General features: G+C 57.9%; 44 protein-coding genes and 1 tRNA gene. 11 read left to right on the top strand and 34 right to left on the bottom strand.

The features are described from left to right. Window positions 1-285 precede the first annotated feature (285 nt). A complete protein-coding gene (locus HDF15_RS06385) occupies window positions 286-1335 on the bottom strand; it encodes a hypothetical protein (protein ID WP_184253834.1) in 1050 nt (349 codons plus the stop codon). Between the two features lie 248 nt (window positions 1336-1583). Here HDF15_RS06385 and HDF15_RS06380 point away from each other — a divergent pair, with 248 nt between their 5' ends. Then, window positions 1584-2513, top strand: a complete 930-nt coding sequence (locus HDF15_RS06380) for a proline dehydrogenase family protein (RefSeq protein ID WP_184253832.1) — start codon at window positions 1584-1586, stop codon at window positions 2511-2513. Window positions 2514-2622: 109 nt separating this feature from the next. On the opposite strand, the gene HDF15_RS06375 is transcribed toward HDF15_RS06380, so the two are convergent. The 3 genes from HDF15_RS06375 to HDF15_RS06365 all read right to left on the bottom strand — a co-directional run bounded on the left by HDF15_RS06375 (window position 2623) and on the right by HDF15_RS06365 (window position 4964). Beyond that, window positions 2623-3270: a DUF3106 domain-containing protein gene (locus HDF15_RS06375; RefSeq protein WP_184253830.1), complete on the bottom strand. Its 648-nt coding sequence runs from the start codon at window positions 3268-3270 to the stop codon at window positions 2623-2625. A gap of 177 nt (window positions 3271-3447) precedes the next feature. Next, window positions 3448-3987 carry an anti-sigma factor gene (locus HDF15_RS06370; RefSeq protein WP_260330870.1) on the bottom strand — a complete coding sequence of 180 codons (540 nt, stop codon included), beginning with the start codon at window positions 3985-3987 and terminating at the stop codon, window positions 3448-3450. A gap of 137 nt (window positions 3988-4124) precedes the next feature. Then, a complete protein-coding gene (locus tag HDF15_RS06365; protein WP_184253828.1) occupies window positions 4125-4964 on the bottom strand; it encodes an RNA polymerase sigma factor in 840 nt (279 codons plus the stop codon). A gap of 167 nt (window positions 4965-5131) precedes the next feature. Between HDF15_RS06365 and HDF15_RS06360 the strand changes: the two genes are divergently transcribed. Next, window positions 5132-5206: transfer RNA gene (locus HDF15_RS06360), tRNA-Val, on the top strand. A gap of 249 nt (window positions 5207-5455) precedes the next feature. On the opposite strand, the gene HDF15_RS06355 is transcribed toward HDF15_RS06360, so the two are convergent. The 3 genes from HDF15_RS06355 to alaC form a co-directional block, all read right to left on the bottom strand. Then, window positions 5456-5932, bottom strand: a complete 477-nt coding sequence (locus HDF15_RS06355; protein WP_184253826.1) for a GNAT family N-acetyltransferase — start codon at window positions 5930-5932, stop codon at window positions 5456-5458. Window positions 5933-6094: 162 nt separating this feature from the next. Next, on the bottom strand, window positions 6095-6814 hold the full coding sequence (locus HDF15_RS06350) for a DUF899 family protein (protein WP_184253824.1): 720 nt from the start codon (window positions 6812-6814) through the stop codon (window positions 6095-6097). An 88-nt stretch (window positions 6815-6902) separates the two neighbouring features. Further along, on the bottom strand, window positions 6903-8084 hold the full coding sequence (alaC, locus tag HDF15_RS06345) for an alanine transaminase (protein ID WP_184253823.1): 1182 nt from the start codon (window positions 8082-8084) through the stop codon (window positions 6903-6905). A 446-nt stretch (window positions 8085-8530) separates the two neighbouring features. Between alaC and HDF15_RS06340 the strand changes: the two genes are divergently transcribed. Then, complete coding sequence (locus tag HDF15_RS06340) at window positions 8531-9004, top strand: AraC family transcriptional regulator (protein ID WP_184253821.1); 474 nt, start codon at window positions 8531-8533, stop codon at window positions 9002-9004. A gap of 84 nt (window positions 9005-9088) precedes the next feature. Continuing rightward, a complete protein-coding gene (locus HDF15_RS06335; protein WP_184253819.1) occupies window positions 9089-11485 on the top strand; it encodes a type II and III secretion system protein in 2397 nt (798 codons plus the stop codon). Between the two features lie 125 nt (window positions 11486-11610). On the opposite strand, the gene HDF15_RS06330 is transcribed toward HDF15_RS06335, so the two are convergent. From HDF15_RS06330 to HDF15_RS06215, 24 genes are all read right to left on the bottom strand, one after another. Continuing rightward, window positions 11611-12423, bottom strand: a complete 813-nt coding sequence (locus HDF15_RS06330; protein ID WP_184253817.1) for an alpha/beta hydrolase — start codon at window positions 12421-12423, stop codon at window positions 11611-11613. Between the two features lie 127 nt (window positions 12424-12550). After that, the gene (locus HDF15_RS06325; protein WP_184253815.1) at window positions 12551-13006 is read right to left on the bottom strand and encodes a DUF4126 family protein; all 456 of its coding nucleotides are present in this window, start codon (window positions 13004-13006) and stop codon (window positions 12551-12553) included. Between the two features lie 329 nt (window positions 13007-13335). Beyond that, window positions 13336-14127: an alpha/beta fold hydrolase gene (locus HDF15_RS06320; protein WP_184253813.1), complete on the bottom strand. Its 792-nt coding sequence runs from the start codon at window positions 14125-14127 to the stop codon at window positions 13336-13338. A gap of 852 nt (window positions 14128-14979) precedes the next feature. Continuing rightward, the gene (locus HDF15_RS06315; protein WP_184253811.1) at window positions 14980-15915 is read right to left on the bottom strand and encodes a helix-turn-helix domain-containing protein; all 936 of its coding nucleotides are present in this window, start codon (window positions 15913-15915) and stop codon (window positions 14980-14982) included. Between the two features lie 242 nt (window positions 15916-16157). Next, a complete protein-coding gene (locus HDF15_RS06310; RefSeq protein WP_184253809.1) occupies window positions 16158-16736 on the bottom strand; it encodes a TetR/AcrR family transcriptional regulator in 579 nt (192 codons plus the stop codon). A 452-nt stretch (window positions 16737-17188) separates the two neighbouring features. Beyond that, window positions 17189-17926: a hypothetical protein gene (locus tag HDF15_RS06305; RefSeq protein WP_184253807.1), complete on the bottom strand. Its 738-nt coding sequence runs from the start codon at window positions 17924-17926 to the stop codon at window positions 17189-17191. Between the two features lie 24 nt (window positions 17927-17950). Then, the gene (locus HDF15_RS06300) at window positions 17951-18859 is read right to left on the bottom strand and encodes a hypothetical protein (RefSeq protein ID WP_184253805.1); all 909 of its coding nucleotides are present in this window, start codon (window positions 18857-18859) and stop codon (window positions 17951-17953) included. 18 nt (window positions 18860-18877) lie between these two features. After that, window positions 18878-19615, bottom strand: a complete 738-nt coding sequence (locus tag HDF15_RS06295) for a hypothetical protein (protein WP_184253803.1) — start codon at window positions 19613-19615, stop codon at window positions 18878-18880. A gap of 16 nt (window positions 19616-19631) precedes the next feature. After that, complete coding sequence (locus tag HDF15_RS06290; RefSeq protein ID WP_260330868.1) at window positions 19632-20177, bottom strand: hypothetical protein; 546 nt, start codon at window positions 20175-20177, stop codon at window positions 19632-19634. Window positions 20178-20274: 97 nt separating this feature from the next. Further along, window positions 20275-21984, bottom strand: a complete 1710-nt coding sequence (locus HDF15_RS06285) for a type VI secretion system Vgr family protein (RefSeq protein ID WP_260330867.1) — start codon at window positions 21982-21984, stop codon at window positions 20275-20277. Further along, the gene (locus HDF15_RS06280) at window positions 21953-22681 is read right to left on the bottom strand and encodes a PP2C family serine/threonine-protein phosphatase (protein ID WP_184253799.1); all 729 of its coding nucleotides are present in this window, start codon (window positions 22679-22681) and stop codon (window positions 21953-21955) included. Before HDF15_RS06280 ends, HDF15_RS06285 begins: the two co-directional genes overlap by 32 nt. A gap of 26 nt (window positions 22682-22707) precedes the next feature. After that, window positions 22708-24885: a family 16 glycoside hydrolase gene (locus HDF15_RS06275; protein WP_184253797.1), complete on the bottom strand. Its 2178-nt coding sequence runs from the start codon at window positions 24883-24885 to the stop codon at window positions 22708-22710. After that, a complete protein-coding gene (locus HDF15_RS06270) occupies window positions 24882-27626 on the bottom strand; it encodes an ATP-dependent Clp protease ATP-binding subunit (protein WP_184253795.1) in 2745 nt (914 codons plus the stop codon). Before HDF15_RS06270 ends, HDF15_RS06275 begins: the two co-directional genes overlap by 4 nt. A 29-nt stretch (window positions 27627-27655) precedes the next feature. Continuing rightward, window positions 27656-29455, bottom strand: a complete 1800-nt coding sequence (locus tag HDF15_RS06265; protein ID WP_184253793.1) for a hypothetical protein — start codon at window positions 29453-29455, stop codon at window positions 27656-27658. Next, window positions 29452-30450: a type VI secretion system baseplate subunit TssG gene (locus HDF15_RS06260; RefSeq protein WP_184253791.1), complete on the bottom strand. Its 999-nt coding sequence runs from the start codon at window positions 30448-30450 to the stop codon at window positions 29452-29454. Before HDF15_RS06260 ends, HDF15_RS06265 begins: the two co-directional genes overlap by 4 nt. Then, complete coding sequence (locus tag HDF15_RS06255) at window positions 30441-32132, bottom strand: hypothetical protein (RefSeq protein ID WP_184253789.1); 1692 nt, start codon at window positions 32130-32132, stop codon at window positions 30441-30443. The genes HDF15_RS06260 and HDF15_RS06255 overlap by 10 nt, the downstream gene beginning before the upstream one ends. A gap of 29 nt (window positions 32133-32161) precedes the next feature. Next, complete coding sequence (locus tag HDF15_RS06250; protein ID WP_184253787.1) at window positions 32162-32524, bottom strand: hypothetical protein; 363 nt, start codon at window positions 32522-32524, stop codon at window positions 32162-32164. 72 nt (window positions 32525-32596) lie between these two features. Then, window positions 32597-33046 carry a hypothetical protein gene (locus HDF15_RS06245; protein WP_184253785.1) on the bottom strand — a complete coding sequence of 150 codons (450 nt, stop codon included), beginning with the start codon at window positions 33044-33046 and terminating at the stop codon, window positions 32597-32599. A gap of 66 nt (window positions 33047-33112) precedes the next feature. Then, on the bottom strand, window positions 33113-33589 hold the full coding sequence (locus tag HDF15_RS06240) for a hypothetical protein (RefSeq protein ID WP_184253783.1): 477 nt from the start codon (window positions 33587-33589) through the stop codon (window positions 33113-33115). A gap of 46 nt (window positions 33590-33635) precedes the next feature. Next, window positions 33636-34091 carry a hypothetical protein gene (locus tag HDF15_RS06235; protein ID WP_184253781.1) on the bottom strand — a complete coding sequence of 152 codons (456 nt, stop codon included), beginning with the start codon at window positions 34089-34091 and terminating at the stop codon, window positions 33636-33638. 28 nt (window positions 34092-34119) lie between these two features. Continuing rightward, window positions 34120-35460, bottom strand: coding sequence for a hypothetical protein (locus HDF15_RS06230; RefSeq protein ID WP_184253779.1), 1341 nt, complete (start codon window positions 35458-35460; stop codon window positions 34120-34122). Window positions 35461-35463: 3 nt separating this feature from the next. Further along, a complete protein-coding gene (locus HDF15_RS06225) occupies window positions 35464-35964 on the bottom strand; it encodes a hypothetical protein (protein WP_184253777.1) in 501 nt (166 codons plus the stop codon). 18 nt (window positions 35965-35982) lie between these two features. Beyond that, complete coding sequence (locus HDF15_RS06220) at window positions 35983-37449, bottom strand: VWA domain-containing protein (protein ID WP_184253775.1); 1467 nt, start codon at window positions 37447-37449, stop codon at window positions 35983-35985. Window position 37450: 1 nt separating this feature from the next. Next, a complete protein-coding gene (locus HDF15_RS06215; protein ID WP_184253773.1) occupies window positions 37451-38401 on the bottom strand; it encodes an FHA domain-containing protein in 951 nt (316 codons plus the stop codon). 190 nt (window positions 38402-38591) lie between these two features. Between HDF15_RS06215 and HDF15_RS06210 the strand changes: the two genes are divergently transcribed. From HDF15_RS06210 to HDF15_RS06185, 6 genes are all read left to right on the top strand, one after another. Further along, window positions 38592-39695, top strand: a complete 1104-nt coding sequence (locus HDF15_RS06210) for a ThiF family adenylyltransferase (protein WP_184253771.1) — start codon at window positions 38592-38594, stop codon at window positions 39693-39695. Continuing rightward, window positions 39679-40398, top strand: coding sequence for a hypothetical protein (locus HDF15_RS06205; RefSeq protein ID WP_184253769.1), 720 nt, complete (start codon window positions 39679-39681; stop codon window positions 40396-40398). Before HDF15_RS06210 ends, HDF15_RS06205 begins: the two co-directional genes overlap by 17 nt. A 40-nt stretch (window positions 40399-40438) precedes the next feature. Further along, window positions 40439-40699, top strand: a complete 261-nt coding sequence (locus HDF15_RS06200) for a hypothetical protein (protein ID WP_184253767.1) — start codon at window positions 40439-40441, stop codon at window positions 40697-40699. A gap of 3 nt (window positions 40700-40702) precedes the next feature. Beyond that, entirely contained in the window at window positions 40703-41233 is a 531-nt protein-coding gene (locus HDF15_RS06195; protein ID WP_184253766.1) for a ubiquitin-conjugating enzyme E2, read from the top strand. Further along, the gene (locus HDF15_RS06190; protein WP_184253765.1) at window positions 41230-42207 is read left to right on the top strand and encodes a serine/threonine-protein kinase; all 978 of its coding nucleotides are present in this window, start codon (window positions 41230-41232) and stop codon (window positions 42205-42207) included. The genes HDF15_RS06195 and HDF15_RS06190 overlap by 4 nt, the downstream gene beginning before the upstream one ends. 179 nt (window positions 42208-42386) lie before the next feature. Next, window positions 42387-43445, top strand: coding sequence for an STAS-like domain-containing protein (locus HDF15_RS06185; RefSeq protein WP_184253764.1), 1059 nt, complete (start codon window positions 42387-42389; stop codon window positions 43443-43445). Window positions 43446-43778: 333 nt separating this feature from the next. On the opposite strand, the gene HDF15_RS06180 is transcribed toward HDF15_RS06185, so the two are convergent. The 3 genes from HDF15_RS06180 to HDF15_RS06170 form a co-directional block, all read right to left on the bottom strand. Continuing rightward, entirely contained in the window at window positions 43779-45749 is a 1971-nt protein-coding gene (locus HDF15_RS06180; protein ID WP_184253763.1) for a pyrroloquinoline quinone-dependent dehydrogenase, read from the bottom strand. 177 nt (window positions 45750-45926) lie between these two features. Further along, window positions 45927-47207, bottom strand: a complete 1281-nt coding sequence (locus HDF15_RS06175; RefSeq protein ID WP_184253762.1) for an acyltransferase — start codon at window positions 47205-47207, stop codon at window positions 45927-45929. A 654-nt stretch (window positions 47208-47861) separates the two neighbouring features. After that, window positions 47862-49148, bottom strand: a complete 1287-nt coding sequence (locus tag HDF15_RS06170) for a glycosyltransferase family 87 protein (RefSeq protein WP_221314294.1) — start codon at window positions 49146-49148, stop codon at window positions 47862-47864. A 308-nt stretch (window positions 49149-49456) separates the two neighbouring features. Here HDF15_RS06170 and HDF15_RS06165 point away from each other — a divergent pair, with 308 nt between their 5' ends. Further along, the gene (locus tag HDF15_RS06165; protein ID WP_184253760.1) at window positions 49457-50527 is read left to right on the top strand and encodes an acyltransferase; all 1071 of its coding nucleotides are present in this window, start codon (window positions 49457-49459) and stop codon (window positions 50525-50527) included. Window positions 50528-50621: the final 94 nt, after the last annotated feature.

The following is a 50621-nucleotide window of genomic DNA, read 5'->3' as shown; positions in this document are numbered from 1 at the left end:
CACCGCTCAAGCTCTACAGACCATCACACCACAAGACGCAAAAGCATGGCTCAGACTCCGGTTCGGAAACTACACCTAAAGGTAAAATGGTCTAGACTCTCTCGCCTCACGTAACTAAAGAAGTGCCAATGTATGTCAGTTCTTTACGAAGCGATGGTCGATATTCGCACGGATTTCGATGCAAAGTCATTCGTTCCCCAAAAAGAAGCAGAATGCACCCCAAAAGGCTCCTCGCAGTTTTTGGCTTCAAGGCACCTAATCACTAACAGTTTGGATTGCACTTAGTTACTTCGGCTGTTCAATCTCACCTGCCGCCAGAGCATCCTTGTAGATATCCATCACGGTTACATAAGGGTCTGGATATCCCATGGCCAGCGGGTCGGTGACGATGGTGTGGGGATCGTTCCAGTCGATGCGTATTGGAACCTCCGCGCCTATCCTGCAGACGCGCTGTACCCTCTCCGGCTTGGTGAACGAGAGGGTCTGTTCCGCCGCATAGGCCATGCTGCCGTCTTCCGGTTTCACGAGAAACTGTAGGTGCCAGCGCTGTACGCCGCGCTTCTCCAGGAAGCCGTTGTTCACCTTGACCTCGTCCGCTTCGGTGACAGTCGCCATCGCCTTCTTACCTTCGTGCAGGATCTGCGGGCCTAGGACGAGAGCGTCCAGGCGGTTGTTGTTGGGATCGAGCTTCTGTCCGCCCACCAGGGAGAGCGGAACTACCGCCACAGCGTTTTTATCTTCTTTGCTGACGAAGAGGTACGCGCGGTCCCCCACGCGGAAGGGATTGTTCTGCATCACCTGCTCGATTGTTACAACACGTTTCGGCTCTACGCAGGAGTCGATCTCGAGGGTGAAGACTGTCGCTCCTGGCGCGGTTCCAGCTGCCATTCCCTGAATGGTCGCCACGCCAAAGGTTTTGCTCTCACGCAATCTGGGGGAGATGGAAGCGGCGTCTGCGACCATCTGCGTCTGGCTTGCGGCTATTCCCGCCTGGCTATTGAGTGCGGTCACCAGTCCCATATAGACCGCCGCATTGGGGTTTTTCTTGTCGACCGAGATATAAACCTGCTCCCCGACCCGGGGGATGTTGCCGAGGTCGATCACCTGGCGTAGATTGAGTTCTCGCGTAGCCTGTCCGGTCTGCTCCAGTCGCAGCTGCAAGGCCATCACCGGAGATTGATTAATCACCGTGCCTGTCTGGTGAATGTCGAGCACCAGGGCCACCGTCAGGTCACCCTCCGTCAGAATTCTCTGGTTGCGACGGCGACGAAAATAGATCCCGCCAAAGACGGCTACAAAGATGCCGATCATCAGCACCGGAAACAAAAAGCTCATCAGACTCTCCACTCGATCCTCCGCAGACAGCTTGCCTTCGACCCTGTCCCGCCAGGGGGAACGGAAGAGAGCTTTTATAAGTTTCAAAAGATTTTAAGAGGCCAGGCATGCTCTGGTGGGTTGTCTCTAGAGGGGAAGACTCCTGAATCCCTTACCTTCTTTTTACTCGTGGGCGATCATGCCGAAAAACGCGGTACCCGGCGGCGTGCGAAAATAAGCGGTTGCATCCAGTTTGTGTGAGGTGAGGGTTGTTAAGGTCTTTCTTTATTGCTTTGTCCACGAACAAGGCATTTCGTGCATTTTCCGAGCGGTCGACGATGGGCCGGCGTGTGTCGCGGCGTTTTGTCGCAGGTATGAGTGTTGAGGAGGCGATTGCGGCTGCCGAGCAGCTGAATGCCGAAGGGATCGAGGCGACGCTCGACTCACTGGGCGAGAGCGTGATGCAGGTATCGCAGGCTGAGGAGAGCGCCGCGATCTATCACCAGTTGCTGGATGAGATTGCCGCCCGCAAGCTGCGGGCGAACGTCAGCGTAAAGCTGACCCAGGTGGGCATGGACATCGGCGGCCACGGAGCTGGGCCGGAGCTGGCCGAGCGCATCGTCGGCGAGATGGTGGAACACGCGGCGATGACGGCTAACTTTGTGCGCATCGACATGGAAGGCTCGGATTACACCGAGGCGACGATTGCCATGACCGAACGGCTGAACGCCCGCTGGCCCGGTGCTGTGGGTACGGTGCTTCAGGCGTATCTCTTCCGCACTGCAGATGACGTGGAGCGGCTGATCGCCCAGGGGATTCGGATGCGGCTGTGCAAGGGAGCCTACAAGGAGCCGGCGGAGATTGCTTTTCCCCTCAAGGCCGATGTGGATGCGAACTACGTCAAGCTGATGAAGCGGGTCGCTTCCAGCGGCGTCTTCTGCGGGATCGCCACGCACGACGAGGCGATCATCGAGATGATGCGGCAGTTTGTCGCCGAGACCGGTCTGGACAAGCGGGCGTTCGAGTTCCAGATGCTCTACGGCGTGCGGCGCGATCTGCAGCGGAAGCTTGCGGCTGAGGGATTCGGTGTGCGGGTCTATGTGCCATTCGGGACGGAGTGGTATCCGTACTTTATGCGGCGTCTGGCCGAGCGGCCGGCGAATGTGCTGTTCCTGGCGAAGAACTTCTTCCGGAAATAGAGCAAATCTCCTATTACTGGGCAGTTGAATCGGGCTTTCAGCACCGTTTTTCTGGGGAAAAACGGCCATAAGTGTCGTGGTTTCGCTATACACCTACAGGAGATTTGCTTTAGTGGCCTGGCTGGTCCGGGTCGTAGGGTGGTGGAAGTAGGGATTCCACCACCATCAGGCTGTTCAGCGTGGCCCGTTCGGCGGCGTTGAGATGGTCGAAGCGATCGGAGCTCAATACTGCCTTGCGCTGCTCGGGAGGAAGTTCGCGAAGCCCGCGGAAGGTGCGGGCAACGTAGAGGTGCTGGTCCTGGGGAAGGGCCGCAAGCTGCTTCATCGCATTGTTTACCTGGCTGCGTTGGGCAGGGTTCAGCCGCGCCATCGTTTCATTCCATTCCAGCAGGTGCTTGCGTTTGGCCGGGGGCATCGCGTTGAGTTCTGCCAGGCGAGCCCGCAGCTGCTGTTGCTTCTCCGGCGGCAGGCTGCGGAAGCCAGGGTGCTCTTGTCCAAAGGCCTGCAGCTGCTGTTCCGGCGTCAGATTGCTGTGACGGTCGATCCACTGCAGCAGATGCTCATTTTTAGCGGCGATCGTATTGGAGGTGGGAATCGTATTCGTTCGATGTCCAACAGGGGTGCTGCCGGGGTGCGGAGCTGCCGCGTTGTTTTGTAGAGGAGCTGCGGCGGTGGCTTGCTGCTCCGGCGCCGAAATAGCCACTAACAGGCAGAGAGCGAAGCCTGCAAGTGTTGCGACAGCGCGAGTTGGAAGCAAACTGGTCATCTTGTTAGGAGACAGACGGCATCTCTGAATCCTCTTCGATCGAAATCAATGAAGACTCGGGAGAAAAGCCGTCTGTCCACTTTAACTGCCGGGCCTTGAGGATGTTGAACGTTTCCCATCATACCGAAAGCAATCGCTGCGAAGGGTGAGGGAGGGAATCAACGGCGGTTAACTCTCAGGTGGTGTGTCGTCATCCTCGGAGCCGGACAGGTCGAGGAGCTGACCCATCTGCTGCTCGGCCTGAACATTGTTATCGAGCACCTTGAGATCATCGACCGCAGCGGATGTAGCTGGGGTCGCGGGTGCTGTCCCGGAGGTGCCATGAAGTCCGATAAAGGTGCCGCCTCCGCCAACCAGGAGGACTGCGGCGAGCGCTGCGGTAAGGGCCGGACGGAAGCTCCGCCCCGTGCTGAACAGGAAGAAGGAACGCAGACGTTCAACGATGCCTTCGGGAGCGGCAGCCTGGGCCTCGCGCAGGCGTGCATACAGCTTTGAGTCGAAGTAGGGCGAGGGCTCCGGCGCGGTGTACTCATCGAGCAGGGCCAGCGTGGAGCGCAGTTCGTTCAGTTCGGTGCGGCACTCGGCGCAGGACTCGATGTGCGCCGCCAGCTCAGGGTGCGCCGCCGCGAAGCCCTCTTCAAAGAGGAGATCGGGGAGGTGCGAGCGGCAGTCTTTGCAATCGATCTTGTGATTCATCTCGGTAATCATTTAATACCCCCTATCAGGGTGGTGTTGCTGTCATGTCGATACCCGGTACGCCGGAATGCTGCAGCGGCTCTCTAGGGTTCGACGATCTGCTGGGCCATTTTGTTCCATAACTATCCAGTAATTCGGTTGATAACGGCCTAAACGAAATCCTTAAGTTTCTCGCGCAAGGTTTGGTATGCACGGAAGAGGAGAGACTTGGTTGCGGATTCGGAGAGCCTCAGTACCTCGCCGATCTGCTTATAGTCCATGCCTTCGTACTTGTGCATAAGAACGGCGTGCTGCTGCCGTTCGGGAAGCGCCAGCACGTGCTGGCGAATGGCGTTCATGCGCTCGCGTCGGAGCAGGTTGGCTTCGGCGGAGGGCGTAGAGTCTGCGACATCGGGCGTCGTGCCGGTTTCGGCGTCTGTCTCGTCCAGATAGATCGTCGAGGCGGAGCGCTCGTGGCGCGTGTCGCGGGCGTGGTTGACGCCCAGGTTCGTTGCGATGCGGTACAGCCAGGTGCTGAAGCGGGCCTCGGCACGGTAGGTCTCGCGCGAACGGTAGATGCGAAGAAAGACTTCCTGCGCAAGCTCCTCGGCCACGGCCTGGTTATGCACCATGCGGAACATGAAGTGAATGATCGGCTTACGGTACTTTGCAAGCAGGATATCGAAGGCGGCCAGGTTCCCTGAACGCAGTTCCAGCATGACTTCGGCATCGGAGAGCTGCGAAAAGTCGCCGCGCGCGATGGCCTCAGCCCGGACACGAGCCTGTTCGGGCGTCAGCGCTTCGGCACCCAGGGGCCGGTCGACAGGAAGATGCACGTCCTGCGGCGTATTCAGGAGCCCGGGATGGATGGCCAGCGTACCCATATCTTCTGAAACCCCATCTTCGGCCTCAGGTTGCGGCAGGTCGTCGGATTCCGCCGGGAACTGCGGATCGTCGACCTCGGCGCGGGGCTCTGAGGGGGGTGTCACGGGTGTTCGCGAAGACTTCATCAGGGTGTAATTGTATCTTTTGAAGCGGCAAGTTGGATGCCATAGACAGGAACACGGTTGGCGGGCCAGGGTTGCGATGCTAAACTGAATCTCTGGAACCACTACGGTGGGCGTGGGGTTCCGTCAAATAGCTCCGTGCGGCTTCAATTTGAAGCTCAGCGGACGATGGGCGCATAACTCAGCGGTAGAGTGCCACCTTCACACGGTGGAAGTCGTAGGTTCGAATCCTGCTGTGCCCACCATCAAATCAACAACTTAGTTGCGTTTGGCACAAGAGATTTGATGCCAGACTCAAGCGGCTGGAATCAAATCTGCCGGTTATACCGGTTCAAGCCGCCCCCCCACTGCGGCTCTGTTCCTGCCGGCGTGAGCATCTCGTAGGACTGTGCCATCTCTGATGTTTTGAAAGCCAATTCTACGGCGATGTGTTCACAGGTAGATTCCCAATTTCAATTGGGAATTCGGATGGACTTGAGATCAGAATTACAGTCTCAGTTGTGAACCAGGTCTTTCGACATATTGATGAAATGTGCGGATTGCGTGAACTTAGCTTGTATCTCTGCGTCTAGCTGTTCTTCTCCGACAACGCGATAACCCAGCTTCTCGTAAAAGAGTGAGAGTTCTCTGCGCAAATTTACAATCCGAAGATCTATAAAACGGCAATCCGACTCACGTGCAAGCTTCTCTGCCGCGGCCATCAAACGCGCGCCGAAACCAGAACCTTGGCGATCTTGCCTTATTGACAGTAGACCCAGATAAGCTCGCTCGACACGCAATTCCAAATACACATTAGCTTGAAGAATTCCGTTTTCTTCCAGTACTAAAAAGTACCCTTTGTCGAACAATTCTTTAACTTCTTCAATGTCTATGCGATCCCCAACCTTAAAGGCCGCTTCGACAGAAAAGGCTTCATTGATCAGCTGGACAATGGAAGGGAGGTCAAACACTTTTGCAAATCGTAATTCCATATATCGCAATGCGGACGGCAACATCTTGATTTTAATCTTAGAAAATCGCCGACCTAACGCCTTCCAATCTTTCTGTTTATTTAATCCATTATCTACTGAATGGAAGGCCCTGCCGAGAACAATAGGCTAGCGATGAAGAGGCCCGAAGGTGGAGCGAAGTTGTCACTTGATCGTCGTCAGGCTGGGATATTCGAGTTTTGGGTACCAGGTGGCGTCGCGGCCTGCGGGTGTGAGGTCGAAGATCGTCCACAAGGGGTCAAGGTCCGGGGCACCGCGTGGGTCCTGGCCGGGGTCGGCCATCTCGCCACTCATCTCTCCGCTCCAGAAGTGGTGGATTGTGCCATCTCTGCGAGTGAAGACGGTGAGGGCCGGCACGTCGGCATCCTCGGCGCTGACATAGGCGCGGGTGTAGTCGCCTTTGGTGTCGGAGTAGAGCTGCAGGTTATTCCAGCCTCGTTCTTTCTTGAAGTCGAGGAGGCGTTCGATCGGTGAGCGTGCAGTGATGGCGAGGGCGACGCGCTCGCGTAGATTTCTGGCCGTCCCCTCCCATGACGTGAGCATGGCGGTGCACATAGGACAGGCTCGTTCGCGTTGCGGGCCAAACATCATGCTGTAGAGGACAAGGGTGTCCTTGTCGCCGAAGAGTTGAGAGAGACGGACCCTGCCGTTTTGGCCTTCGAAGGCATAATCTTCGGGGACTACCCCGCCTGGGGGAAGGGTGCGCCGCAGGGCGGCGACGCGTTCGATGTGACGCCGCAGTTCGATCTCCTCGGCGAGAAGGGCGTTCCGAGCCTGGCGGTATTCGGGGCTCTCGTTGGGGACGTGCGCTTTGTTCTTTGCGGCGAGTTCTACTGCGGGGGCGAGGATGGTGTTGTCGGCCATTAGGTTCTCCTTCATGAGACGCGCCATGTGCGCGTTCATTCTAATAACGCAGGGGCTCGGCAGTCACGGATTCGAAAAAATGACGAGGCTATCGCCGCCCGAACATGTCCTTAAATCCGCGCAATGCCTGGCGAATGCGTGCTTCGTTTTCAATCAACGAGAAGCGGACGAAGTCGTCTCCATATTCTCCAAAACCGATACCCGGACTTACTGCCACTCTCGCCTCTTCCAGAACAAGTTTTGAAAATTCAAGAGATTTTAGGTGTTGGTACTGCTCAGGAATCCTGGCCCAGGCGAACATGGTCGCCTTAGGCATATCGACTGCCCAGCCGAGCTTGTTGAGGCCGTGGACCAGCACATCGCGGCGGGAGCGATAGGTGTCACAGATCTGCTGGACGCACTCCTGAGGCCCTTCGAGCGCCAGGATAGAGGCGACCTGAATCGGCGTGAAGGTTCCATAGTCGAAGTAGCTCTTAATGCGAGAGAGCGCCCCGACGAGTTTCTGGTTGCCAACCATGAAGCCGACACGCCATCCGGGCATGTTGTAGCTCTTCGACAGCGTGAAAAACTCAACGGCAATGTCTTTTGCGCCAGGGACCTGCATGACGCTGGGGGGCTTATAGCCATCGAACGCGATGTCTGCGTACGCCAGATCGTGCACCAGCCAGATGCCATATTCCCTGCAGATGGCAACCAGCTTCTCAAAGAAAGGCAGGTCGACGCACTGTGCTGTGGGGTTAGCCGGGAAGTTTACGATCAGAACCTTCGGCCGCGGTGTCATGCGCGGAATCACATCCTGAATGTGAGTCAGGAAGTCGTCGGTTGAGTTCGTAATCGGAACACTCAACACGTCGGCCCCGGCGATGACCGGACCGTAGATGTGGATGGGATAGCTTGGGTTGGGGACGAGCACCGTGTCGCCCTTGTCGAGCACAGCCAGGCACAAGTGGGCGATGCCTTCCTTGGAGCCGATGGTCATGATGGCTTCAGTCGCCGGGTCCAGGTCAACACCGTATCTCTGTGCGTACCAGTTGCAGATCGCCTTGCGAAGCCGCGGGATGCCCTTTGAAAGCGAGTAGCGGTGCGTCTGCTGCTTGCGGGCAGCCTCGATCATCTTCTCAACGATGTGCGAAGGGGTTGCTCCATCAGGATTGCCCATGCCGAAGTCGATAATGTCTTCTCCACGCTTACGCGCAGCCGACTTCAACTCTCCGGTGATGTTGAAGACATAGGCAGGGAGCCGCTTGATTCTTGGGAATTCTTCGTTCATGTGATCTCTTTATTTCCCTCTTACCTCAATAGAATGCCAGGCCGCTGACGAACTCCGCTCACCAGCCCTTGCCGTCATCACTATTGTCGACCCATTAGGGCCGATATCAGTTGCTTCTTAAGCGTCATCCTCGAAAAGACCGGAAACTGGCCACAAATACCGTGAAGGCTCGTGAAGCACAACCAGTGCAGGAGCGGGTGACGCCCGTGTTTTTGTATAGCTTACCCGGAAAGGGGATTGGCTCGCGACTTTGAACCGGCCAACAAGGCCCTTCTGGCGAGCCTCCCCAAAAGTACTCAGTTATCGTTTGGACCGCTCAAGAAGACGCAACGATTGCTGTTTGTTCACGCTACTCCGCATCGCCTCATGACGATTGCGCAGTTTTGGTTACCTTACCAGGGTGACATCCTCAAGTGAGGCCCGGTCTATTGCATTGATCGGCCACAATGAAGGATTCCATCACTCAATACGGTGTCGAGTATCCCGTGTCTTCCTGCGCTCAAAAGCCGGAATACGGATCTCGCAAGGCGGACACGGAGGATGCCGCAGGTCACGCCACACAAGGTCCCCGTCTCAACCCATGGCAGGTGCAGATGGCGAAAGACCTGATGGCGGCATCGCTTCACGACCGAGTGTCGGTTCGTGGACTGGCAGTGGCTTGTCATCTATCCGTAGGACACTTTGCCCGGGCATTCAAGAGAACGACGGGCAAAACGCCGTATACGTGGCAGATCGAGAGCAGGCTCGCGCACGCCAAGCAGCTTCTTCTCGATCCAGCGCAGCGGGTATCTCGAATTGCCGTTGAGTGCGGTTTCTCGCATCGGGCGGCATTCTACCGAGCCTTTGTACGGCATGTTGGGGTAAGTCCACGGGAGTGGAGAGCAAGCAACGCAGCGAAGATCTTGCCGAAAACGGTCTAGACAAACCCTTTTCTTTCTCCACCGAGTCCACAGGCAAAGAGTGCCGGACGAGGCCACGTACTTTATGAAAGTAGATTTCATTCGATGATTACGCAAAAGAAGTTGCTGTGCCTATCCTTGTTCTTCGCCGCGCTCTTTATATTTCTGCAGAATGCACATGCCGAAAGCGCGCAGGCTCTCGACAGGAAAGGGCAGACGGCTGAGGCGAAGAAGGACTACGACGCCGCTTACGAGGCGTACAAACAGGCTCACGAAAAGAAGCCAAAAGATATTCGCTATGAAACGCATCTTCAAAACATGCGCTTCATGGCTGCGACCCAGCACATAGATCGTGGCCGCGTCCTTCGACAGAACGGCGATTACACCGGCGCAATTCTCAACTTTATGCGCGCCGCAGAGGTCGATCCGTCCAATGAAACCGCACTTCAGGAGATAAGAATCGCTCAACACGAGCAGGCAGCGCTCACGCCGACGTCAGACCCCGCCCACATAGAGCAGAAGAGCGAAGAAGATGAATTTCTGCATGAGTATGCGAGCCTTGCCGCTCCCGTCAGTCTCAAGCATTTATCAGACAGTATGGTCACGTACCACGCGACCGAGGACGTGAAGAGCATCTATACGAGTCTCGGAAAGCTTGCCGGGCTTAATATTGCTTTCGATCCTGAATATCAATCAAAGCGCATCTCGGTTGATCTCCAGGACGTCAATGTCGAAGAGGCTTTGAGAGTGGTCGAGACTCTGTCAGGAACGTTTTATAAGCCGCTGACTCCCAACACGATTCTTGTAGCGCAGAACAGCCGGACGAAGAGAACCGATCTGGACCAGTTGGCTTGTCAGATCTTCTATCTGACAGCCCCGGACCAGCAGAATGATGCCAACGAGATACTCATCGCTCTTCGCAACATGCTCGATCCTGCAATCAAGATCTACCTTGTCTCGACCCAGGATGCCATTGTTTTGCGAGGTACGCCGGATGAGTTGATGCTCGCGGGCAAGCTGATCCATGACCTCGACCGCGAGAAAGCAGAGGTTGTCATCGATGTGGCTGTGATGGAGGTGGATAGGGATAAGACCCGCACGCTGGGCATTACTCTTCCGCAGTCTTTCAGCCTCACTCCACAGGCCAGCAGCAGTAACAACAACGCAGCCAACAACAATTCGAATTCAGGGACTCAAAATCCTTCCAGCTTCACTCTCAACACACTCGCTAATACGAATGCGACCAACTTTGCTGTCACGGTGACTGGTGGAACCGTGAACGCCCTTCTGCAGGACACCAATACGAGGATCCTGCAGAACCCTCGTCTCCGGGCGACAGACGGCCAGAAGGCCACATTGAAGATTGGGCAGAGAGTGCCGGTTGCAACGGGATCATTGAGTTCGCCAGTAGGCGGTGTGAGCTCGCTCGGAGTACAGACCCAGTTTGCTTATAACGATGTTGGCGTCAACATGGAGATCACGCCTGTGGTCCATTCCGATGGAGGCGTCTCCCTGAAGATGAAGGTAGAGGTCTCGCAGATCGATACCTACGACACGATCAGCAATGTGCAGGAGCCCGTGATCGGGCAGAAGGTCCTCGAGCAAACCATCAAGCTTAGGGATGGCGAACCCTCCATTCTCGCGGGGCTTGTCACGAAGCAGGACAGCGTTTCCGGCTCCGGCACGCCAGGCCTGGGAGAGTTGCCCATTCTCAAATACCTGTTCGGGACCCAGACAAAGACATTGCAGAACGATGAGATCGTCTTCCTGCTGGTCCCGCACATCATTCGCGAGACCCTGTTGCAGAAGCTCAACCTGCGCGCAATCGATACGGGTACTGCGAACGTGGTCGAATTGAGGCGTACTTCCACGGGTGATGATTCTTCAGCCTTCGCTCCCGCTGTACGGAAGTCTGAAGATAGAGACGTGGGGTCGAAGACGACAGCGGCGACGGCTGCGGCTGCGATGATTAAAGACCTGGCAGATGAAACTCTTCCCGGCAAAGGGAGTTCGAAGCTCTTAGCGGACGATGGCCAGATGTTGTCCAATACGAGAAGGCCAGACTCAGGAAAATTGGATTCAACGGCCTTCAGTTTCGCGAGTAACGAACATCATCGTGTCGTAGGCGAAACGTTCAAGGTTTCCATCGACTTCCATGGCGCTGTAGAGTCTCAGTTGTTGCCGATGCTTTTGCAATTCGATCCGCATGATCTGTCGCTATCGAACGTGGATGCCGATCAGGCCACGGCGAGTGACGGTACGCCTCTCACCTTTACCCGCAGTGTGCTCGCGCCTGGACTCGTCGGCATTCATGTGTCCGCATCGTCATCGGTCAAAACCCCGAACCCCGACGGCGCACGGTTGACTCTCGAGTTCACCGCGCTCGCACCCGGAAAGACGGATGTGGCTCTTGTCAACGCAACGGCGCTCGCCAATTTGAATGGAAAGCAGGAAGCACCTCCAGTGCATACAACCATCGAGATCGACCAGGCGAAGAAGTAGCCAGGCGCATGGACGTTTGCCTATAGAAGGAGTTGAAATTCAGACAGGCCGCCAATAAGGCGGCCTGTCCGAACAATGATCTTCCGTGGAGACATCTCTTCAGTTTTTGGGAGCTCGTCAGAGATTTATGGTTGCAGTGAGCTGGCTGCCTTCTCGATGAAAGCCGATACATCCGAAGGATGACTGATCATGGACAGATGTCCCGATGCAAGAGTGATGGTCGTGGCATTCATCCGCTTCGCCATGGTCGCCTCGAGCGCCGGAGAAATGGCTCTATCGTTGCTCGCAATGATGTACCAGCTAGGAATGCCATTTTTCCAGGCTACTTGCGTCACAGGTGCAGAGAGTGCGTTCGGGGCTGAGATGGGTCCCTGCGTTGCTGCGACTGTTACCTGATCGGCAGGGGACAGATCCTGCGCGAAATCGGCGACGACTCCCGCATTGGAAATGGTTAAGAAGCCAGAGGCATCCATCAATAAATCACCAATGAGCGGAGTGTTTGGGACCGTGCTGTTCAGCGTTAATGCGGATTCTCCTGAAGCAGGCCCATAGGCAGACACATAGACCAGACCTGCAACTTTGGGATCGATCCCGGACTGTGTGATGACCACTCCGCCGTAGGAGTGGCCTACGAGCAGGGTCTTCCCGGTTTCGCGTGCCAGGGCGCGCTGTACGACTGCCACATCATCTGCCAGCGATGTAAGTGGGAGTTGTACTGCCGTCACGTTGTAGCCGTCGGCGGTCAGCATCGCAATGACGCTGGTCCAGCTCGAGCCGTCGGCCCATGCTCCATGCACGAGCATCACATTCTTGATGCCTGTAGGTGCCGAGGCCTGTACGACAGGCGACTTTAGTGCGTTATTACAACCGCTCAGTGTGAGCACGAGCGAGGCCAGGATGAGTGGTTTAGAGCTCTTGGACAATAGGGAAGCGAACATCTGGTAGTCCCTTTCATTTGGTCTTCTAACGAAGATGGATCGTGGGTGATTCGATAGGCTGCCCGTCAACGAGCTCCGGGTATGCGTACGAAAGCGGCAGGGCGAAGCAAAGTCAGTGGAGCTTGTCTTAGCGCAGCGCCAGGAAGACGAGAGCAATTGCCACAACATCCTCAAGCAGGGCCGCCGGCAGATCGCGTCCGAACAATTTCGCAGCAGCAGCTCTCGCTTTGGAACCTCCCAGTGTTCCGAGAACGCTGCCGACGATGCCTGCCAGGGCTCCCATCAGAAGATGTCCATTGGCAGCGCCTATGGCCGCGCCAGTCAGGGCACCCATCGACACACGGGCACCGAACTGCGGAGGCACAAGCCGGCTGGGGGTTTTGGGCAGCTTGTCGGTGACGAGTTCACCCACTGCAAGCAGACTGGTAATAAACGGCGTTGCCCTGAAACCCAGGAACGCAAGCCAGGTTCCCTGGAGGGGCAGCCTTCCGCTGCTGGCTGCCCAGCTGACGGCCGCGAGACCCATAAGAGCGCGCAGGCCGCACGCGATACCTACTACGAAGGCGATGATTAAGAAAGACATTCGATGTTCTCCTTGGAAAAGCACGATTCAGCGAATCGCCAGGTGAATAGGGGCCCGTCCTCAGGCCGTTGGAGACCGAAGTTTCCCAAAATAAAGTGGACCAGGAGAGCAATCAGCGCAAGGAAGACGAGGCAGTCCATTACTTGCATCTCCGGCATAGCCATAGGGTCAAACCTGGATGTTTCCAACAAGAGTGAAGAGCAAGCCCGGATAGCACTCTTGTTGCTGTCCTTGTAGAGGAAGAGGAGATCTGACGCACCCTGTTTTGCAAGGTGCGTCAGATCGCGTCCGCTCACTTCTTGAGCCAGAGAGGAACAAGTGCACGTTCTCTACTTCGAAACGGCCTTCGATGCCGCATCGAGAATCACAGTGGCAACCTTCGCCGGCTGCGAGAGCATAATGACGTGGCTCGAGGAGACAGTGGTGGTTGTCGCGCCGATTCTCTTTGCCTGAGCGGCTTCGAGATCAGGTGAGATCGCCCGGTCATTTCCCGCAACGATGTACCATGACGGCTTCGACTTCCAGGCTGGGATCGTGACCTCGCCCTTCATGGCGGCAACGTTTACTGGAACCTGCGTCGCTGTCAGGACCGCAATCTCTTTGGCGGAAAGATCCTGTGCGAAGTCCTCAGCGACTCCCTTGGGCGTCAGTTTGAGAAAACCATTCTTGTCCGGACGCAGCTCTGAGCCGATAGGAGTTGCAACACTTGAGATGAGACCTAAAGTGGATTCTCCCTTATCCGGCGCGACTGCCGAAACAAAGACAAGTCCTGCTACCTTCGGATCGTTTCCGGCTTCGGTGATCACAGCTCCGCCGTAAGAGTGACCGACGAGCAATACCGGACCATCCTCGAGAGCAATAGCCCGCTCTGTTGCTGCAACGTCATCCGCGAAGGAGGTCAACGGGATTTGTACAGCAACAACATGCAGCCCCTTCGCCTCCAGCAACGGAATTACCTTCGACCAGCTCGACCCGTCTGCCCATGCTCCATGAACGAGGAGAACTGTCTTTACCCCTGAAGGGGTCTGTGTTTGTGCCGTTGCCTTGGCGGCAGGGCTGAGGGTCGCGAGTAGTGCAGCGCATGCCACCAATCCATTCCGAACAAATTTCAATGCTTGCATGGTATTTCTCCTTTTGATGAACGGAAGGCCGCTGGTCTGGGAGTGCTCGTCTCTGGACCTATACGAACCGAGCTGAAGCGCGAAACAGGCAGGATTTACCGCCATTCTCACATTCGCTATCCTGTTCAACCCGAAGGTATCTATAGCGCGAGGAATAATCTTGGCGAAAAGAATCAAAAGCTGGATATTTCTGCTCAATAGATTTGGGGCATGACAAAAAAGACCGCCAGGACAGGAGTTCACGGAGCAGCCAGCTTCTTATAGCCGTTTCCGTATAGGTGTAGAGTTTTTTATACCCACCCCAGAATTGTCATCTCGACCGTAGGTGGCGGCGTTCTTTCCGCTTCCGATCGAGAGGACAAGGTATGGGTACCGGAGGAAAAAATCTTTGCACCTGCACGAAACTCTCTGGCAGGCAAAGAGGGAATCTTGCGATGCTTAGTCGGGATCAGGTAGTGTCTGACGAATCGGAGATAGTGGTTTAGAGCGAAACCACTATCTCTGCACGCATAGCTTTTGTTTTGTGTTTCCCCACTGAAGCGTCATCCTGAGCGCAGCGTCCCGGCTTTTGGGGACGCGGAGTCGAAGGACCCCGAGGATTGCCCTCTTGCCTATGCCTCTTGGAGCTTTTCTACCTCGAGCGCTCGAGCCTGGACTCTTGTGCTGGAAAAGATCCCGACATCCTGGGTGAGATCAAGTCCTTCGGGGTCCTTCGGTCCTGAGCGTAGTCGAACGGACGCACCTCGCAAAAAACGCGAGGCGCTTCGCTCAGGATGACGTCTCTGTGGGAGAACAAGATATGTGATTCGTGGTTGTCCCCGATTCGTCAGACACTACCTGGAGCTTGGGCAGCTAAACAGCGTAGCTACTGCTGCCACTCTTGGAGTTCCGTCGCCACATCCCCGGAGCGATTCCATGAATTCGTCTGAAGGAACGGTTTAGCGAAGATTGATCCGCAAACCCACACTGCGCGGCGATGTCAGCCAGCGGCAGACGTGAGTTCAGCATGAGATCTCTGGCCTTGTCTACACGGCGCTCCAGCAACCACGCGTGAGGCGGTCTGCGAAAGGTTAGTTTGAAGGATCGCGCAAAGTGGCTTACGGACAATTCGCACGCCGCGGCAACCTGCTGGAGAGGAATGTCCCCGTCCAGATGAGCCTCGAGCAACTCTGTCGCCCTTCGCGCCTGTCGAGGAGAGAGGCCACCGCGAAACTTTCGATCCGATAGCGTCACCTTGCCATAAGAGGAGACGAGATGACAGTTCAAGGCCTGCAGAACGTGATCCATGAAGATCTTTGAAGTTTGCTGAGGGTGTTCCAGCGAAGAGACGAGAGTCTGGCCGAGGTGATTCACGATAGGATCGACGGTTCCATAGGGCCAAATGAGCTGGTCTACATAGGGCACCTGGTGGGCATAGGCGATCTCATCCAGCGCGGCTTGTGTGACATGCACCGCTAATGTGTCGAATGGCTCGGGCACGAAACATGCCGGCTCTTCCTGCAGGCTGATGGCGCCCACAGCGCCCACGGGGTAATAGCCGCTCGACACTCTCTTCTTGCGCAGAAAGAGCTCCACATGGGTTATAGGTTTGAGCTGCAACGCAATGATGTAGCCGCTTTCCCCAAGGATGGGGCGTGCCATGTCGGGAATGCCCTTGGTGATCTTCAGCCTTCCAAACGAGAATGCCGAAGGTGCGGACAGCTTGATCTCCGCCGTGGGCCAATCCCTGAGATACATGGTGTCGGCGATTTGATTCCAGATCGTAGGAACTTCGATGGGCGTCTCCATGGCGCGAAACCTAACCTTTCCTCAGAGACTGTGAGGTAAGCGCGATCCCAACGAGGCAGGCTGAGATCGAAAGGGACATCCGAGGTTCTCCTTAGAGAGGGGACTCTGCAAATCGTTCGAGATGCTTTTAGGCCTGATACTACCTACTAGTAGGTAGGTTTAAGGGTAGACCACCGATACCGGTAACCTTACCGTAAGGGACAATCCTGATACTAGCAGAGGCGAACTACGGCCAGCCACATTCAGTTCGAAGGGCGCAGACGGTCCAGGGCCGCTTTTGAGATCGAAGTGAAGACGTCAGGAGTGCCCAGGGCCCGTGCCGATAGCATGGCACCGTGCACCACAGCGACAAAGCTCTGAGCCTCTACTTCAGCGCTATGCTCCAGGTGAATGGAGCCATATTTGGCCCCATCTCTGAGTGTCGATTTAACCCAGCCGGCAAGATATCTGAAGTGCAACTGAACTTCAGCCTTGATCGGGTCGGGAAGTGCCGGGAGTTCCGCACTAAGTAAAGCCGCAATACAAATCGGGCGATTGCTGTTCCGAATGCACTCCTCCCAATGCTGTACGTAGAGCTTCAGGCGTTGCAGGGGATCGACAACCTTGCTATCAAGACCCTTGGCGGCAGCGACCATGTCCGCGCGATATTGAACTAAAGCCGCTACGACCAGATCGACTTTGGAGGGGAAATGATGATGAATGCTCGCTTTGCGAATTCCGACTACTTCAGCAACATCCGCATAGCTAAAGCCGAAGTAGCCCCTTGCGGCAATCAGATCATGTGCCGCCTCACGAATTTTATCTGCCGTATTGCTGCTCATCTTCTCTTAGACTACCTACTAGTAGGAATAGATGCAATTTGATTTTTAAGGTGTGTCATCAGATTGCACTTGGAAGATGATCGAACTGTGCAGTCAGTTTGTTGAGGCAGCGATCGGAAGGGCCTGGCTTCAGCCAGGCCGCTAAAGGCAGCATTTAACGCCTTTTCCGCTCTGCCGAAGGCTGGAGTGGAGCCCGTAGGGCGCAACGACTGAATTGCTTTCCTTCGCGCGGCCCAGGCTACATAAGGATTGCAGAAGACACATTCGAGGATGTGGCTATCGGTTTCGCCGCAATCAAAGAAAGCAATTCAGTCGCTCCGGCTGCGCCTCCGCTCCAGCCTTCGGCAGCGTGGAAGGAGGCTTTGACGCGCCTTTTCCGGCACGGTTGAAACCGTGCCCTTCCGGTCTGTGTATTAACAAACTTCACTCAATCTCGTTTTGTAGTGCTGTAGTTAAAGGCTCTGTAAGGCCTGTTTGCTGGCGAACAACCTGGCGACCTCATCCAGGACTGATTCCAGCGGGAAGCGAGACAGAATCAATACACCCTTGTCTTCCGCGCTTTCCCGGATATAGACCTCTACGCCACAGAGCCACGAGTCAAGCTGTTCGGCTGAACCTGCCGCGGCGAGGCTCGCACGATCCAGCACCGGCAGATAGAAGGGCTCTCCCTGAAATCGCTCCTCCGTGATGGAAGGGAGAAAAAGCTCTCTGCCGCGCTCCTGGATGAGTTCGATAGGGTCTTTCGAAAACAGTTCGATCTGCACCCCAAAACCACGCATCTTTGCGGCAGTGTCGATCCGCTGGTTTTCCGCAGCTGTCAGGCGAAGCAGCCGATGGGAGGGCCGCGCTGGCTCGTCTCCGCGAAAGACGGCAGCGGCGGCGTCGACCATAGCTTCCTCTGTCCATCCCTGAGGGGCTCCTCGATCCGGCCATACGCCAAGGCCAAACTCCGGCGACCATGCCTTCATGTGTGCACTCAGCACATTGCTGCCCGTTTGCGGAGAGAGGTTCCAGAGCTGCAGGAGGATTTCGTGACGCAGCCCGTACTTCTGCATCAGCACCTCGCTGAGAGTTTGCAGCAAAAAGCGAATGGGGTTGAGTTCTCCCGTGGGGACTGGGAACGCCGACACGCGCAGCAGGGCAGCTTGCCACGGGGACGCCATCTCAATGGGATCCAGTTTTATCTGCATGGCTTGCCTCTCACAGGTTCAAAGTCACTCGACACGATAGACAAACCCATCGTCGCGCATGGACTCCAGTACATCCAGCAACACATCCTCATACTGTTCTTTCTGAAAGGCGAGAAGAATGCCCTTATCCTTGATGCTCTCATTGATATAGAGGTCGAACAGGCTGAACCACTTTGTGCGCAACTCTTCCGTTGCGATAAAGAAGTGGCCGCTCTCCAGCATCGGCAAGACGAACGGAATCCCTGGATACTCCGGTCTTGTCTCGAGATCCGTGCCGAACAGGGCCTTGCTCTTTTCCAGAAAGGCATCCCGGGTTGCAAAAGCTCCCGCGATGATTCCATCCACATCCATCTTCTGAAAAATAGGCATGGAGGCGCGGAGGGCAGGAGTAAAGGGTGTTTTTGGGGGAGCAGTCTTTGGATCGGTTGGGAGAAACAGCGTCAGCATACCGCCGTGTCCAAGGAATAGCTCTCGTTGCCGTTCCGGTTGTTTGGTCATAAACCAGATCAGGAAGTCGGCAACCCATTCACGAAAATCAATCTCTTTTCCGCTCTCCACCTGTTCCTTGATTTGGGCGTGGGTGGGAGTGGGTGGGATATCCGCATCGGCATATCGGCCCATACCGGTCAACTTCATGCACTGGAGCGAGTACGAGCGGTAGGCGTCTCCTAACTCCTCGGTGATCTGTTTATATCGAAAGAATATCTCGCAACGCAGCTCGAAATCGTCCTTCAATCGCGATGAGAGGCGCCCAAGGAACTCTGTAACCCAAGCCTTTTCCTGAGCCCTGATAGGAAATCCGGAGACCGGCATCCAGAACAACATGCAATCGTTCAAGCCATCCCCGGCGCGAACCCAAGGGGCGTAGTCCTGCTTGTCGAGCAGACGCTTTCGCCCCTTGAGTGGCGGAATAGAAATTTCGAGCTTTGTCACAAACGCTCTCCTTAGGCTCTAGCGGAAGGGTGTTCCCAATCCAATATCGACCAGGATATCGCCGCGTAACAGAACATCGGCTTCTACGCCTACCCGCGTAATTACCCCGGTACCTTCATCGTGATTCAGTTTAATCTCCTGATGAAAGACCGCGCCCTCGGCATTTTCGATGCCTACGTCTACATCCGCTCCATGAGCTGTGATCTCGACGCCATGAATATCCACCCCAGCACCCATCAGGTCGAGCTTATTGAAGCTGAAGCCGCGTTCGAAAGACTTCCACTCAAACTCCTCCGGAGCGGTGACCTCATGCTTGCCGACGTAGTTTTCTTCACTTTCGCCAAGCACAATGAGGGTGCGATTCTGGTTGACGCGAGTATTCTGGTTGCCCTTTACAGCCTGCAAATAGTTGGAGGAGTACAGAAATTGTGCATCTCCGTGAACCGTTTGAGACTGCTTTTTATTTACATATAAAGTGTCGTTGCCGTCCACAACGACGTAATGGTTGTTGAGATAGTGATAGACGGTGTCGCCTTTGATCTTCGTCTGCTTGGTTCCTGTTTTCATTCCAGCGATCGCCGCCGTTGAGTTCATTGCTGCCGTATTCAACGCCTTGAAGCCGGTATCCTTACCGTCATTCTTATAACCATTGCTGTAGGTGACGGTTTTGATGATCTTGCCGAAGACACCTTCTTCTTTCTTCTCTCCGCCGCCTTCGCCCTGTTCGGAGCTTGTCTGTTCTTTTCCGTCAGCCATTTCATCCTCCCTGGATTTATTTTTCAACGGTTTGTTGCATCTGTTTCACGAGAGCTTCGTAGTCCGCATCGCTCCCTTTTTGCAGGACACCCTTCATCGCATAGCCACCCTGGTCGTCTCTTTCAAGAGACAAAGAACCCGGTTTGAATACACCCTTAAAGCCACCTGAAAACAAATCGTTCTTGCTCTTAGGGGTGTATGTATCCAGCCAGATACCTGTGTCAAAGGTGCCATCCTTTGGGTTCGATTGCGGCCAGAGATCGCGTACCTCAATGGATTGCGGTTTCTCCCCTTCAATGGTCAGTTCACCGCGTCCGCCGTACTTCTCCAGGAATGAGTCTGTGATCTTCAGATTGAAGCGGATCACAGCTCTTTTCTTCAGGTCCTTCTGATCTGGCTCCAGCATGCCATCAATGTCGAGATGCCCTACCCATTCCCCCCGAAGCTCGTTTTTGGAAGCTGGGGTGATGTGTGAAAACCATCCGTGCACAAAATCACGGTTCATCCATCCGACAAGCAGAAGGAAAACCACGACGCACAGCCCAACGATGGTAGGACTCATATAAACGGCCTTCCTGTCTTCCCAGCTATGTAACATATCTCGTTCCGATCCTCCTCTGTGTTTGCCGGCAACCCTACCGCTTACGACTATCCCTGCCCTAACCGACATCTTTGGAGTAGAACTTCGATTCGATATGTACTCGTCCATTGGGTGCGTGAAGAATGATATCGCCCGTCTTCGATTCGATGGTGATGTTGGTTCTTCCGGTCTGATCGGATTTTTCGGTCATCTTAATCAGGTTATTGTTAGGTGTCGCCAATACTACTGTCTCTACACCTTCCTTGTCTGAGAATTGCAGGCGATTGCCACTCTTCGTCACGAGGCGCTTGACGTCGTTGGTTTCGACATCGCCGCCACGTAGTTCGTCGCGCGGTTGGGTATGAACGCCATTCCACACCGCACCGAGAACTACCGGTCTTTCAGGATCACCGTCTTCGAAGGCGACGGCGACTTCGTCGCCGATCTCCGGCATGAACATAAAGCCTCGATCCGGCCCCGCATGGGGCGAGGTCACGCGTGCCCAGTGGGTAGAGCTATCGCTCTGCCAGATGTATTGCACCTTGATGCGGCCCATCTTCTTCGGGTCGTTATGGTCGACAACGCGAGCAGAGACGATACCGTTCCAGGTGTGCGTGGCCGGTGGTTGTGCGTTGCGATAGTTCTTCCAGGGCGTGCAGTCAAACGCGTTGGTGTAGCCCTGCGGTGTCCAGTGATGCACGACGCGGGTGAGTCCATAGATGCCCTGGGCATCCAGTGTCCCTTCGATCTGGATCGTATTGCCGGCCATGAGCTGCTGATTGCGCGAGTGGCCGCTGCCGGTGACGGCGCTGCCTAGGGAGCGCTGGCTTTCCGCGTGCAACTGGTCCTGAAAATCGTCGAGCGTCATGGCCCGGGCGCGCTGTGGCTCAAAGCCGGCGGGCAGCGCGACGGAGGCGGATTGTACGGCGCTGGTCATCCTTTGGGCTGAGTCGTAGTAGTCCGGCGGTGTGCTGACCTTCTCAAAGCTGCTGGACTGCATGGCGTGATGATCGTAGTGCACGCCACTCATGGATGCGGGCGAGAGCCTGCCGCTGAGACGCAGGTCGAGGAGGCCGCCTTCACCCCGCCACTGCACGCTGACACCGCTTTGGAAGCTGTTGAAGACCTCCACTCCCCCTTCTTTGGGGCGCATCCAGCAGCCGTAGTCGTCGACGATGCGGTTCAGGAACGAGAAGTCCGTTTCGCCGTACTGCACATAGTTCAGAGCCTTGGAGCTGCTGCCGCTTAGCGAGAAGGAGATGCCCGCGCGCCCTGCGGCTGCGTTACCGATGGAGGAGAGTGTCTGGGCCGCGTAGTACTGCTTCTGTGGAGCTACGTCCATGAGGTAACTGGAGCTGACAGCCAGCAGTTGGGCCGTGTAGCTGCCCCATATCTCGTACTCGAGATCGACCTTGAGTACGAAGCCGGAGAAGGGCACATGTTCTATGCCATCCTCGTCCGTGATCTTGATCGATACCGCTTTGCCAAGGAAGTCTTCCACCGGGATGCGTTGATCTTCTGTCTGCTTACAGACCACAGTGCACCACCAGTGTTGATTCAACTCCTGCACAATCTCGACGGAGGAAAGTTGGGCATCGCCGATGAGGTTGTCGCCAATTTGAATCTGAGGCAGGGCCATGGGTGTCTCCTGGTGGGTCGGTGTTCTTACGAGTCGTTGCTTAATTCCTGAGCTGCCGTTCGTGGTGTTGTTCTGGTCGAGCGCGGATTGAATGCCGATCGATAGCGTGTGGTTGGCATTAGTCGATCTCCACCACGATGCAGGTCGCATTGTCGTGCCCGCTGGAGCGATTGGCAGCATCGACCAACTGCTGGCACGCCTGCTCCGGCGTTGAAGTGGTGAGCAGCAGGGAGAGCATCTCGCCGTTGGACAGAGATTTGCAGATGCCGTCCGTAGCGAAGAGAAAGCAGTCTCCGAGGTGGACCTGCACCATGGTGACGGCGGGCATGACAAACTCCGAAGCGCCGATAGCCTGGGTCAATACGCTGTCCCAGCGGGCCATCTGGTCCGGCGTGATGTGGCGATCGCCCTCGCGCAGGACACGCGCCAGTTGCGAGTGATCGTCGGTCAGGCGGTGCAGCGACTGGCTGCGCAGGAGGTAGGCGCGGCTGTCTCCCACGTGGGCGATCCACATGCGTGCGCCGTCGAAGTGTGCGGCTACGATGGTCGTGCACATGCCCTGGTAGAGCGGTTCATGGGCTGCTGCTTTGTAGACCGCGCGGTTCGCGGCCTGGATGGCGCGCTGTAGCTCCGGCCCCCCAGCATTGGGATCGGTGACGGTATAGGGGAAGCGACTGAGCACGCAGTCGACGGCGGCCCGGCTGGCGACTTCGCCGGCAGTAGCTCCTCCGACGCCATCGCACACTACAAAGAGTCCGCGATCCAAATCGAAACCGAACGCGTCCTCATTGGTGCGGCGCTGCCGCCCTACATCGCTCGATGCCGCTGCCCGAATCCGAATTTCCATCTAGCCCTATTACTCTTTCCTGTTACTTAGTCTCGTTTTTTTGTCTTCGCACCGCGATCGTAGTCGAAGCGCAGTTCCACGACATTGGCCAGCAGAATGTTGCTGCCTCTGCGTAGAGGTTCCGGACTGCCCGGCTTGATCTGTGCGCCGTTCAAGCGGGTGCCGTTGGAGCTGTTGAGATCGTTGACGTAGAGCTGGCCGTCACGCTTGACGATCTCGCAGTGGAAGCGCGAGATGGCATGCTCGACGTCGCGGATCACGATGTCGTTCTTCTGGCCCCCGTCCTGAGCGACCGCGCCGATGCGGACGATGTCTTTATCGATCGGGTGTGTGCGGCCGGAGTCGAGCCCGCGTGTGATCTCAAGCACAGGGAAGCGCTGCATCTTCCTGCGCCGCATCCACATCGCAATCATTCCCACGAGAGCCAGCAGGCCTGCGCCACTGCCCAGCATGACGAGTCGCGAACGAAGCATCTGCGCGGCGCTGATGCGAGTCCGCAGATCGTGGGCCAGGGGATTGCTGGGCGACAGTCGCTCCGCAATGGCGAGCGCGCCGCTGGCAGCTGCCAGATGTCCCGCGAGGAAGGCGCTCTGCGCCTTCGACAACGAGTCGCTGGTCTGCTGCTCGCGCGTCTGCTCGTCGTGCTGCTGCACCACGGCAGTGGTAGAAGCCTTGGCCTGTTCTTCCTGCTGGGCTTGTACTTTCTGCTGCGCTTCCTTATAACCCTGCACGGCCGCGGCGTTTGACGGATCGATCTGGACGACCTGGCCGTACGCGCTCATCTGTTGTTGCGGGTCGGAGGTCGCCAGTGCCTGCCCCATGAGCGACGCCACCTTCTGCTTGTTCTGTTGATCGGTGGCATCCTTCTTCGCGGCACTCTGCTGTTGCTGGATCAATGCCGTCTCCGCTACCGAGGGGGCTGCCGGCGCTGCGGCTGCAGCAGCTTGCGGCGTTGGCTGGGGCGTAGGCGGCGGTGGCGGTGGCGGCGGAGTGTGCGCCGGTGCGCCGTAGGTCTTCGGCAGGACTGTCGTGATGAACTTCTGCACGTCCAGTTGTTCGCCGCCGTTCGGCAGGAGCAGGGTCATGGCGCCGGCAGTGGTGCGGGCTCCCTGCGCGCTGTTGTTGCTGTCCGGGCGGGAGTCGGTGTGTACGGTCGTCAGGACGCCGTTGATCCAGATGGCAATGGTGCGTCCGCCGATAACGATGGTCTCGTTGACCGGTGTCTCGGCGCTGCCGAACGCATGGTTTTCGAGGTGCTCAATACCGCCCGCGTAGGGGCCAATACCGACCTCATAGCCCCCTTCAAGCTGTCCTGCGGTGTTGCGCAGTAAGAGGGCGGTGAAGTTTTCTTTTTTGATCTCGCCTTTGACCGACGCCACCAATTGAATGATGGCGTCCTCGGCGGTATTGCCGTTCTCCAGACCGCCGGGGCCGCTTTCTCCGTGGATCGCGCCGTTATGGACTGACCACTTGGCCTCGTGCGGTTTGGTGCTGCCACCGCCGATGCCCATGGTGAAGGTCCTCTCGACAGAGTGGCCCAGTCCGCCCTTGGCACTTGGGTTACGCGCGATACTCTTCCAGCCGCTGAGGTCCGTGTTGTTGAAGGTGCTGCCGGGATTGAGCGGGGTGATCCTGATATTGCGCACTTGCAGCACTGCGCCACCGGTGGCCTCGAAGCCGATATAGCCGGCGCGCGAACCGAGCCCTGAGGCGGTTCCGGAAGGCAGGCCGTCGACACGAACCGTGATCTGGCCGTGGGAGGCGTCTACCTGGACGCGATGCCATGCTGACGGAAGATTCTTGATCGAGGAAACCGAGATGGTCTCAATGCCGCCGATACCCGAAGGAGCATCACTGTTATCGAGATCGATGGTGAAGCCGCCGTTATTCTCGCGTGAGGCCCACAGACGCAGCTTGGCTCCGGTGGGAGCGCTCTCGAAGTACTCAAACTGCAGGTTGAAGTCGGCAAACGGAACGGCGGTGAGCACGTTGCGGTTGCCGGTGCCATTGCTGGTGAGGTTTCCGTTGCTTGCGCCCCAGGTTCCGTGAGCATTCCAGCCCGCCATCGAAGTCCCGTTGAAGAGCGAGAGTGAGGGATCGGGAACGGGCGCGGCAGACAGGCTGGTGGCAAGCGCAAGGACGCCAAGGAGAGCGGCAGGCTTTCTGGATTTGCGATAGTACTGAGGCAACGGGGACAGGCTCATTGAGCGACCTCCTCGGGCATGGAATCAGGTGTTACATCAGCGTGCAATGAGTCAGATTCGTGAGGTTGTGTGAGCGAGAAGATCATCTCCTGCGGAGGCTGTTCTTCACTCCCTTCGGTGGGTGTTTCCAGGGGCGTGGCGTCTACGGTAATCGTGGAGCCGGGGATGGCGTCTCCGCCGAGCAGAATCTCGGCAAGAGGTGACAGCACTTCGCGCTGCATCACGCGGCCTGCCGGACGTGCGCCGTACTCCGGATCGTAGGAGAGCCGGGCCAGAAGATCGATGGCGGTAGGAGTGGTCTCGAGGTGCAGCTCGCGATCATCTTCGAGTTTGCGCTTCAGTGCGCGCAGGTGGCCGGTGACGATGCGCTCCAGCTCCGGCATACCGAGAGGATGGAAGGGAATGACCTGTCCGATGCGGTTGTAGAGCTCCGGCCGCAGGTTGGCGCGGACTGCGTCGAGGATGATCTGCTCGCGAAGAGCGTTGTCCTCGCCCGCCGCCATGGACTCGCGCACGCCGAGGTTGGAGGTGAAGAGCACCACGGTGTTGGTGAAGTCGCAGAAGCGTCCCTTGGCATCGGTGAGGCGGCCTTCGTCGAGCACGCCGAGCAGAAGGTCGAGGATCTCGGGATGGCCCTTCTCTACCTCGTCGAAGAGCACGATCGAGTAGGGCGAACGGCGTACCTGCTCGGTGAGGAAGCCGCCTTCGTCGGAGCCGATAAGGCCCGGGCGCGAACCGATGAGTCCGGCCGCGGAGGCGCTGTCCTTGTACTCGCCCATATCGATGCGAATGAGCGCGCTCTCGTCGTCGAACAGTGCTTCCGCCAGCGCCTTGGCCAGCTCCGTCTTGCCGACGCCGGTGGGGCCGACGAAGAGGAACGACGCGGGCGAGCGCTTCAGTTGCAGGTCGGTACGCATGCGCCGCGCCGCTTCAGACACAGCGCGGATCGCTTCGGGCTGGCCGTAGACGCGCTCGCCCAGGCGATCTTCAAGATGTAGCAATCGGTCGCGCTCGCTCTCCAGCATGCGCGAGGCAGGCACGCCGCAGCGTTCGGCGACGACCTCGGCGATGTGCTCCGGCAGGACCTTATCGGCAATGGTGATGTTGCCACTCTCGCGCTGTGCGGCGATGCGCGCCTCAAGATCTGCACGCTGCGCTTCGAGATGCTTCAACGCGCCATAGCGAATCTCAGCGGCTTTGGTCACGTCTCCCGCGCCCTCGGCGGCAGCCAGCAGGCGTGTGTTCTCTTCAATAGCTTGCACGGTTTTACCGAGATCGATCCGCGCGTTGCGCTGGAGTTCCCAGGCCTCGGAGTCGGCGGCGACGCGCGGCTCGAGTGTGGCAATCTCCTCTTCGAGCGTGGTGATCTGCTTGGTCTGCGCGGCGCTGAGCTTCGGCAGGGAGCGCAGCGTCTCCAGCTCGGCACGATGCCGTGTCAGCAGACGCTCCTGCTGATCGAGCGCCGTGGGGCGCGACTCGAGCTGCATGCGCAGCCTTGCCGTTGCGGCGTCGATGACATCGATAGCCTTGTCCGGCAGGAAGCGGTCGCGCATGTAGCGGCGCGAAAGCTTGATGGCAGCGTGCAGCGCCTCGTCAGTGAGGTCGACGCCGTGAAACGTGGCGTAGCGCTCGCGGATGCCGCGCAGGATGTAGAGCATCGCCTCATCGCTGGGCTCGCCCACCTGCACGCGCTCGAACCGCCGCGCCAGAGCGCCGTCCTTCTCGATACGTTCGCGATACTCGTCAAAGGTAGTCGCACCTACGCAGCGCAGTTCGCCACGTGCGAGGGCCGGCTTCAGAATGTTGGCAGCATCCATGCCGCCTTCCGTTCCGCCCGCGCCTACGAGCTGGTGGATCTCGTCGAGGAAGAGAATGATCTCGCCTTTGCGAAGGCGAACTTCGTCCACCACAGCCTTGAGCCGTTCTTCGAACTCACCCCGGTATTTAGCCCCTGCAACAAGGCCCATCAGGTCGAGCGCGATCACGCGGCAGCGCTTCATGCTCTCCGGCACATCCTGCGCGGCGATGCGCAGCGCGAGGCCTTCAACGATGGCCGTCTTGCCGGTGCCGGGGTCGCCGACCAGCACGGGGTTGGACTTGGTCTTGCGCAGCAGCGTCTGGATGAGCTGCCGCACCTCTTCGTCGCGTCCGACCACCGGCATCAACTCTCCGGCGGCTGCGGCGGCGGTCAGGTCGCGACCAAAGCGCTCCAGCATCCTGGCTCCGCCTGCAAGTTCCGTCTCATTGGCGCTCTGCGGAGCCTGCGCGGCAGCGGCTGCTTGAGCCCGGCGCGTAGGAGGTGCAGAGGCAGTGGGCTGCTCGATATCGTCGATCGTAAAGCCCGCCTTGCGGAAGTCGTTGCGTAGATCGTTGGTGCCGGTAGTCAGTGCTGCTTCGAGCACGTCGATGGCCTCGGCAGCAGGGCGGCCGTGCCGTTCGGAGAGCTTGAACGCATCCGCCAGCAGCGTGCGCAGGGCCTGTGAGGCCAGCGGCCTGCGCAACTCCTCCAGACGTTGTGCCGAGAGCGTGTCTGCGCGGCGTGAGAGGGCATCGAGCAGGGGAAGCAGCGCGACGTTCTTGCGCTCGAGGATCGCACGCAGGCTTGAGCCTTCGTTGTCGATCAGCAGCAGCAGCAGATGCTCGGGTTGAATCAACGCCTGGCGGCGCTGCTCGGCCAGCAATCGCGCCCCTGAGAGAGCCGATTCCATTTCGTCGGAGAGTTTGCTGAGATCCAAAGCCATGTACGACTCCTTTCTGCGGTTAGCGCGGTTTATTCCAGACGGCGGCGGCGTGGGCGGTTGGAGGCGTCTTCCTCTGCTCCATTCGCAGGGTTATCGCGAGGCATCCACGGCGGCTGGATGATCGGTGCCGGAGTGGCGGGTGTCGTGCTCTCCATGCGCTCGATCGGCTGCGTCACAGATCGTTGCGCTACTGGTGCGGGAGTCTCGGTGCGCCCGCTCTTTGCGGCGTACGTGGAGACGTTCTCCGGGCGTGGCAGGATGCCGGTGCGTTCCGGTTCGCGCTCGACGGTACGCGCCTCCAGATTGTCCTGGCGGCTGGCATAGAAGCGATGGCGCAGGAAGAGCAGCGCGGTGTGCACGGTGTGATACGCGGGTACCGTGACGCGAAGGTCGGTGATGGTAGGAACGTCGGGCGCTTCGAAGTCGAGCTCGATGTTGTTCTGTTCGTCGAACTTTACGTCGCCGGTGAGGATGAGGCTCTCGCGGCGAAAGCCAGAGCCCTCATTCAGCCGGATCTCCGCGCCGATGGATGTGCCGCGAAGCCACGGTGTGGCGCGGTCGCCGACCAGGATGAGCCGGTAGCGGTCGCGGCCTTCGAGCCGCAGGTTCGAGAAGATGATGGTCATCTCGTCCGCAACGCCCTGCACGCGCGACGGACGCGCCGCCAGCTTGTACAGCGCCTTGCCGCCGCGGTCGAAGATGAAGTTGGTGCTCTCGAGCGAGGCGCTCTTACGGAAGTCGATGTACTTGCCTTCGAGGGCGCGCTCAAGCTTCTCCAGTCCGGCGAGCGATTGAAGCATCTTGCGCACCTCCAGCCCTAGGTCCTCGTCGAGTCGCAGGCTGCGGCCCAGTTGCAACGTATGTTTCTGCAGCTCGATCAGGCCGAGCAATTCGCTTTCGCCAGTCTCGCGGAGCATGTCGTAGTACTGCTGCATGCCGGTTGCGAGATCGAAGAAGATGGCGGCGGAGTGCAGCATGCGGCGCACGCGGCCGAAGAAGTTCTCAGGAGTCTGGGTACGGTCGAGCAGCGCATAGGCTGTGTCCTGCAGCTCGAGCACCATGCGCTCGGCGAACGCCATCGAATCGCGGTCGACTTCCGTCTCGAGACCGCGTTCCGTGAAGATGACCATGAACTCGCGCATCGCGCGATGCAGTTCCGCATAGCCGGAGGCGAGGCGATTGATGGCGTCCAGGATGCGGCGGCTGCCGGTCATCAACTCGGAGTGGCCGGCGACTGAAACGCACGTGGGAATAAAGCCTGGGTCCGCTTCAAAGTACATGCCCGTAGCGGGACGGCGGATGCGGCCTACAGCGAGTCCGTTTGCCCGCTCGACTGCCGTGACATTGAGTGCGATGCGGTAGCTGGGAATACGCTCGGTGCGCATCTGCGGATTGAAGGAGTCGATCACGCCGTTGCTCTTGATGCGAACCAATGGATCGAGGACGACGTAGACCACGGACTCTGCGACGCCCGCGAGATGGTCCTTCGAGAAGCGGTTCGAGATGCTGCCTGCGGTCTCGATGTCTACGATCGCGCCGGAGGGCGTGATGCCGCGTGCCCGCGATACGGAGATGTCGAGGTGCTCTGCCGACTCATTGAGCGTCACTTCGGGATCGAAGCGGACGGTGCCGAGATCGCTCTCGGGAATCCGCACGCCGCCGCCCACCAGGCCGTTGGCCGCGGCGAGATAGCGCAGGCCCCACGCCGAAAGCGATTCGAGGTACTGCTCCTGTCGCAGAAAATGGTCGGGCGTCAGAAGCATGCCATGCTCCCAGTTCACCGACCGCAGGTTCAACAGATTGCGCGTTTCTGGCCGCGATTCGTTCATGCGTTGCTCCAACTGGTAGATTCTTGCGGCTGATTGTTTTGTGGTGCAGAGGAGAGCTGTCTTCCCATGTGCGTGTTGATGCCGAGACGGGCGTTGTGCTCTTTCATCCCAAGACGTGGGGCCTGGTTGCGGTCCAGCACGGACCAGCGCACGTCGTAGCGAGTGGAGACGGGCATGATCATCTCAAGCGAGCGGCGCAGCAGAGCCGCACCCTCTTCGCTTTCGGTGTAACGTTCGTAAGTTTCGAGCGAGACCGGCCCGATCTCTACCTGCAAGGTGGCGAGATCTTCAACGGAGTCTCCCATCAGCAGATCGACGCCGAGCCGCGAGGCGTGCGTACTCAGCGAGGAGAGTGCGGTCGAGGGCAGGGCGGAGACCGACGAATGATACGAGAAGCTCTCTACGGGAAGATCGAGCAGCGTGCGCAGTACAAAGGCACAGCCATCCTGCGAACAGCTAAGCTGCGAGACGCTGGCGATCAGCGAAGCCAGCCGATACCAGAGCGGGCGCGGCCACTCGGCGGCATTCACGCCAAAGAGCTTCAACCAGCGGGCGCAGGCCGCGGGGTCGTCCGGCGAGATGCGGAAGAGCGGCGCACCCTCGTGGAACCAGTGCCGCAACTTCTCAAGCGGATCGTCGAAGGGTTCGAGGATCTCGCGTGTGCCCGCATGGGTCTCGCCGCCGGAGTCCCACATGCCGACAGGAAGCGAGTGCGAGAAGCCCAGCCCTGCGATATCGAGATGAACAGAAGTATCGGGAAAGATCGGCATGCCTGCTGCTGGTTCCTGGCGTACTACCGTACCCGCCGCGACGGACTCCCGGCCTGTGCACCGAACCACGATGCGATGCTGGCTGATCCCCAGCGCCGTCAGAGAAGCCAGCGCGGAGTGAATGGAGTGGCTGTGCGCGTGGGTGCCTTCGGCCAGGGCAGGCATGCGGCGCATCCGTGCCGTCGAGGCAGGAATGGGAGTAGGAGCGGCGGAGGCTAGTTCCATGTGAACGCTACCTCCAGTTCCAGCCCCTGCACCAGGCGCGCGCCGAGCGAGGTTTCAATCTGTGACTTCAGCGCGGGCAGCTCGATCTCCGGCTTCGAGAAGGCGTGCGAGTCGAGCGTGAGATGCAGCCGTTCCACACGCCGAATGCCTTCTTCTTTACGTACCATGCCGGAGTCCGTCACCGCGTTCAGGATGCGGCGGTCTACGGCGAGAGCAGCGGTCTCCAGGTCCTGCCGCGTCACGATGCGGCCGCGCGTCAGCAGGGCGTCGGCGAAGCGCCGCTCTTCGCTGGCGATGTGTTCTCCATCGGAACCGCCGGATGCTGCGGTGAAGGGCGTGAGCCGGATGCCGGTCAGTGAGGCGGCATTGGCAAAGCTGGTGATGTCGCCGGGGCCGACCCGATTGCCGAGTGCGCCGTTGGTCAGCCACAGGCGGATGTTGGCCGCGCTGTGAGGCGTGCCGTCGCTGTGCGTGCCGGGGTAGAGTGTCAGGCGATTGTTGTGCAGCTCAAAGCGTCCGGCGGAGGCATCCGCGCCGGGGCGAGTGGCTGCCTCATAGGCATCGTTGTCGACGCTCATCACGGTCAGCGGTGCGACGAGGTGCTCCGGTGTGCCGCCTTCGCGGACGACGGGAATCGAGATGCCGTCGCGCTCGAAGTGGATCGTCTGGTTGCGCGCGAAGACGTTCGAAGCTGTCATGGTGTGCAGCAGGATGCCGTTGATTGCGTGATGCAGCGCCGGTACACCGGGCGGCATCGGAATCTTGATCCACAGCCGGGGCTCGGAGAGCAGCTGGGCCGCGTCGCGATTGAGGATGCGGGTGAGCGCCGGCTCCAGCAGGCGCGGTACGCGGCACAGCAGCGGTTGGCCTGCGTGCATGGGAGGAAACAGGTATTGCCTGCCCGTATAGAAGCCATTGGGAATCGAAGGCAGCGGCGCATCGAACATGCCGACCGGCTCATTCTGGCCCAACTGGAACTCAAGCCGATAGACACCGCCGTTGATGCGCTTGGGCCGCATCAGGCCTTCGCCGGAGAGATCGCCGTCCTCGCCGAAGATCCACCACGGCTCATGGCAGAGTGCGTGCTGCACGGGATAGGTGCCGGGGCTCAGTTCAAAGAAGAGACTATGGCGGTTGAGCAGTCCGGGCGGCAGGTTTTCAACGGCGATATACAGTGCCGGCTGTGGCCCCAGGCCCACGGGGACCGGATCGGACGAAGGCCGCATCGCCTGGATGGTATCGCTCATCTCCACGCCGGTCAGCAGGCGCAGGGACTGGTCCTGATAGCTGAGGGCAAGCGCGATGCGCGCCTGTGAGACTTCAAAGGTCGCGTCGAGACCGAAGGAGAGACGCTCGCCGGTGGAGGCGACAGCGTTCAGCTCCGTGCCTGCGCGCAGCACGCGCGGCTCGCTGAGATCGTTGATCAGCCGGACCGCCGCTTGTGCGGGCGTTGCAAGATATTGCTGCACCTGCAGGCCGCTCATCAGCTCATGCAGCAGCGACTGGCGAAGCTGTGCGGTGTCGCTGTAGACCTGGTCGATCTGCTGGGCCACGGTGCGGAAGAGCACGGCGAGCAGGGGATCTGTGGTCTCGGTGCTGACGCCGAAGTCCTTTACGCGGCGGCGGAAGTCGTCGCGGAGCTTGCGGTCGATCTCAAGAACGTTCGGGGTATGGCTGCTCATCGTCTTCCTCCTTCCCGCGCGGTTTTGCGCTACTGCTCGTGTGCCACATACGTGGTGAATGTCTCTGTGTTCGCGGTGTTTTCGAGTGTGATGGAGTACGTATCGGTCTCACGGCCCGGACTGATCTCACGCACGATTTCGGTCACCGTATACCCATCGATTCCAAGGTCTTCAAAGGTCTCGTTAATGCGTGAGGCCGCAAGCCGTGCCACATCGGCGCGTTGCCGGCTGTTCTCGAAGAGGTCGCGCAGGCCAAACGTCGGACAGGCGGCCCATGAGCCGGCAGGGGTGCGTGCCATCATCTGGAGCAGCGCGATGAGGGAAGCTATCTTGTCGTCGCGGAGCAACAGTCCGTTTTCCTGAAGCCGCATCGGAAAGGCGATGGATTGCACTCGGTAGCTCCGTGTACTTGAAAAGAACTTCAAAGCCCGGGACGCATCGTCCCGGGCCTCGAAGACAAGGTGTTAGTTGCTCAGCGAGATGTTCTGGAAGTTCTGCTGGTTCATCTGCGCTTCCAGGTCGAGCACCAGGATGTGGTTCACACCGGCATGGCTCTCGTCCGCGAGCTGGTCATCGCTCTGGTAAGGATTGAGCGTGTGGAAACCGCTGATCCAGCCATTGAAGCTGTAGGCAGCCAGCGAGTCCTGATGGGCATCGTCCTTCCAGAACTCGAGCTTGATCGCCTTGACCTTGTCCTTGGTAACGACATTGGACAGGCTGAAGAGATTGCTCATCGTGGAGAAGGGGATGTTCGTGTCGTCATGGAAGTCGACGTACACACGAATGTCGGTTGCCAGCGAGCCCATCTGGGGCATGCCGGAGCGGTCTTTATCGGTGCTGAACGCGACCGAGATGGAGAGGCAGTCGAACTTCTGTCCATCGATCGTGCAGGTGCTGCGTGAGGGATTTGCCATAAAAATCAGTCCTTTCGGTGGGCCCGACGTCGGGCGTGATCAGAACAATGCGAGAGCAGCGCCTGGTTAGTTGCTCATCTGAACAGCCTGGAAGTTCTGCTGATTCAGCGCAGGCTCGATGTCGAGCACCAGCATGTGGTTCAGGCTGGGTGCTGCTCCCTCGGCCAGGGCGTCCTCGGTGTTGATGGACTGTGCCTTCGGAAGGAAGTCGAGCGGGTTCGAGGTTTCGAAGCGGCGGATCCAGCCATTGAAGCTGTAGGAGAGCAGAGCATCCTGCTGCGAATCGTCCTTCCAGAACTCGATCTTGATGGGCTTGATCTTGTCGCGGGTCACCACGTTCGAGAGATCGAACAGATGCTTCACCGTGGAGAAGGGGAGGTTGGTGTCGTCGTGAAGATCGGCCCACACGCGGATCTTCGTGGAGAGCGAGCCCATCTGGGCCGTGCCCGAACGATCTTTTGCGGTGTTGAACTTTACGCTGGTTGTCACTGCCTGAAACTTCTGGCCATCGATGGTGACGGTTGTGCGGTATGGATTTGCCATAGGGGAAGCTCCTTAGGGTGAGGGTTGGGTTATGGCGTTGGGCAGTTTAGGGCTTACCGGTCTTATCGCCCGGAGAAAAGAGCGATTGCACCAGTGTTTGAAACCGGCTCGCGGCGAGCTGCAGCGGACCAGCAGGAGCGGGTTCGGCGTTGCTGCCTCTAGGGTTGGAGGGCAGCGTTTCGGACGCCTGTTGCGATGCCGGTCGTGCGGGCTGCGCAAGCGCTTCAGCCGGGGGCGTCTGCACCCCGGCCCGGTGGTTCAACGCTGCCGGGGTGACGGCTGCGTTACGAACTACCGTTCCATTCTGACCACGCAATGAAAATCCGGCACTGGTTTGCGCCGTGCGGCCGCCCGCAGCTTTTTCTTCTTCTGCTGCCCTGGCGGCTGAACCAGCCGCCGGACGAACGATCCGTCCGGCGTTGGTCCCATGGTCTTCCTGTTCTGCCTGATGTGCGGCCGATCCAGCGCGCGGCACACCAATTTGAAATCGAACCTGATTCATCCCAATACACCTCAGCGGGGGTCTAGTTCTAGTTCTTAGCGGGTTCCTGGCGGCTGAACTCCGGTACATCGATCTTGAGCACGAAGGTTTCAGCAGGTCCGGTAGGCATCACGTTCAGCGTGATGTCGCAGATGCCCTGCATGCGTTTGTTGGAATCCTTGTCGACGAACAAGTCGTAGCCCAGAATCGTGCCCTGCTCTACCTGCTCGTCCAACAGACGCTTCAGAGGAGTCTCGATCTGCTGGTCCATGAAGTCGCGCGTCAGCACCTGGCCCGCAACCTGCAGCAGGTAGTGGCGGCAGCAGCGTTCCAGGTACCGCAGGATGCGGTAGGAGGTAAAGAACTTGAGCACGCCGTACGGATCGTCTGCCTGCGTACGGCAACCGTAGAAGCAGAGGTGGTTGTCCGCATCGCGAATGATCGGGATCAACTGGCGTTCCATGGAGAGGTGCTCCATCTGGCCGATGAGCGGCTCGATGCGAGCTTTAGCCGCGCCATGGACCCGGCCGAAGCGGGAGCCGACCGGCCCCTGCGCCATGCCCTGCGCGTCGTCCGCACGTGCAACCGCACCTGCAAAGACCATCGACGGAGGGCTGTAGAGTCCTTCGCTGGCGTCACTGTCCTTTTCGAACCAGTGAGGGGCGCGCAACTGCAGATAGCCCATCAGGCAGACGTCCGAGGCAGCCTGATCTTCGGGCCGCTTGAGGAACTCATACTTGCCGCCGGGCAGGAAGTTGCGCTCGACGTTCTTGAAGGAGGTTTCATCGTCCAGGTCGCCGATCAGGAGCATGCCCCAGGCATTGGCGATCTGTTCGAACTTCTCGCGGATAGGCTGCGGATAGTAGCCCGGAATGACCAGGTTGCAGATGTCGTCGCGGAAGTTGAAGTTATCGTTGCGCTGCACGATGAAGTGCTCCAGCGCGGCGATATTCATGGAGAAGATATCCTGCATCGCCTTCGGATCGGCGTTGAGGATGAAGAGTTCGACGGGCTTGCGGATCTTGCCGTCGCCCACCTTGGAGTTCTCAAAGAAGAGCTGGATCTGGCGGTATGAAAGCTCCAGCGTGCGGATCTGGTCGAAGATCTGCGACAGGAGTTGGTCGCGGATGCCTTCGGCGCTGTCGATCTGACCCTGAAGCTTCTTGACGGTCTGCTCGTAGCTGTCGTCGGCGCTGATCAGCTGCTCGAAGTTCGTGAGCTGGCCGAGGAACTCCTTGGCCGACTGGGCGGAGAAGATGCTGGCCAGGTCGCGCTTCTCGTTGGTCAGGCCGGGATGAAGATCGGCGAAGATGTCCTGAAGCAACTCACGTGCGGGGCTGTTGCCCAGGATCTGCTCGGTGGTGCGGTTCAATGTCGTGGTCTCAGCCATGATTTACTTCTCCCCTTCCGCAACGCGTTCGAGTTCGGAGCGCAACTTGCCGAGAGCATTGACGATCTCCTCGCGCTGGGCGGCGTTGCCCCACGCGCGGCGTACCGCCGGCAGCTTCCAGCGGTCTTTCAACCGGTAGAGCAGGTCGATGTTCTGCTTCAGATCGGCAAGGTCGTTGCGCAGGAAGTGCGATGCGCCGTCGGCGTCCTTGACCTCCTGCCGCTTCTGCAGGTTCTCAGGATCGAAGTCCTTGATGGAGCGGAATTCGAACTCGGAGCGGAACTCTGTCTCCTCGGGGCCGGCATAGCCGCGAAAGCTGAGCTTGGGCTCGAACTTCCGGAACGCATCACCAAGGTCTTCTACCTTCAAGAGGTCTTCCGTCTCGGATACGGCCTCGCCGCCAACGCGATTCAGCGTCATCGGCAGCATCGCGGCGGCCGTCGAGGTGGGAACCTTTCGAACCGCGGGGGTAACTCCTTTACGAACAACTTTTACCAGAGGCATAGAGGGCTCCTATTTCAACTAATTCTGATCGAAAGTAAGACGTGTGCGGGAAGCTTCGCTACGCGGTAAAACCTGCGTCGTCTGGGCAGCAGAACGTTGTAGCGGGCTGGCAGATTCGAGCTCCGGGGTGAAACCTGCGGGAAGGTTCGAGGTCGAACGTACCTGCACGCCGGAGGCGGAGGTGACACCTGAACGATCGCTGCTCCAGCGCCGTGAGCGGTCCGGGACAGAACTAGAATATTGTTCTCCCCAGATCAATCGCGGCACCCAAAACCACAGTATGAGCAAGATAGCTGACGCACCCAGATAGAGCAATAGGTGGACGAGAACGCTCGACCAGCCGGAATTCGCCGGCGGATGGGTGGCAATCAGCGCTTCCAGCTCTTGGGGCGAGGCCGCACGGTCATACGCGGGGGCGTTGGTGGCCGGGACGATGAGGCGAAGCGGGTCGCCGGTCAGGACAGAGCCGTCTTCCAGCTGCATGCTCGGCGTCCAGATCTGGTCGCGGCCCATCAGGGCAACGCGATTGGCCTCGGACAGCGGCCAGGTGATCTGGATCGAATGGCTGACCGCCGAACGGCTGACATGCAGCGCCGCGAGCAGTTGATTGGCGTCCGCGGCATAGAAGAACCGCTTGGTGAGCTTCTGCAGGGCGCCTGCATCGATGTCGTTCTTATCGCCGAAGCCGATGCCGATGGTGTCCAGGTTCGAAGTCTGGACCTGGGCCACGGCCTGCTGTAGGCCAAGGTCGCCGTTCAGAAGCTGAGGATCGTCGCCGGGGGCCACTTCGTTCTTGCCGTCGGTCATGACGATCAGGTGGGGCTGCAGCTCCGCGAGGGTAGCGCCTTCGTGCTGCAGGGAAGCGAGCTCGCCCTTCATGGAGTCGACGCCGGAGAAGACGGCCTGGTAGAGCGCGGTGTTGTTCTTGGGGCCGGGGGCGGGAAGCGCATTCAGTTGGGCAAGGACATCGGCCCGATGCGTGGTGAAGACCGCAGACCGAATCGTCGAGACGACGTTGTGGCTCTCGAAGGGGACGATGGCGACCCGATCCGAGCCTTCCTGCATTCCTGCGAGGAACTGCGCAATAGCGCTTTTAAGCGATTGGAATCGAGTGCTGCCACCGGACATCGGCTGGTTCATGCTGCCGCTGATATCGACGAGCATCAGGACGACGTTGGTGTGCTGGCCGGCATCGGGACCGCTTCCAGCGCTGGCATAGAACGGCTTAGCCTCACCGGAGGCGCTTTGCAGTGTGAAGGCCCCCGCGAGTTGTGACGCCGCAGGCAGGGTGACCGGAGCGGGCTTGCCCTCCGCATCGCCCGGTGTAACGGCGGCGGACATGCATGGAGACTGCATGACCGGAGCGCAGTCCACCAGTTGTGGCGGAGAGGTCAACAGCAGCCGGGATGGCTTTGCAGGTTGCTGCGCAGCGGCGATGGCCGCGGCAGCGCAGGTGAGAACGGCAAGATGTTGAATGATCTTCACGCTATTCCCCTTGCTTTCTGCTTTCGAAGCGTAGAGCGGTGCGGCCAATCAGAAGATCATCAGTGGGATGCAGCTCCTGTGAGCTGACCACCGTCTTTCCTTTGATGCGCAGAACGTACTTCGCTATGCCTTCGGGACCGGAGGCATCCGGATGCCGTGCGATGAAGTAGCGGCCATCCTTGTGAAAGACAACGGCATGGCGTGGAGCGACGGAGGAGTCGGGAATGCAGATATCGGCGCCCTGCTGGAAGCGGCTTCCGCTCTGCGCCGTGGGGGCGCTGCCGAGGACGTAGGACTCGCCCATATCAAGATCCCACAGGGTCTTGTTTTTTCCGAGCTTGTTCTGTGCGCGCGCGTCGCCGGAGCTGATAAAGCGCATGATGCCTTCGCGCACCAGGACCGGGGCGATGCCGCTTCCGAAGCCCGTTCCCGCACCTGCGAGGATCAGGCTGCACATGGAGATGCCGGCCGACAGATGGGGTGTGAAGAGGATGAAGGCCAGTCCGCCCAGCAGACCACCGGCAAGGCTGCCCGCATAGGTGTGAAGGATGCGTCCGCGATTCGTCTGCATCCAGCGAAGGCCGAGGCCCAGGCCGATGAGAGAGAAGCAGAAGGCCCAGACGGTTACGCGATAGAGCGTGGGAGAGGTAGAGGAGATGCCGTTCCGCAGCCCGAAGGCAAGTGCCGAAGCAGCAGCGGCGGAGAGCACTCCGAGGAGCAGGCCGAACCCGATGGAGGAGCCGCGAATTCTGCCCAGTAGAACGCGGTCAAAATGAAGATAGAGCAGCACGCCAACCACAGGCCCAAAGGCCATGAGGCTCACAGTGTCCGGCAACCAGCGCAGTCCTGTATCTGCCATCGGGATCGAAAGCAGAACAGCGCATAGTGATGCCAGAAGCCCACCCAGCGTACCGATCAACGTCGAGAAATAAAGCCCACGATAAATACTCATCTTGCCAATCGGAAAATAGCATTAATTCAACCGTAGATACGAGACGGCTCCAGGCCGGTACCGTTCTGATGTTGTGTGTAAAGTGTATTGGAGTAATCAAGAAGGCATGAAGTTGTATGCAAGAAATGTCAATTAATATTAATTGGAAAAGTTTCCGCAGCATGGTTCCTGCATTTCTGTCGGAGAACGCTTGAAAGACCTGCGTCTTGCTGTAGTCGGTGCAGGGACGCTTGGCTCCGAGCTGGGCAGGCTGCTGGCTGAAAACTCCTTCTCCAACGTTTTACTCGTCGATCCAGACCGGCTTGAGCCGCACAACGTGGCTCTTAGTTCGTTGTATCGAGACATCTTTGCCGAAGAGGGTCCTGAGGCCTTCATCCACTACAAGACAGAGTTACTCGTCGATTGGGTCCGGCAGAAGTATAGCCTGATCTGGGAAGGCTTTGCTGCAGAGATTGCGGATACTAGTTTAGGCCGCCTCGCTTTGTGCGATCTCGTTATCTCCTGTACTGACAGCACTTTGGCTCGGGTCGAGACCGCCCTTGCCGCCCGTGTGCTGAACCTGCCGATGCTGGACGGCGGCGTGAGGGGAGAGGGGATTCCTGCCGGCCGGGTCTCCTGGTTTTCTCCCTCGCACGAAGCTGCCTGTTATCTCTGCGGAATCTCCGAAACCAGGCGCGCCGAGCTGCTATCCTATGCCCTCTCAACCTCTTTGGGATGCGGCCTTCCTGCGGAAGCTCCTGCCATGACTGGCGCGCCCGATGCCGTGCGAGAGACCGCCGCCGCCATGCTTCAGTTAATTCAGTCTTTCTCCGCAGATAAACATTGTTTAAAAACTTCCTTCTCTTCGCGTATCGAGTGGGACCCTACGGCACAATCATGGATACAGAAGGATTTGAAGCTGCCCCGAAGTGTGACCTGTCCCTGGCACGATCTGCCTGAGGGCGAGTGGCTTCCACTGGGTTACGATCAACCTATTCGGGATTCGCTCCATAGAAACAATATGCGGGTACAGTTACTTTGGCCGCATTGCCTGGAGGCCCGCTGCCATGTGTGCGGTCACCAGAGCACACCGAATCTGCGCGTTGCCCGGCTTCGCCGTAAGGCGGTCTGCGCGCGGTGCGGCACTACCGGCAGCTATGAACCCACCAGGATCATCGATAGTGTGGGAGATGAAGATTTTGCGGCGGATTTTACGCCGCGGCAGCTAGGATTACCGAAACAGCATCTATACCTGTTCCGCCGTGTTTTTGCTCCCATGATGAGAAGGAAGGACGTTGATGAACCGGTCGCTTGAACGTTTTGCGCTGCTTGCCGGTGTAATGATTTTGCTTGGCTCGGTCCAGTTTGGCGCTTGCCTTGGCGGCGGCGCCGTTGCGCTGCCGGCTGCACTGCTGCTGAGCGCCGGTATCACGCTGCTGTGGATGCACTTCGATCTTCCCTCGGGCCGTCCCTGGCTGCCCCCGCTGGTATGTGCGGGCGTTGTATTGCTCAGTGTTTTGCTGGCGGAGTTCACGTTTCGCAGCGACTTCGCCGAGTGGTTCAGCTTTCTGCTCGCAGGCGCAGGCAGTGGCCTGACAATGTTTGTGCTGCTGCGCACCCGGGTACGTTGTGCGTTGTGCAATCGCCGAATGGGCGTGCAGGCCTTGAGCTTTCAGTGCCCCCGCTGCCACCTGAAGGTCTGCGAGGAGACCTGCTGGAGCTTCGAGCACAGGCGCTGCACCCTGTGCCTGGAGCAGCGCGTTCCGGTCCTGCCCACGGGTGAAAAGTGGTGGACGAAGGCCGCGGGGCCTCGTATTACGTATGGCCGCTGCCAGATGTGTCTCGGCTCGGCCGAGCAGGTAGACCTGCGTATCTGCCCGCACTGCCGCCGTCCGCAGTGCCGGGAGTGCTGGGACTTCAATAACGGAGAGTGCCAGCGTTGCGGAAAAGCACTCCCCGATTTACCGGAATCGCTTACCATGACGGTGACACAAGCTGCTAAAACCCACGGCGTATAAGTCTGCTGCGCCCAATCTCTTGAAGGTGAATAAGTCGGCCATGCCCAAGTATCAGATCTACTTCGAAACAATCAGCGGCGAGACGAAGTACAACGTCGATATCGACGAGGGAGAGACCCTCAATATGGTGTTGGAGGAGATCCTCTTCGACCTGCGCGAACGCGGCAATGTGCTGAAGGGCGATGGCGAGCCCGAGGTGATCTGGAATGGATCGACTCTCGACTTTGCCGCGCCGCTCTCTCAGCAGGGAGTGCGTCCCAACGATGTGCTGCGCGTCTCCACCGCAGCCACCAATGGGTAAGCTGTGACCGGTTCCGAGCGAAGACTGCAGGCGGAGTGGGATCTGCTGCAGGGGCTCGCGCAGTTGAATCCCGGTAGGCTTACTGATATCTCGGCGGAGGACAAACTGTTTCGCGTGACCCTGCGCGAAGCTCCCGCCCGTCTGGCCCGTGCCGTACACGACGAGCCGGTGACCGTGCATCGCTTTCGGGTGCTTTATCCATCGTACTTTCCCGCAGTGCCGTTAGAGCTCTACGTGGACGCTGCCTTTCAGCATCCTAATGTTCATCCGGAGACCGGTTTTGTTTGTCTCTGGGAGCGGCATCGGGCCGAGAACACGGTGGAGCATGCCCTGCACAAGGTCGTTGCGATGATGGATGGACGTTTGTACAACCGCGAAGCCCTGCACATCATGCAGCCGGAGGCCTTGGGCTGGATCGAGCAGCAGCACAGCGAAGGGTTCGCGCCGATCCAGGTAAAGCCGCTTCTCGGTGTCACGCATGATACCTTTGCGCTGAATCCAGAAACGCAGAATAGGAGACACCGGCTGTCGTGATCGCCTTAGGGATAAGCCAGGCAAAGGCTGCGCCATTGAACGTGGATAACGGCGCCGACCTTACCGATATTGCGGCGCGGCTGCAGATTATCTTTGGCGGCCGCTTCGAGGTGCTGCGTCCCCTCGCCATCGGCGGAATGGCAACGATCTTCCAACTGCGCCATCGTCTGCATAAAGGCCTGTTCGTCGCGAAGGTGTTGCATCCGCGCCTTGCCGGCAAGCCGGGCATCATCCGCAGTTTTCGCGCGGAGGCCGCTCATGCCGCGCGGCTCGGAGGCCATCCGAACGCCGTTCCGGTCTTCGACTTTGGAGAGTTGGATGGTTTGTTCTTTATGACCATGCCTTATGTCGAAGGTGAGGATGTCGACAAGCTGCTGGAGCGAAACGGTCCTTTGTCGCGTGTAGAGACTCTCGACTTTGCCGCACAGATCAGCAGTTTGCTCAGCTTTGCGGAGACCGAGGGCATCGTCCACTGCGACCTGACGCCTGCCAATATCCGGCTCGATATCTTCGGACTTTACCGCCTGCTCGATTTCGGAATCTCGCACTCGGAGTCCTGTGGCCGCGAGCGCTCTTTTCGCGGTGGCACCCCGCTGTACACTAGCCCGGAACAACTGCGGGGCGAGACCCCGGACTTTCGCAGCGATCTCTACTCCCTTGGAGCCATCCTGGCGGAGATGCTGACAGGACAACCGTTGTTCCACGCAGAGACTCTGGATGCGATCGATCGAAAGCATCTCAAGGGAGACTGGAAGCTTCCTTCTGCTGTGACGCAGGACAAAGCCATCAAACACCTGCTTGAAAAACTGCTGGCAACCAGGCGAGAGGATCGCTTTCAAAGTGCCTTCGAGGTCTCGGGGGCATTGGCAGGACTCGGATTTTCACGGCCCGAGTTTCGCGAACGCCTGGCGATCCGTGCCACTTCCAAAGCACCGATCAATACCGTTCGCCGCGCTCGCCTGAGCGCCGAGTAATGGTGATTTCCTTAGAGCAGTTTCCCTTTACATCTATACGGAAGCTGCTCTAGGCGTAGTAGCGGATCGCTTCGGTCAATGTCTTCGGCTGATCCATAAGTTTCCGGTTGCGCCTCTTATGTTTCCAATGGTAAGGCTTTAGGTTGACAATTAGGGCAGGAAAAGTTTACAAATAAGACATGACGGGGATTCGCAAAAATACCGAAGACATTAGAGCTTTCATCTTGGAACACATTGACGAAGAGGGGATAGCCGCCAAGGTAGCTGAAAAGTTCAAGATCACTCGTCAAGCGGCCAATAGGCATCTCCAAAAGCTGACTGGTGAGGGATCATTAGTGGCGGACGGCGTAACACGAAAACGTTCCTACAAGATGGCGGAAACTGCAGCTGTCACTTTCCGTTATGTAATCGAACCTGGACTTGCTGAAGATGTCGTTTGGAGACGAGATATTCAGCCGTTCTTAGGGGAACTACCCGATAACGTATTGCACATTTGGAATTACGCGTTCACCGAGATGTTCAATAACGCCATTGATCACTCAAGCGGAACTCACATTTTGGTACGAGTTAAGAAGTCTGCTGTTGATTCGGAAATCTCGATTGTGGACGACGGGATAGGCATCTTCAAAAAGATTCAAGATGCCCTAAATCTACCAGATGAAAGACAAGCCATTTTCGAACTCCAGAAAGGAAAACTGACCACTGATTCGGTCAACCATTCTGGTCAAGGCATCTTCTTCACTTCGCGGATGGTGGGCGGCTTCGATATCTTGTCAGGTGGGGTCTTCTTTAGTCACGAACTTGGAAATGAAGTGGACTGGATGATTGAGCGCGACGTTTCTTGGGACGGAACTGCTGTTTTCCTAAAGGTGGAAAATCACACTGCCCGTACTGTCAAGAAGGTCTATGACCAATTCAGTGTCAATGGATCAGAAGGCTTCAACAAGACGGTCGTGCCCGTGAAGCTGGCAAAGTACGGAAACGATCAGCTGGTTTCGCGGTCTCAGGCTAAGCGGGTACTCATGCGCGTAGACCGTTTCGCACAAGTAATTTTTAATTTCGAAGGCGTAGACATGATTGGGCAGGCCTTCGCTGATCAGATCTTCCGAGTCTTTGCGGCAGAGCACCCTGAAGTTTCCCTAATCCCGTCCCATGCGAATCCAGACATCCTGAAGTTGATAGTGGCGACCATCAAAGCAGGGCGTCCCGGATTCAAGGGAGACCTACCCATCGAATAGTATGTGCTAGCAAAGATCCGGCCCCGCTCCAGTTCTCTGGCGCGGGGCTTTCTACTGGGATAGCATGGCTCACACACTCAAGTCTCTCGCTGGCTTCTTGCTCTCCTCAGTCGGTGTGTGGTGTCTGGATCGGCTATATCAATGAATCGCATATAAGGGCGGGACTAGCCTCTCTCCACTCCGGCCTTCGGCAGAATGGAAAGAGATGTTGCTCAGTTCTTACGGCCCGGCGGAAGCCGGGCTCGTCCGATGTTTGCCTCAAGAAGTTATTTGCAAGGCTTAATCTCCTTCTCGAATTGCAGTTTGATGACAGGCCCTAGCTCACGGCGAAACCTATTGCAAAGCGAAAGCAACAACCGAATCACCCAGCGGAGTTCCCAGTCCCCCGTGACCCCCGGCTGAAATCACGACATACTGGCGTCCGTGGAACATGTAGGTCATCGGCGTGGATTGCGCAGGAACCGGCAACGCGCCGGTCCAGACCTCTTTGCCTGTGGCCTTGTCGATTGCGCGGAGTAGCGGCTCGGATGTGCCTGCGGTGAAGAGCAGCCCTCCGGCGGTAACGATGGGAGCTCCGAAGTTTACCGTGCCGGTATGACGGCCAGGATCGAGCGTGCCGAGCGGCTTGCGCCAGAGGAACTTACCGGTATTGAGATTCAGCGCGCTGGTGGCTCCCCAGGGAGTTGGTGTGCAGGGGCGGCCGTCGTCGTCCTGCAGCACCCGGCGATAGATGAGATAGGGCGCTCCGGCATTGGCCGAGATCTCGCCGACCGAGTCGGGACTGTTCACCATATTGTGGCTGCGTTGATAGCTGTAACCCGCAGACCCTTTGTGCTCGGCCTCAGCGGACTGTGTCGGATTGGCATGGCTGTCGGGAGGATAGTGCAGGCGGTCGATAAGCCGAATCTCGTAGGCCGATCCATTGGTGTTGGAGTAGAGTATCCCCGTCTCCGGATCGAAGGACATGGAAGCCCAGTTGATGCCGCCGAGGCTGCCGGGATACTGCAAAGTGCCTCCTATGCTGGGCGGCGTAAAGATGCCGTCGTAACGCAGGCTGCGAAGCTTGGCGAAACAGACTGCTTTGCTCTGCGCATCATGGCCTTTGAGCCGTGTGGGGTTGATGGTGAGTGGGTTCATCGGGGGCAGCGAAGAGAAAGGCTGGGTTGGGGAAGTCCGTTCGCCCGGAATATCGCTGGTGGGAACAGGACGTTCTTCGACAGGGTAGAGCGGCTCGCCGGTGAGACGGTTGAGAACGAAGACGCTGCCGATCTTGGCCGAGACCGCGAGGGCGGGGATGTGTCCCTGGAAGTCGAAGAGCAGGGGTTCGGCGGCGACGTCGTAGTCCCAGATATCGTGATGCACCAACTGGAAGGCCCAGACCTTTTTGCCGGTGCGGGCATCGAGCGCGACGATGGAGTTGGCGTCTTTATCGTCACCGGGGCGCAGGCCTCCGTAGAAGTCAGGTGAGGGAGCGCCGGTGGGGACGAAGACGAGATTGTGCGCCGGATCGGCGGCGATGACGGCCCAGGCATTGCCGGCGCCTGTGCGTGGATGCTGCTGCGTCGCCCAGGGAAGCGGGTTCCAGCCCCAGAGCAGACGGCCCGTGCGCACGTCGTAGCCGCGAACGACGCCGGGTTCGACCTCGACCGCCTGGTTGTCGGGAACGGCTGAACCCACGACCACGACATCGCCAATGACGGTGGGTGGCGATGTATTCCCGAAGGACCTGTAATTCGTCAGGGTGGGAATATTTGCTTTGAGGTCGACCTGACCGTCGTTGCCGAAATCGGCGCAGGGTTTGCCGGTGGCAGCATCGACGGCGATCAGGCGTGCGTCGAGTGTGGCTACGAAGATTCGACCGGCGCAGGGAGAGCTGCTGCCTGCGGCACTCTGCCAGGCTGCAACGCCGCGCGAGGTGTAGTTGCCTGTGACGAGATCGTCAGGAATATGAGGATCGTAGGTCCAGCGTTCCGCACCTGTTGCGGGGTCGAGCGCGATGATGCGGTCGAAGGCCGTGGTGAGGTACAGGGTCTCGTTGAAGAGGATCGGTGTGGCTTCAAAGTTGCTTTTGCTTCCCGAAAGATTAGAGGTCTCGAGCGCATGGGTGTGATACGTCCAGACGGGATGCAGCTTCGCGACATTCTTCCGCGTGATCTGGGCCGCACTGGAGTAACGCTGACCACCCGGATCGCCGCCGTAGGTAGGCCAGCCTTCTCCCGTTGCGGTAGTTTGAGCGTGAAGGCTGAAGGCCGAAAACAGGACAAGCCCGAGGGCAGACAAAGATAGCGAATAGGTTCGACTCATCTAAATGTTTGCGACCTCCTGTGGGATCGTGAGCTGTTCCGCAGAAAGCAAAATATGGAGTTCGGTTTGCGCGAGGACGATGTCCTCGATCGGTTCTTTAAGATGTTCGTTTTGCAGAGAAGAGGACGGCATGAAATAGATAGATGCCAGACAGAAGACCTGGGTATGGCACGGTAGTCAGGATGTTCGTATCGTCCAGCGTTCCTTGAGATTCAGGAAGGGCGTTTCAAAGAACCGGAAGCTGAGCCATGCGAGTGCACAGGTAAGGACGAGGGCGATGAGCGCGGTAGCGTATCTCGCATGCTCCTGTGCGCCGTATATGTGTTCGAGGAGATGGGTGCGATTGAGTAATCTCAGTAGTGCCCCATGGAATAGATCATGAAACACATAAGCTCCATAACTAATGCGGCCCAGCCAGCGCAACGGGCGCAGCTTGAACAGGCGATAGAGAACAGAACCTGGTTGCAATGCGACGACAAGAGCGGAAGCGGCGAAGAGGTCGATAAAGCTGAGGCCACAGGTGAATTTCCACGCCGGGTAGATGTAGTCCCTGTGGTGGTGAAGGGTGAGTGCCAAATACACCGCGGAGATTGCCGCGCACAACCAGAAGAGCCAGTGCGCAATCTTTAGCATGGCATTACGCTGCGTGCCGCGATACCAGAGGGCAATGAGTCCGCCAAGCAGCAGGGCGTCGATGCGAAACGGGGTGACTCGATAAAGGACCTCTACATTGAGCATGTTCTGAGGTAGTACCGTGTTTGCCCAGATGCGCACAAGCGGCATCAGCATTACGCTGCAGCCGCAGATCCAGAGCAGGGTGCGTCGGCTACGGACGAAAAAGATAACCCACGGCCAGAAGAGATAAAACTGTTCTTCCACGCACAAAGACCAGAAGTGCCCCATGTATACGGTGATACCGTGCGCATTTGTTCCGGAGATCTGGGCATCGGCGATGCGTTGCCAGGGTGTTCCGAGGATATAGGGATGCAGGAAGCGCAGATAGTTTCCAAGGTAGAGCGGCCAGGCGATCCAGCTCCGCGACCAGCTCCAGTGGATGAGTGGTGTTGAAAAAAGCAGCACAAGGAAGATGCCATAGTAGAGCGGGAAGATGCGGAGTGTGCGTCGAATGTAGAAGTTCCGCACGCGATGGGGATCGTCACGCGAGTCGAAGAGGATGCCGGTGATCAAAAATCCGGAGAGCACGAAAAAGATATCGACACCGGTCCAGCCCCAGGGGATGGCGGCATAATGCTGGCCGAGAACCATGACAAAGGCAAGCGCGCGTATGCCGTCGAGCGCTGGAAAGTAAGCGCGATTCTCTGGCCTGGTGTGCGCGGTATTGCCTGTTACAGGGCTCCGATTCACTATAGGGGACAATCCCTCATTGCCGACGTCCTGTAACGGAATGATTGCCGTGGAATCAGGTTTTAAGGCAGCCAAATCTTCGATGTTAGGCATTGGCTTATTGTCTCTACTGCTGTGTCTATTAGCAAACTGTTAGTTTGCCAGTCATCGTACTAGGTAGTGTCTGACGAATCGGAGAATAGGAGATAGTGGTTTCGAGCGAAACCAAGATCGCTGCATTCATAGTTTTTGTTTTATGTCTCCCACAGAAACGTCATCCTGAGCGGAGCGTCCCAGCTTTTGGGGACGCGGAGTCGAAGGACCCCGAGGGTTGACCTCTTGCCTATGCCCTTTGGAGCTTTTCTACCCCGAGCGCTCGAGCCTGACTCTCGTGTTGGAAAAGGGTCCGACATCCTTGGCGAGATCAAGTTCTTCGGGGTCCTTCGGTCCTGAGCGTAGTCGAACGGACGCACCTCGCAAAAAACGCGAGGCGCTACGCTCGGGATGACGTCTCTGTGGGGGAACAAAATAGATGATGCGTTGTTGTCCCCGATTCATCAGACACTACCTGGTCCTCGTTCGCCTGCTCTCTTAAGTTTTATGTGACATGTATGCCTCGATGGCCATGCATTACTGGAAATTGCACGGCATGGCAATCTGGAGGGGACGAATTGGATTCCCTTCCTCAGAGGGGTTCCTGTCGTTTCCTCCGGTTTTGCCACAAGCTTAGCCATCGTACTGAAACTCTTTCTCTTAGCTCTTTGTCTCTTACCCTCTTGTAACCATGCCGGAGGGCTCAGTGGTCGGCCTCGCCTGCAACGGGTAACGCAACGTTAGTACCAGCAGCGCAACGAGCAGCAGGCACTTCAACTGTCCGTCCCACTGTTTTCCGTGGTAGATGACCTCAGGAAGAAATACCAGAGTCGCGGCACAGCAAAGTAACATCGCCGTTAATCCCGGAATCCGCTGCCCAGTCCGATACGTGTCGACTGCCAGCAGAATCAAGGCTCCGAACACTGTCAATACATGCAACAGGGTGTATTCAAAGGAGGTCGGCGGAAACAGAACGCAGACTACCGTGCAGAATACGATCTGATTGAGTACCGGTTGCCGCCATACTCTACCGACCAGCAGCCCCAGCGTTAGCAGCGCCATCAGGCCAAGATAGAGCGTCAGGGTTTCGCTTGCCCCGTGTGGATCGATGGCATGCCGCCAGAATATCCGCTTAAATAGCGCGAATAAGGAGTGATCGACGCCTGTCTCGTTTCGCACGGTTAACATGTAAAGCTGTCGAAATAGATCCAGGCCGTGTTGAATGCCCTTTGACGCTGCTGCGAAGGTAGGTCCTACAAACATCAGCGCACCTGCCGAAAAAACAGCGGCAGTCACTACACCGGCAATCGCTTGCCGATATTGCCGCCGAACCAGAAGTAGAACAAGAAACAGCACCGGGTAAATCTTCAAGGATGCTGTCAGCCCAAAGCACACCGCAGCCCCATAGCCTTTGCCCGTTAAAAATAATGCGATGCCGCCTGCAATGAATGCCCATACGATGATTTCGAGGTTAGCCTGGCCCAGCGCAAACCATACAGGATAACAACACAGCAAACTCAAGAGGACCAAGGCTGCTGCAGCGGCCAACCGCACACCGCGTCGAAAGAGCGCCCGCGTAAATAACGCTGCTGCTACTGTCAGCGATCCGAACGCAAAGCTTAGATATGCAGCAACAACGTGTGGCGCGAAGGCATAGAAGCATTCGTACGGTATCGTCGCCGTAGCCGGATACATGAAGGGGGTCACTCCCGTCCATGTGAAAAAAGACTCCGTATGTAGATACTTAAAACGCGGGTAAAAGTTCACCAAATCTGGAAAGCTCACGTTCTCCCTGCGCAATGGCCACCTATAGACAGGATCGCCAAGATGCAGTACGTATCGGCACACAGACTCCGTAGCCACGCAGACCGCCACTGCAACAACCATCAGTAACAGGCAGTGAAGCACTATCGGCGGTACACCCTGCCACGCGCTCTGCCGTTTTACTCCGGCCTCATCCATCGAATGCAATGCCTCTCCGGCTTCAGATCTCATTGTGCAGTTCCCGCCCCACGATACTCAGCGATCGATTCTTCATCTGGAGATACATCCGACCCAGATACTCTCCGATGATGCCGAGCAACATGGCATTGATGCCAGGTGAAGCCAGGATAAGAACAGTAAGCGCGATTCCCCGGTCGTGTGTGAGAGGTGTTGCCGGTTACGATCATCGAATCAGCGATCAGAGGTTCCTCCCGCCTAGTGGGAGGGGACGAATGTCTAGCGATAGCTCGTCCGTAGTATAGCTGTGTTGTGATTGAAGGAGATCGATGATGCAGGAGGTTACAGCCCCTATAATTGAAAAAATGCGAGACCTGCCCAACCTGGATTTTGTCCGATCTATCGCGGTGATTTCAGTGGTTGCAGAGCACACCTTGCTCGCGCTTGGGATCCAACAGGTTGGTCCGTTTCCGGTAGCGTACGCGGGTGTGCTTGGTGTTTTTGTCTTCTTCGTGCTGACTGCGCTGGTGTTGATGTGGTCTTTGGAACGAAAGCCGCACACGTTGGATTTCTACATACGTCGTTGGTTTCGCATCTACCCTTTAGCGATAGCAGCTATCTTGGCGGCAGTGGTTTCGCATGCGCCGGTCGCCGGCACGCCGACTCAGTTTTTTCTGTACACGCACCCGGGAGGAATCACCGGCCTTTTGGTGCAGATGGCCTTGCTGCAGAATGTTATTCATGCCCCTTCTGTACTCTCTGTACTATGGACTTTGCCCTATGAAGTGCAGATGTATCTCCTTCTTCCGCCACTCTATTTTTTTGTAAGACGCAACTTCTCTTTATGGCCGTTGCTGTTGATCTGGGGCCTGGTGCTCCTGCAGTGTCGCTATGTGCCGGCTGACCAGAATAACTTTGCCGTTGCGATTGGATACTTCCTTCCAGGCATCATGTCCTATGTTGCGTTTGGGCGTTGGAAGCCGCGTGCGCCAGGTTGGCTTTTGCCGTTTTTCCTGCTGACGATATGGCTGTTGTTTCTATACCATTGCAACTTTCATAAAGGATGGTACTTCTGTCTTGTGATTGCATTAGCTTTGCCTCTCTTTAAGCAAATGAAGTCAGAGATTGTGTTAGCGCCAAGCCGGATCATTGCACGGTACTCCTATGGCATCTACATAACGCACCCATTCGCGATTGTCATAGGGTTATATCTATTGCGTGGATGCAGTCTGCCAGTGCGTTTACTGGGCGAGGTTGTTCCGTTAGTGGTGCTACCGTTCATTGCCTATCATGTCATCGAGCACCCGATGATGCGCCTTGGTTCTCGACTGGCTGCTCGTGCCGAGAAGAGATACGAGCAGCGGGAGAAGGACCGATCTCGTGAGGTATTGAATTTCTAGTCAAAATATGAGTCGATCCTGCCGGCAGTACCTACAGAGACAACAATTCAGCGACCATGCGATTGGATTCGTAGATACTAGAGCATTTTCCCTG

Origin of the sequence: Granulicella mallensis (assembly GCF_014203225.1) — a bacterium.
GTDB classification, from domain to species: domain Bacteria; phylum Acidobacteriota; class Terriglobia; order Terriglobales; family Acidobacteriaceae; genus Granulicella; species Granulicella mallensis_A.
Note: the sequence above shows the minus strand (reverse complement) of the source record. Positions and strands in the feature narration are given on the sequence as shown.

Excerpts from the sequence above, each read along its gene's own strand:
- HDF15_RS06385 (WP_184253834.1), bottom strand. The coding sequence starts at position 1,335 with ATGAGCTTTTTGTTTCCGGTGCTGATGATCGGCATCTTTGTAGCCGTC.
- HDF15_RS06370 (WP_260330870.1), bottom strand. The coding sequence starts at position 3,987 with ATGATTACCGAGATGAATCACAAGATCGATTGCAAAGACTGCCGCTCG.
- HDF15_RS06365 (WP_184253828.1), bottom strand. The coding sequence starts at position 4,964 with ATGAAGTCTTCGCGAACACCCGTGACACCCCCCTCAGAGCCCCGCGCC.
- HDF15_RS06355 (WP_184253826.1), bottom strand. The coding sequence starts at position 5,932 with ATGGAATTACGATTTGCAAAAGTGTTTGACCTCCCTTCCATTGTCCAG.
- HDF15_RS06350 (WP_184253824.1), bottom strand. The coding sequence starts at position 6,814 with ATGGCCGACAACACCATCCTCGCCCCCGCAGTAGAACTCGCCGCAAAG.
- alaC (WP_184253823.1), bottom strand. The coding sequence starts at position 8,084 with ATGAACGAAGAATTCCCAAGAATCAAGCGGCTCCCTGCCTATGTCTTC.
- HDF15_RS06340 (WP_184253821.1), top strand. The coding sequence starts at position 8,531 with ATGAAGGATTCCATCACTCAATACGGTGTCGAGTATCCCGTGTCTTCC.
- HDF15_RS06335 (WP_184253819.1), top strand. The coding sequence starts at position 9,089 with ATGATTACGCAAAAGAAGTTGCTGTGCCTATCCTTGTTCTTCGCCGCG.
- HDF15_RS06330 (WP_184253817.1), bottom strand. The coding sequence starts at position 12,423 with ATGTTCGCTTCCCTATTGTCCAAGAGCTCTAAACCACTCATCCTGGCC.
- HDF15_RS06325 (WP_184253815.1), bottom strand. The coding sequence starts at position 13,006 with ATGTCTTTCTTAATCATCGCCTTCGTAGTAGGTATCGCGTGCGGCCTG.
- HDF15_RS06320 (WP_184253813.1), bottom strand. The coding sequence starts at position 14,127 with ATGCAAGCATTGAAATTTGTTCGGAATGGATTGGTGGCATGCGCTGCA.
- HDF15_RS06315 (WP_184253811.1), bottom strand. The coding sequence starts at position 15,915 with ATGGAGACGCCCATCGAAGTTCCTACGATCTGGAATCAAATCGCCGAC.
- HDF15_RS06310 (WP_184253809.1), bottom strand. The coding sequence starts at position 16,736 with ATGAGCAGCAATACGGCAGATAAAATTCGTGAGGCGGCACATGATCTG.
- HDF15_RS06305 (WP_184253807.1), bottom strand. The coding sequence starts at position 17,926 with ATGCAGATAAAACTGGATCCCATTGAGATGGCGTCCCCGTGGCAAGCT.
- HDF15_RS06295 (WP_184253803.1), bottom strand. The coding sequence starts at position 19,615 with ATGGCTGACGGAAAAGAACAGACAAGCTCCGAACAGGGCGAAGGCGGC.
- HDF15_RS06290 (WP_260330868.1), bottom strand. The coding sequence starts at position 20,177 with ATGAGTCCTACCATCGTTGGGCTGTGCGTCGTGGTTTTCCTTCTGCTT.
- HDF15_RS06285 (WP_260330867.1), bottom strand. The coding sequence starts at position 21,984 with ATGCGACCTGCATCGTGGTGGAGATCGACTAATGCCAACCACACGCTA.
- HDF15_RS06280 (WP_184253799.1), bottom strand. The coding sequence starts at position 22,681 with ATGGAAATTCGGATTCGGGCAGCGGCATCGAGCGATGTAGGGCGGCAG.
- HDF15_RS06275 (WP_184253797.1), bottom strand. The coding sequence starts at position 24,885 with ATGAGCCTGTCCCCGTTGCCTCAGTACTATCGCAAATCCAGAAAGCCT.
- HDF15_RS06270 (WP_184253795.1), bottom strand. The coding sequence starts at position 27,626 with ATGGCTTTGGATCTCAGCAAACTCTCCGACGAAATGGAATCGGCTCTC.
- HDF15_RS06265 (WP_184253793.1), bottom strand. The coding sequence starts at position 29,455 with ATGAACGAATCGCGGCCAGAAACGCGCAATCTGTTGAACCTGCGGTCG.
- HDF15_RS06260 (WP_184253791.1), bottom strand. The coding sequence starts at position 30,450 with ATGGAACTAGCCTCCGCCGCTCCTACTCCCATTCCTGCCTCGACGGCA.
- HDF15_RS06255 (WP_184253789.1), bottom strand. The coding sequence starts at position 32,132 with ATGAGCAGCCATACCCCGAACGTTCTTGAGATCGACCGCAAGCTCCGC.
- HDF15_RS06245 (WP_184253785.1), bottom strand. The coding sequence starts at position 33,046 with ATGGCAAATCCCTCACGCAGCACCTGCACGATCGATGGACAGAAGTTC.
- HDF15_RS06240 (WP_184253783.1), bottom strand. The coding sequence starts at position 33,589 with ATGGCAAATCCATACCGCACAACCGTCACCATCGATGGCCAGAAGTTT.
- HDF15_RS06235 (WP_184253781.1), bottom strand. The coding sequence starts at position 34,091 with ATGAATCAGGTTCGATTTCAAATTGGTGTGCCGCGCGCTGGATCGGCC.
- HDF15_RS06230 (WP_184253779.1), bottom strand. The coding sequence starts at position 35,460 with ATGGCTGAGACCACGACATTGAACCGCACCACCGAGCAGATCCTGGGC.
- HDF15_RS06225 (WP_184253777.1), bottom strand. The coding sequence starts at position 35,964 with ATGCCTCTGGTAAAAGTTGTTCGTAAAGGAGTTACCCCCGCGGTTCGA.
- HDF15_RS06215 (WP_184253773.1), bottom strand. The coding sequence starts at position 38,401 with ATGAGTATTTATCGTGGGCTTTATTTCTCGACGTTGATCGGTACGCTG.
- HDF15_RS06205 (WP_184253769.1), top strand. The coding sequence starts at position 39,679 with ATGAACCGGTCGCTTGAACGTTTTGCGCTGCTTGCCGGTGTAATGATT.
- HDF15_RS06200 (WP_184253767.1), top strand. The coding sequence starts at position 40,439 with ATGCCCAAGTATCAGATCTACTTCGAAACAATCAGCGGCGAGACGAAG.
- HDF15_RS06185 (WP_184253764.1), top strand. The coding sequence starts at position 42,387 with ATGACGGGGATTCGCAAAAATACCGAAGACATTAGAGCTTTCATCTTG.
- HDF15_RS06180 (WP_184253763.1), bottom strand. The coding sequence starts at position 45,749 with ATGAGTCGAACCTATTCGCTATCTTTGTCTGCCCTCGGGCTTGTCCTG.
- HDF15_RS06175 (WP_184253762.1), bottom strand. The coding sequence starts at position 47,207 with ATGCCTAACATCGAAGATTTGGCTGCCTTAAAACCTGATTCCACGGCA.
- HDF15_RS06170 (WP_221314294.1), bottom strand. The coding sequence starts at position 49,148 with ATGGATGAGGCCGGAGTAAAACGGCAGAGCGCGTGGCAGGGTGTACCG.
- HDF15_RS06165 (WP_184253760.1), top strand. The coding sequence starts at position 49,457 with ATGATGCAGGAGGTTACAGCCCCTATAATTGAAAAAATGCGAGACCTG.